This window comes from Myxococcales bacterium (assembly GCA_012517325.1).
Taxonomy (GTDB): domain Bacteria; phylum Lernaellota; class Lernaellaia; order Lernaellales; family Lernaellaceae; genus JAAYVF01.
Genome location: JAAYVF010000093.1, coordinates 56,795 through 103,706, shown reverse-complemented (window position 1 = coordinate 103,706; position 46,912 = coordinate 56,795). Strand labels below are relative to the sequence as shown.

The 46,912-nt window shown below is 61.5% G+C and carries 30 protein-coding genes (1 of these 30 only partly in view); 10 read left to right on the top strand and 20 right to left on the bottom strand.

Going from position 1 to position 46,912, the window contains the following annotated elements; translation table 11 throughout:
* The 5 genes from GX444_16815 to GX444_16795 form a co-directional block, all read right to left on the bottom strand.
* On the bottom strand, window positions 1-516 hold a 516-nt coding region (locus GX444_16815; GenBank protein NLH50244.1), incomplete at its 3' end, for a biotin/lipoyl-binding protein.
* Entirely contained in the window at window positions 509-1,894 is a 1,386-nt protein-coding gene (locus GX444_16810; protein ID NLH50243.1) for a TolC family protein, read from the bottom strand. The genes GX444_16815 and GX444_16810, both read right to left, overlap by 8 nt.
* Window positions 1,895-2,163: 269 nt before the next feature.
* Window positions 2,164-4,668, bottom strand: a complete 2,505-nt coding sequence (thrA, locus tag GX444_16805) for a bifunctional aspartate kinase/homoserine dehydrogenase I (protein NLH50242.1) — start codon at window positions 4,666-4,668, stop codon at window positions 2,164-2,166.
* 48 nt (window positions 4,669-4,716) lie between these two features.
* On the bottom strand, window positions 4,717-6,018 hold the full coding sequence (locus GX444_16800) for an alpha/beta fold hydrolase (protein ID NLH50241.1): 1,302 nt from the start codon (window positions 6,016-6,018) through the stop codon (window positions 4,717-4,719).
* A gap of 87 nt (window positions 6,019-6,105) precedes the next feature.
* Window positions 6,106-7,386, bottom strand: coding sequence for an O-acetylhomoserine aminocarboxypropyltransferase/cysteine synthase (locus tag GX444_16795; GenBank protein NLH50240.1), 1,281 nt, complete (start codon window positions 7,384-7,386; stop codon window positions 6,106-6,108).
* A 136-nt stretch (window positions 7,387-7,522) separates the two neighbouring features.
* Here GX444_16795 and GX444_16790 point away from each other — a divergent pair, with 136 nt between their 5' ends.
* On the top strand, window positions 7,523-8,710 hold the full coding sequence (locus GX444_16790; GenBank protein ID NLH50239.1) for a hypothetical protein: 1,188 nt from the start codon (window positions 7,523-7,525) through the stop codon (window positions 8,708-8,710).
* Window positions 8,711-8,783: 73 nt separating this feature from the next.
* On the opposite strand, the gene GX444_16785 is transcribed toward GX444_16790, so the two are convergent.
* Window positions 8,784-8,975: a hypothetical protein gene (locus tag GX444_16785; protein ID NLH50238.1), complete on the bottom strand. Its 192-nt coding sequence runs from the start codon at window positions 8,973-8,975 to the stop codon at window positions 8,784-8,786.
* A 633-nt stretch (window positions 8,976-9,608) separates the two neighbouring features.
* On the opposite strand from GX444_16785, the gene GX444_16780 reads away from it, so the two are divergent.
* Window positions 9,609-10,241: a hypothetical protein gene (locus GX444_16780; protein ID NLH50237.1), complete on the top strand. Its 633-nt coding sequence runs from the start codon at window positions 9,609-9,611 to the stop codon at window positions 10,239-10,241.
* Between the two features lie 21 nt (window positions 10,242-10,262).
* Here the strand turns inward: GX444_16780 and GX444_16775 are convergent, their stop codons facing one another.
* Window positions 10,263-11,705: a YncE family protein gene (locus tag GX444_16775; GenBank protein ID NLH50236.1), complete on the bottom strand. Its 1,443-nt coding sequence runs from the start codon at window positions 11,703-11,705 to the stop codon at window positions 10,263-10,265.
* Window positions 11,690-12,796: a YncE family protein gene (locus GX444_16770; GenBank protein ID NLH50235.1), complete on the bottom strand. Its 1,107-nt coding sequence runs from the start codon at window positions 12,794-12,796 to the stop codon at window positions 11,690-11,692. The genes GX444_16775 and GX444_16770 overlap by 16 nt, the downstream gene beginning before the upstream one ends.
* Before the next feature lie 499 nt (window positions 12,797-13,295).
* Between GX444_16770 and GX444_16765 the strand changes: the two genes are divergently transcribed.
* The 5 genes from GX444_16765 to GX444_16745 all read left to right on the top strand — a co-directional run bounded on the left by GX444_16765 (window position 13,296) and on the right by GX444_16745 (window position 23,340).
* Window positions 13,296-16,658 (top strand): S8 family serine peptidase, encoded by a 3,363-nt coding sequence (locus tag GX444_16765; GenBank protein NLH50234.1) that lies wholly within the window; start codon window positions 13,296-13,298, stop codon window positions 16,656-16,658.
* Window positions 16,659-16,772: 114 nt separating this feature from the next.
* Entirely contained in the window at window positions 16,773-17,387 is a 615-nt protein-coding gene (locus GX444_16760; protein NLH50233.1) for a hypothetical protein, read from the top strand.
* 31 nt (window positions 17,388-17,418) lie between these two features.
* Window positions 17,419-18,807, top strand: coding sequence for a flotillin family protein (locus tag GX444_16755; protein NLH50232.1), 1,389 nt, complete (start codon window positions 17,419-17,421; stop codon window positions 18,805-18,807).
* Between the two features lie 137 nt (window positions 18,808-18,944).
* On the top strand, window positions 18,945-21,188 hold the full coding sequence (locus GX444_16750) for a PKD domain-containing protein (protein NLH50231.1): 2,244 nt from the start codon (window positions 18,945-18,947) through the stop codon (window positions 21,186-21,188).
* Window positions 21,189-21,243: 55 nt separating this feature from the next.
* Window positions 21,244-23,340, top strand: coding sequence for an alpha-glucosidase (locus GX444_16745; protein ID NLH50230.1), 2,097 nt, complete (start codon window positions 21,244-21,246; stop codon window positions 23,338-23,340).
* On the opposite strand, the gene GX444_16740 is transcribed toward GX444_16745, so the two are convergent.
* Window positions 23,337-25,013 (bottom strand): hypothetical protein, encoded by a 1,677-nt coding sequence (locus GX444_16740; protein ID NLH50229.1) that lies wholly within the window; start codon window positions 25,011-25,013, stop codon window positions 23,337-23,339. The genes GX444_16745 and GX444_16740 overlap by 4 nt on opposite strands.
* A 236-nt stretch (window positions 25,014-25,249) precedes the next feature.
* On the opposite strand from GX444_16740, the gene GX444_16735 reads away from it, so the two are divergent.
* The 3 genes from GX444_16735 to GX444_16725 are packed head-to-tail and all read left to right on the top strand — an operon-like array spanning window position 25,250 to window position 31,338.
* A complete protein-coding gene (locus GX444_16735) occupies window positions 25,250-26,548 on the top strand; it encodes a TolC family protein (GenBank protein ID NLH50228.1) in 1,299 nt (432 codons plus the stop codon).
* Window positions 26,545-28,065 (top strand): efflux RND transporter periplasmic adaptor subunit, encoded by a 1,521-nt coding sequence (locus GX444_16730; protein ID NLH50227.1) that lies wholly within the window; start codon window positions 26,545-26,547, stop codon window positions 28,063-28,065. Before GX444_16735 ends, GX444_16730 begins: the two co-directional genes overlap by 4 nt.
* A 3-nt stretch (window positions 28,066-28,068) precedes the next feature.
* Window positions 28,069-31,338: an efflux RND transporter permease subunit gene (locus GX444_16725; protein NLH50226.1), complete on the top strand. Its 3,270-nt coding sequence runs from the start codon at window positions 28,069-28,071 to the stop codon at window positions 31,336-31,338.
* 17 nt (window positions 31,339-31,355) lie between these two features.
* On the opposite strand, the gene GX444_16720 is transcribed toward GX444_16725, so the two are convergent.
* The 11 genes from GX444_16720 to GX444_16670 form a co-directional block, all read right to left on the bottom strand.
* On the bottom strand, window positions 31,356-33,533 hold the full coding sequence (locus tag GX444_16720) for a bifunctional (p)ppGpp synthetase/guanosine-3',5'-bis(diphosphate) 3'-pyrophosphohydrolase (protein ID NLH50225.1): 2,178 nt from the start codon (window positions 33,531-33,533) through the stop codon (window positions 31,356-31,358).
* Complete coding sequence (gene gmk, locus GX444_16715) at window positions 33,496-34,125, bottom strand: guanylate kinase (GenBank protein NLH50224.1); 630 nt, start codon at window positions 34,123-34,125, stop codon at window positions 33,496-33,498. The genes GX444_16720 and gmk overlap by 38 nt, the downstream gene beginning before the upstream one ends.
* Complete coding sequence (locus GX444_16710; protein ID NLH50223.1) at window positions 34,115-34,993, bottom strand: YicC family protein; 879 nt, start codon at window positions 34,991-34,993, stop codon at window positions 34,115-34,117. Before GX444_16710 ends, gmk begins: the two co-directional genes overlap by 11 nt.
* Window positions 34,990-35,541, bottom strand: coding sequence for a DUF4416 family protein (locus GX444_16705; GenBank protein NLH50222.1), 552 nt, complete (start codon window positions 35,539-35,541; stop codon window positions 34,990-34,992). Before GX444_16705 ends, GX444_16710 begins: the two co-directional genes overlap by 4 nt.
* Window positions 35,538-36,545: a D-glycero-beta-D-manno-heptose-7-phosphate kinase gene (rfaE1, locus tag GX444_16700; GenBank protein NLH50221.1), complete on the bottom strand. Its 1,008-nt coding sequence runs from the start codon at window positions 36,543-36,545 to the stop codon at window positions 35,538-35,540. Before rfaE1 ends, GX444_16705 begins: the two co-directional genes overlap by 4 nt.
* Window positions 36,542-37,798, bottom strand: coding sequence for a hypothetical protein (locus GX444_16695; GenBank protein NLH50220.1), 1,257 nt, complete (start codon window positions 37,796-37,798; stop codon window positions 36,542-36,544). Before GX444_16695 ends, rfaE1 begins: the two co-directional genes overlap by 4 nt.
* 16 nt (window positions 37,799-37,814) lie before the next feature.
* On the bottom strand, window positions 37,815-38,933 hold the full coding sequence (locus tag GX444_16690) for a glycosyltransferase family 4 protein (GenBank protein ID NLH50219.1): 1,119 nt from the start codon (window positions 38,931-38,933) through the stop codon (window positions 37,815-37,817).
* Window positions 38,933-39,964, bottom strand: coding sequence for a glycosyltransferase family 9 protein (locus tag GX444_16685; GenBank protein NLH50218.1), 1,032 nt, complete (start codon window positions 39,962-39,964; stop codon window positions 38,933-38,935). Before GX444_16685 ends, GX444_16690 begins: the two co-directional genes overlap by 1 nt.
* Window positions 39,965-40,106: 142 nt before the next feature.
* Window positions 40,107-43,589, bottom strand: coding sequence for a hypothetical protein (locus GX444_16680; protein NLH50217.1), 3,483 nt, complete (start codon window positions 43,587-43,589; stop codon window positions 40,107-40,109).
* 38 nt (window positions 43,590-43,627) lie between these two features.
* Window positions 43,628-44,944, bottom strand: coding sequence for a hypothetical protein (locus GX444_16675; protein ID NLH50216.1), 1,317 nt, complete (start codon window positions 44,942-44,944; stop codon window positions 43,628-43,630).
* A 20-nt stretch (window positions 44,945-44,964) separates the two neighbouring features.
* On the bottom strand, window positions 44,965-46,912 hold the 3' portion of the coding sequence (locus GX444_16670) for a penicillin acylase family protein (GenBank protein ID NLH50215.1). Its footprint extends 728 nt past the window's final position; the window shows 1,948 of its 2,676 coding nt (coding positions 729-2,676); its start codon lies off the right edge, out of view — the gene reads right to left on this strand; it ends in the stop codon at window positions 44,965-44,967.

Below are 46,912 nucleotides of genomic sequence, written 5' to 3'. Positions count from 1 at the left end.
TTCGGCCTGTTCGAGGCCGTACTTCGCCGCCTTGTAACCGAGCGTGGCCTGATCGAAATCGGCAGCCGAAATCGAACCGTCGTTTTTCAGATTGGTGACGCGTTGGTAGTTTTTCTCGGCGGTTTCGAAGTTGACTTGGGCGCTCTGGTACGCCGCCGTCGCTTGTTGCACGCCCAACTGATAATCCGTCAGCTGCAACGTGACGAGCGGTTGGCCTTTCTTCACCCGGTCGCCGACCTCGACGTGAACCGCCGCGACAATCCCGCCGACCTTGCAACCGATCTGCGTCTGATTGACCGGTTCCAGCGTACCGGTCGCGAGCATCTGGCCGCCGCTCTGTCCCTGTCCGGCCACCACGACCTTCACCGGCACCGCGATTTCGGCGGTTCCGGCGCCGTCCTGCTTGGCATCGGTTCCCTTGCCGCAGCCGATCGAAACCAGCAGCAACAGCGCGAGCAGGCTCGCGCAAGCGATCACTTTCACCTGAGGCGTTTTCGACAACGTGTATTTATTCATGATCCGACTCTCCCGTAAGCTGCGAAAATGGACGATGACCGATCGACGCCTCCAGATTGGCGTCGGCCAAGGCGACGTTATAAAGCGCGGCCTTGTAACCGGTGTCGGCGGCGGTCAATTGGGTTTGCGCGCCGAGCAAGTCGGCGGCAGTGGATTTACCGATCTGATAGCGGTTGTTTTCGATGCGGAAATTTTCCTCGGCCTGGTCGAGGGTTTCGCGGTAGGTTTTGACGACCTGCCGGGCGACGGTGGCGTCGCGCCAGGCTTTTTCAATAGAGACGCGCAGGTCGATCCGGGTGGCGTTGGCCTCGAAGATCGCCTTTTCGCGGGCATAACCGGCGGCGCGGGCCTTGAGCACATCGCCGCCCCAGCCCCAGAAATTCCACGACAGCGCGAAGCCGGCGGCGTAGGTGCGGTCCGGCGTCGTGTCCAGTCCGTCTTCGTTCCAGTTGGCCGAGGCGATGGCGCCGACCTGCGGCAGCAGCGACAGATACGCGGCGTTGCGGGTCGCGCCCGCGATCCCTTCCTGCAAGCCGACCATCCGCAATTCACGCCGATCCTTTTGGCCGGTTTCTTGATACCAGGACATCTCTTTCAAAGCCGATGGCGCGATCTCCGTTTCCGCGCATTCGATTTTTTCGATTGGCAGATCAAGCAGCAGCGCCAGATGCGACTTGGCGACCGCCTCGTCGTTCCGCGCTTGCAACAACTGCATCTCCACCTCGCTGTAGCGCATTTGGAACTTGAGCAGGTCGGCCTTGGTGATCATCCCCTGTTGCATCATGTTCTCGGCGTCATGCTTCAGGCGTTCCACCTGTTCGAGCGCGCGCTGCAAGGCGCGGGTCCGGTCGCGGGCGAGCAACACGCCGAAGTATTGCGAAGCCAGGTACAACACCGTCTGGTCCTTGGTCACTTCGTAGGACAAATGAGCCAGTTCGGTGCTGTCCGAGGCGACCTTGTCGTAAAAGGCGATCTGCGGCAGTTGCGTCAACGGTTGATAGGCGCTCAGCGTCAGGTCGTCGTTGTGGTCCGGCACGGCCGTCAGAGAGCTGAAATCCATCGCGCCGAAGATGGCCCCCAGCAATTGCGCTTGTTCCGCCGGCAATCCGGCCGGCAGCGATACCGAGGTTTCCGGCATGGTGCTGTGAACATCCAGCCAGGTTTTACTGCCCTGCGCACTGAGCGTCGGTAAAAAGTTCAGCGGTGAGGCATACCGTTGCATCCGAGCCTGATCCCAGCCGGCCAATGCTGCTTTTACGCGATCCGAATTGGCCATGCCGCGATCGAGACATTCCTTCAGGTCCAGGGCGAACGACCAGCCCGGCGCGGCCATCAAGACCAATACCGTCAGGGTTGCGATCAGCGTCATTCGTTTCATCCAACCATCTCCTTGCTAATCAACCTACTTACCGGTAAGTAAGCGTGGGCAGGAAATTTACTTACCGCCCGGTAAGTTGTCAAGTAAAAAATGTCCCATATCTGCAATTTTGAGGGACCGATCTTTCAATATGTTGTCTAGGACAAGACATTTATTGTCTTTTTTTCGTTTGAACCAGAAAAAATATTAGATTGAACCATCCGCAAAAAACGCGGACGAGTCATCTTTTCATTGTCCAAATGTTTTAACCTGGGGAATTTAGGAATCTGTCACTTGCCGCGCAGCATTTGGGCCAGTTCCAGAACGTCAGCCAGAACACCGGCCGCCGTGACCGCCCCGCCCGCGCCCGCGCCCTGCACGATCAAGGGGTATTTCTGGTAGCGTTCGGTCGTAAAGGAAACGAACGCTTCGCTGCCGCGCAGGCGTGAGGCCGGATGATCCATGCCGATACCGACCGGTTTGACGCTGACGAGTTTGCTGCCGGCCTTGGAGGCTTCCGGGTCGATGGTGGCCAGGTAACGCAACAATTTATTTTCGGATTGCAACTGTTCGATGCGCTTTCGCATGAGCGGATCGCTTTCCGTCAACGAACGGAAAAATTCCTCCAGATCGTCTTTCTTTAGCAAATCGACCGGCACGAACGGCTCGATCTCGATATCTTCCAGTTCCACCTTGTAGCCCAGTTCGCGCGCCAGAATCAGCGCCTTGCGGGCCACGTCCATCCCCGACAGGTCGTCGCGCGGATGCGGTTCGGTATAGCCCAGTTCCTTGGCCGTGCGCACGGCTTGCGACAGCGGAACCCCGGACATCAATTCATTACAGAGGTAACCCAAGGTGCCGGAAAACGCGCCCTCGATCAGCAAGACGTGATCGCCCGTGTTGACCAGGTTTTTCAAGGTGTTGATGACCGGCAGGCTGGCGCCGACGGTGGTTTCATAGAGGTACGATCGGTGATGGCGTAGCGCCGCGCCCATCAGCGTCTGCCGTTCGGGCCACGGTAACGTGAGCGGCTTTTTATTGGAGGCAACCACGTGAATGCCGCGGGCGAAGGCCTCGAGATACAGTTCTTCCATTCCTTTTTCCGCGGTGCAATCGACCAGCACGGGCACCGGCAGGCGGCGCAATTCATCGAGCAGCGGCTGGATTTTCGGCGGCGCGTCGCCCGCCTGCGGCGCCTGGGCGAGGAGGTCGTTCCAGCGCTCCAGATCGATGCCTTTCGCATCGAAGAGCACCCGCCGGCTGTCGGCCAGGCCGACCACGCGGGGCACGATGTTGTGATCGGCCAGCAGGCTTTTTTTCTGGGCGCGGATCTGCTGCAGGAAATGGCTGCCGACCGTTCCCTTGCCGAGCAGGAAAATGCTGACCGGCTGATGCGCCAGGTTGAACGCCGCGTGCACCGTGCGCAGCGCCACGTGCGTGTCGGCGGCGTCGATCACCGCGGAAATCGACCGTTCGCCGACGCCCTGGGCGCAAGCGCGCACCATGACGCCCACGCGGCCGACCGCATGCAGAAAACGGCCGGTCACGTTGACGGTCCGGCCCATCGCCTCGGCGACCAGCGTCACCAGGGTGACCGGCGCGGAAATCCGCAGCGCCCCGACCAGCTTGCGATCCAGTTCCCGGGCCAGTTCATCCCGGATGATGGTCTCGGCCCGCCGACTTTGTTCATGCGGCACGACCACGGCGATCGCCCGGCCGCGCGGCGTCTGCACCGCCATCCAAACGACGACGCCGCCGTCGTCGAGCGCCCGCAGCACCCGTTCGCCGACGGTCGTTTCCTCGGCGACCTGCTTGTATTCCACTTCGATCAGCGCCAGATCCTCGAGGCTGGTGACGCAAGTCGGCCGATCCGCGTCGGGCGAGCCCGCCGCGTCCACGTACGTGCCGCTCGCTTCCGGATCGGCGGTGTTGCGGATGTGCATGGGGATGTTGGATTCGATCAACGGAATCATCGTTCGCGGGTGGAACATGCGCCAACCCAGATTGGCCAGCTCGAGCGCTTCCTGATGGCTGAGGCGCGGCACGGTATAGACGTCATCGACGATCGCGGGATCGGCCGTCATCACGCCGGAAACATCGGTCCAGATGACGACCTCGCGCGCCTCCAGCGCCTGCGCCAGCAGCGCGGCCGTGTAATCCGACCCGTTGCGGCCCAAGGTCGTGGTGCGGCCGTCGGCGGTCCGGCCCAGAAAACCCGTGTGAACGGAAAGTTTGCCGGTCCAGGCGGCGGCCAGCGCCCGCAGGCGGGTCCGGCTTTTTTCGACGTCGACCTTCGCCAGGCCGAAGCTGTCGTCGGTCAGTACCCAATCGCGCGCATCGACGAAAACGGCGTCGACGCGTCGCGCCTGGAGAAGCAGCGTAAGCAACGAGGCGCTGATCCGCTCGCCGAAACTCATCACCAGGTCGAGCGTCTGCGGGGTTTTTTCGCGCACGATGCTGACGCCGCGCAACAACTGACGCAGCGGGGCCAGCACCTGGCGAATCGGGTCGATCAGGTCGGGGCGAAAAGCCAGGCCGGTATGATCCTTGTGCAGCGCCTCCAGCACGTTGTTGCCGTGGGTGATCGTCGATTCCTCGATGCGGTCGACGATCGTTTCCGCGCGGCCCATATCGCCGGTGGCGGCCATCGTCACCGCGTCGATCAAATGATCCGTGGTGTGGCCCATGGCGGAAACCACGACGGCCAACGATCCGGCTTCGTTTTCTTTTTCGATCAGTCGCATCACCTGCAGCAGGCGCTCGGCGTTGCCCACCGAAGTGCCGCCGAATTTCATCACGCGATAGGTCCGGTCCTTGTTTTCCACCTTCGTCTCCGTCGTTGATCAGCGCGGCGCCGGCAACTCCACGGCCCGTTTCATCAATTCGTTTACTTTATCGGTTTCGATTAAAAATCCGTCGTGGCCGAAGGGCGTCGTCAACTCGCGATATTCTCCGTGACCGCCCTGGGCGCTCAACCGCTCGGCCAAGGCGCGAATGGCCGCGGGGAAAAACAGTTGATCGCTGTCGATGCCCACGCACAGCGCGCTGGCGCGAATGCGGGATTCACCCCAGGGTTCGGGTTCGGCCGCCCAGGAAGGCCGGCGGCGGATATCGTGGTGATCCATCGCGCCCAGCAGCGCCAGGTAGGATCCGCTGTCGAAACGATCGACCAATTTCTGGCCCTGGTGCTCCAAATAGGTGTGGATCTGATAAGGCGCTCGCGAGGACCAGCCCGTTTCGCCGTCCGGCAACCCGGCCAATTGCCGTCCTTGCCGCAGTTCCGTGCCCTCTTCCGCCCGATAGGTCAGCATGCCGATCTGCCGCGCCAGTTCCACGCCGCGCCGCGGATCGGCCGGGAAATTCGAATCGAGCAAAATTGCCTGGCGCTGCACGTGGTTCCAGCCGATGACCCACGAAGTGGCGCGGTCGGCGGCGCCGATGGGCATGATCCGCGCGATCCGGTGCGGCGCCAGCGCTGCCAGGCACAAAATGATCATGGCGCCCAGCGAACCGCCCGCCGCCAGATAAAGATGGTCGATCCCCAAAGCGTCGAGCGCCAGCAGAATGCCGCGTGCCTGATCCCAGGTTGTCACCGTCGCCGGCAGAAGGTTCTCCGGCAAAAGATGATTGCCTTTCGCAACCGGTAACGGCGCCGGAAAATCATCATCCTCGCGACGCGAAAAACCTTCATCCGCCGGTCCGCTGGATCCATAACATGAGCCTAAAAGGTTGAAGCACAGCAGCCGGTAGCGACGCGGATCAAGCGCTTTTCCGGGGCCGACGACCCTATCCCACCAACCGCCGGGACCGCCCGCACGCATATCGCCGGTCAACGCATGAACCAGCAGAATCGTTGGTATTTCAGCCGATAAAGTCGCCGCGGATCGAGCGGGCCGTCGGGTGGAAAATTTTCGTTGCCAATCCTCGATCGCCATCCGATCCCGCCGCACGACCTGCCATGATCGGGAGCGGTATTCGCGATCGGACATAACCATCGCCAATTGATTCAAACCGGCCAGATCCTCGGTCGGTCCCCACCACCAGCCGCGAACGAGATAAGGCTCGACGACCGCGCCGGCTTCCAGCCGTAAATCGGTTAAAACCAGATCGAAAACCTGCGCCTCACCGGGCTCCTGGAGCTGCATGACTATTCCTTTTCTATCGAAACGACCGAGCACAAAACGGCCGGCCGAATCCTGTCTTTGATCGGCGAATGTCGCATTATGAAGGGATCATCCGGTTTTCGACAAGGCCTGATCCAGGTCGGCGATGATATCGTCAAGATGTTCCAAGCCGACCGACAACCGGATCAAATCGTTGCCGACTCCGCCCGCCTCGCGTTCCGCGTCGGTAAGCTGACGATGGGTCGTCGACGCCGGATGAATGATCAACGAACGCGCATCGCCGATGTTGGCCAACAGCGACCACAATTTCACGTGGTTGATCAGGTTGCGGCCCGCCGCCAATCCGCCTTTGACGCCGAAGGCCACCAGGCCGCCCGCGCCTTGCGGCAAGTAACGGCAAGCCAGTTCGTAGGATGGATCGCCCGGCAAGCCCGGATAGCTGACCCAGGCGACTCGCGGATGACCTTGCAGCCATTGCGCCAGCGCCAGGGCATTTTCGGAATGTCGCTGCATTCGCAGGGCAAGGGTTTCCAACCCTTGAATGAACAGAAAAGCATTGAAGGGGCTCATCGAAGGCCCCAGATCGCGCAGCATCTCGACGCGGGCTTTGGCAATGAACGACTGCTCACTAAATTTTTCATAGAGCTTCATCCCATGGTAGCCCGGGTTCGGTTCGGTGAATTCGGGAAATTTCCCGTTGTTCCAAGGGAATTTTCCGCCGTCCACGATGACACCGCCGATGGAACTGCCGTGCCCGCCGATGAATTTCGTGGCGCTGTGAATGACGATATCCGCGCCATGTCGGAAGGGTTGAAAAAGCGCGGGAGTCGCGGCGGTATTGTCGACGATCAGCGGGATACCGGCATTTTGGGCGATAGCGGCGATGGCGGCGAAATCGGGAACGTTCAAACGCGGGTTGCCGATCGTTTCCAGGTAGATCGCCTTGGTCTTGGCATTGACGGCGGCCGCGACCTGCGCCGGGTCGTTGATGTCGACGAACCGCGCCGTGATTCCCATCCGCGGCAAGGTGACCCGAAACATGTTGTAAGTGCCGCCGTAAAGCGTCAGCGCGGACACGAACTCATCGCCGGCTTTGAGCAAGGTCAGCAACGTCAACACTTCCGCCGCGTGTCCCGAAGCGACGGCCAGCGCCCCGATGCCACCTTCCAAAGCCGCCATCCGGTTCTCGAAAACCGCCACCGTCGGATTGCTGATGCGGGAATAGATGTGCCCGCTTTCCTTCAAGTCGAACAAATCGGCCGCATGATCGGCGTCGCGGAACCGGTAGCTGGTCGTCTGGTAAATCGGCACGGCCCGCGATCCGGTGGTCGGTTCGGGCTCGTAACCGGCATGCAGCGCCAACGTTTCGAAATGATATTTTTTTCCCATCGTTCTTTTTCCTTGCACCTCGACGGCGTTTGACGAAAACGAAAAGACGAAAAATTACGGTTGCCGAACAATTCAGGTTGCACACTTTTCCTCTTTCGGTCAAGAATTCCTGAAAATTAGCTGCCGAGGGCTTTTCATGCAAAACATCCGCCGGGGATTCGCGTTCCTTGTTCTCTTGCTGATAGTCAGTTGGCTCGCCTGCGATTCGGGCGATGACGATGACAATGACGACAATTCGGCCGACAACGCGACGGATGACGATCAGACGACGGACGACGATCAATCGACGGACGACGACGCCGGCGATGATACGGGCGACGACGATACCGCGGCGACGGATTGGGTGTGGACGCCCATTGCGGGAACGTATTGCCGGGACGGTTCCGAAACCGGCATCGCGATCCGGCTTGCCCCGGAATCCGAGAACCTGGCGGTGATTCTGCAAGGTGGCGGCGCCTGTTTCGATCCGAAAAGTTGCGCGGATAATCCGGCGAAGTTCGACGCGACGGACCTCGAAATTTGGAAAAAAGGCGAAGGCAGCCACGGCATCTACAATCTGGCCAACCCGGAAAATCCGGTCGGCGGTTGGAACATCGCCTTTGTGCCCTATTGCACCGGCGATCTGCATTCCGGCAGCCAACCCGATGGAACCGCGCCGGGCGTTGCCGGCAAGCAGCAGTACGTCGGCTATCAGAACATGGAATCGATCATCGCCCATCTGCACGAACAATTCGGGGACGCGAAACGAGTGCTGCTCGCCGGCGAAAGCGCAGGCGGCTTCGGCGTGATGCTCAATTACGCTCATCTGGCGCGGGCGTTCGAAAATGTACCGGTCACCCTGCTCGACGATTCCGGCCCGTTGTTCGAATCCAATGACGTTCTAAGCCCCTGCCTGCAATTGCTGGTCGGCTTGCTCTGGAATACCGACCCGGTCGTCGCGGACGGCTGCCCCGATTGCCTCCAACTCAACGGCGACGGCTTCAGCGGCTGGCATTCGTGGCTGGCCGAGACCTTCCCGAACGGCACCTTCGGCCTCAGTTCCACGATGGAAGACGCGACCATCCGCGAGTTCTTCGCCTTCGGCATGAATCACTGCACCGGCGGGGACATCATTCCGGCCGCGGATTACCGCGCCGGTTTGTTGGCCCTGCGCGACGATCTATTGGCGCCGACCGGCCGCTGGTCGACCTATTACGTAGAAGGCGCGTCCCATGTCGCCCTCACTTCCGATCAACGTTTTTACCAAACGACGGTCGGCGGAAAATTTCTGACCGAATGGCTGGCCGAATTGTTGATGAGCGTCCCGACATCCGTCGGGCCCTGAAAGATTTTAAAGAAAGTCCCCGACCGATCGAAAAGACCGGCCGGGGTTGAATCCGTAAAATCCGATTTTCCAATCACTCGACGCCTCGTCGGGCAAATCCATTGCCGCGGCGATTGAATCGAGATCTCCAGCGTTTGACGGCCCCGGCATTTCGCTCCATGACCGCGAAGCCGCGCGGTAAAATGACCGCTTCCGATGGATCATCATCTGGCAGTTCGCCGCCCATTTTCGGCCCATCCGGATGGCCGTTGACGGCGTCGTCCATGCCCGATCAAATCGGGTCGTCACCAATAAATGGACAAAGTTCCTCTTCCTTCGCAGGCTGATAACCGATGCGAAAACATCCGACAATTTAGCTCTCGCTACCTGCTTATTGGTGCCGACTCAATGGTTGAATAAAGACAATAAATATTTTTGCAATTCCGATGCCCAATTTGGAGCTGTTTCGCCAACTAATTGATATCGTTGCGTAAATAATTTAAAACATCATAAAAATGGGTCGACAAGCGACGATTTTCCCTGTTAATTATCTCAGATATCCGAAATTCACGATGATTTTTTGAAAAAATCGCGACGCTGGGCCGGGTGGAAAATATTCTTCAGGAGTACCCAGGCGATTCCGATGCACTAATTGACGACAGGCGATGAATCAACAGTGCTTGACCGGATGATTGTGAGAGGTTTTGGGGGCAAAGCGATCGATTTCTTGAGTTGGCCGGTTTGTTCAAAGTACTCAGGGGTGATCGTCGGTTTCTAGTAGTCGAAGGAGTAAAACCCACTCGACGCAAGTCATTACCTCTTCTCCGACGTCCCAATTGTCGAGGCAGCGTTCTCCCCGCTGCCTTTTTTCTGTTACAGTACGATACGGAAATACCGATAAGGGATGTGAGGAGGTTTAATGCCGATCCGATCAATCAGCGCATCCGGTCTTTACCCGGGCCTGACCAACGCGGTTAAGGGCTCGCCGCCCACCGAGAAAACCGCGGCGAACGGCAACGCCTCCTCCACGGCCAAGAACGGCGCCGCCCAAACGACCAACGATCAATTGACCCCGGAACAAAAAAAAGAAGTCGCCGAGTTGAAAACGCGGGACCGGCAGGTCCGCGCGCACGAAATGGCGCATAAGGCGGCCGGCGCGGGGATCACCGGCGGCGTCAGTTACACCTACCAGGTCGGGCCCGACGGCAAGCGCTACGCGATCGGCGGCGAAGTCGCCATCAGCGTCAGTCCGGAAAAAGATCCGGAAGCGACCGTGCGCAAAATGGAACGCGTCCGCGCGGCCGCGTTGGCGCCGGCCGACCCCTCTTCCCAGGATCGCGCCGTGGCGAACGAAGCCAGCCGCGAGATTCTCAAAGCCAACCGGGAAATCCTGACCGAAAAAACCGAAGGCGATGGCTCGACAACGGCGGCCGGCCAGGCCACCGAACAAACCCAGGACGGCAACGTAGCGGCGACCGGTCAAGCCACCGAACAAACCCAAAGCGGCAACGCGGCGGCGGTTACCGGCCAATTAATCGACTTGTTTGCGTGATGCCGAACATTCCGAATTTCGCTACTCAATCGTATTGAAGTTTTCGGTATCGTCCGTGATGATGCGGGTCACCGAATTGGTCGAGGGATCCGCGACGAAGACTTTGTCCTCGCCGAGTTCGTCGATGATCGGCGAAATGGCGATGCCCCGCGGCAGCGCGCCCATCGGCACCGGCTCCTTGCCGACGCGCGTCCAGATGCGGAAGGCGTCGCCGTCGGATTCGTGGTAATCACCGGCATGAATCAGAAATTTGATCTCGCCCTGGTCGGAAATGTACGACTGGCCGGTGTAGGCCAGATTGATCTGCAAGCCGCTTTTTGAGCCTTCCACTTCCCAGTCGTCTTCGCGTTGCCGGTAGGTGATTTTCCATTCCTCTTCGTGGGTGCGGCAATCCTCGGTTTCGATGTTGACCAGAGTCGGATTGGCGATCGGGCCGAAATCGTAGAAATACGGTTTGTCGTACCAGGAGCCGCAAACCCGATGCAGTTCCCGATAGAACCAATAGAGGAAGCCGTCGTCGCTGGTGATGAACCCGAAATCGCCGTCGGTGGAAAAGGCCATGTCGTTCAACGCGGCCCGGAAGGTGATTTCCAGGTCGTCCTGCCGCCAGGTGCGCGCGTCGATGATGTGCAGTTGCGGCGGATTGGAATTCAGCACGTACACTTCATCGCCGGCCGGGCTCTCGACGACCCGCGTCGGCAGACCACCGACGAAGACTTCGACGTCTTCCAACCGGCGTGTCACGGCATCGACCACCCGCAGTGCGGTATCTTCGCCAATGACGAAAACCGCGTCGCCGTCCCGGCTGACCTGCAAATCGACCGGCGGGCTGGGCAGCTCCACCTGTCCGTCCACGCGGTTTTCAAAATGACTCCACACCACCAAACGGCTGTTGGGCGGATCGGCGAACCAGACCTCGCCGCGTTCCTCCCAGGCGGGGGGAATGGAGGTGGTCAGGTCATCCGGGTCGATCAGCGCGGGAACGATGGAAACGCGGGCGCGTTCGAGCACCAGGTCGATCTGGTCGATGGTCCAAGGCTCGATGGTGATGCCGATCCGCACCGCTTCGCGGTTCGCATCGGTGACGTAAACCAGATCGCCGGACGGCGTCATGGCGATATCCTGCGGCGCCGGTCCGACCCAGAGGGCTTTTTCTTCCCAACGATCGGAAACGTAGCCCTTGATGATTTCGTAGCTTTCGGTGTTGAGAATCGACAGGTTGCCGCCCCAACTGTTGACCGCGAACAGGAGCGGCCCGCTTTCCAGCAGCGGATAGGGCTGCAAAGCGATTTCGGTCGGCCCGTAGAAGTTGCGTTTTTCTTCTTCCTGTTGGTTGTTGCCGCCGCAAGCGCCGGCCAGCAAGGTCAGGATGAGCAAACCCGCCGCCAGGACGAAAAGCCCGGTCGGGCGCTTCCGGGCGGGTGTCGGTAAAGCGATGAGGCACGGCTTCATGGGATCGACCATATCACTTCCTTGGTCATGGTATCGATCAAGGTCAGCGTGTGAGTTTTGAAATTCGCCGCCAGCGCGTAATAGTAATTCGGTTCTTCAGGCCGGGCGAAAATCTGGATATCCGACGGCCCGCGGCGGCTCGGCAGCGACTTCAACAAGGTGCCCGTGCGCGCGTCGACGGCGAGAATCGATTCGCTTTCGTAGTTCGTCACCCAGGCTTCCCGGCCGTCCGGAGTCACGGCCACGCCCATCGGCCCGGTGTCCATCGGCAATTCGCGCAGGACGGCCTGAGTCGGGTACATCGGCAGTTTCTCGGTGTCGACCATCAACAACCGGCTGGGCGTTTTGACGGCGACGAAGAGGTAATGTCCGTCCGGCGTAAAATCCAGTCCGCGGAAATCGTACCCGGCGAGGCTGCTTTGCGTCGGTATCCCGAAGGAAGTGACGATGTTGCCGGAGGCGCCATCGAGCAGGGTCACGGTGTTGAATTTGCGGTTGGTCACGTAGAGGAACTTTCCGGCCGGGTCGAATTTCAATTCGTTGATGCCCGAGGAAAGCAGGATGTTTTTCGTCAATTGCATCGTTTCCAGATCGACGATCGACACGTGGCCGCTGCTCATGCAGGCTGTGTAGAGCATCTTTTCATCGAGCGACAACGCCAGGCCGTACGGCTGCCGGCCGACGCCGATGCCTTGCACACCTTCCTTGTCGGGATTGGCGTCGATTTCCACCGGGTGAACGGGATCGGTCAGGTCGAACAGCCGGATCGAATTGTTGCGCCGCTCGGCGACGTACGCCCGCGTGCCATCGGCGTTCAGAATGATCTTGCTGAGGAACGGCTTGGTTTTGACGTGGCCGAGAATCGCCTTGTCGCGCCGCACCAGCGCCGTTTCCAGATCGACGATCGAAATGAAACCCCGTTTATCGCCGGAAAGGTCGAAATTGGCGTTGGCCACATAGGCATAAGGCCAGTGCACGGCCAAGGACAGCGGGCTGTCCAGAATACCGCCCTCGCCTTCATAGCTGGGCAATTCCTCGCAGGCGGCGCCGGCCAGCAGGCAGAGGCTGAAAATCAGGAGCCAAAGGATATGGGTTGATCGCAAAGCGAACCTCGTTGCTTTCACACAGAACGGCGCATCTTACTTTTCACCGTCCCGACAAGTCAACTAGCAAAGGCGGTAAAGGTTTGGAAATCCAAGAGGAAAGAAAACCAGGCGACAGGCTGCGGAAGGCATTGCAAAACCGAGCGAAGAGGCAAGAAAAAAGAACTGGGTCGATCCCCGTCGGTAACGAGTACCAGCGGGGATCGACCAACCAACCCAATCCTCCACGCGTGATAATGATTGCAAAAAGAATACCGAGCGCGTTTTCCTCCCAAACTTTTTGTTTCTCCTTGATAATACCGGCATTTTTCGATCATTTTACGATGCCGTATCCGTGAATGTGTCAATATTGGGCAGCAAACAGCCGCCGGAGTGACAATAATTGACACCCGATTGTTAAAAATAATTTTGTCTTGTCGCTTTTGCGTAAATAGCTAAACTAGTTGCGTCCAAATATTCGCAAACACCATGAGATAAAGACTCCGCAGGGGAAGTATCGATGCGTCGCCGGCTGTTCCACTATTTCCTTGTCATTCTCGCGATCGGCATTTGGCCGGTTTTGCTTCCTGCCGCCAACCCGAATTGGCCGAACGGGCCGGACCAGGACCCGCGCGAGGCGCCGCCCGACGATCCGGGTTTCGCCGGGCGCTGGTATCTGCTTTCCTACATCAACGACGATTATCTCGATACGATCCGCCCCGAGGAAATCCCGCTGGGTTCGGGCGTCAGCGCCGACCGGGCCTGGCAGGTGACTACCGGTTCGCCCGAGGTGGTCATCGCCGTGCTGGACAGCGGCGTCGTTTGGGGCACGGACGATTTGCTTCACAAATATTCCCTGAATCGGGGAGAACTACCCCTGCCCGAAGGCAGCGAATACTACGACGCGAACGGCGACGGCGTTTTCAACATGCTCGATTACGCCGCGGATTCCCGCGTCTACGACGTCAACGACAACAACGACCTCGATCCGGGCGATCTGATCCAATTGTTTTCGGACGGGGTCGACAGCGACGACAACGGTTACGTCGACGACATCTGCGGCTGGGATTTTTACCAGCACGACAACGATCCGCACGACGACATCTATTTCGGGCACGGCACCGGCGAGGCGAAAATGGCCGCCGCCGAAGTCAACAACGGCATCGAGGACTCGGGGGTGTGCCCACGCTGCCTGATCCTCCCCGTGCGGGTGGGCGACAGCTTCGTGGCCGACGTCAACCATTTCGCGCAAGGCGTCATCTTCGCCACCGACAGCGGCGCCCAGGTCGTACTGGAGGCGCTGGGCACGATCAACAACACGCCCTTCGCCCGGGAAGCGGTGGAATATGCCTTGGCCCACAACGTGTCGTTCGCGGCCAGCGCCGCCGACGAGAACAGTTACCACCACAATTACCCGGCCACATATGGCAGGACCATTCACACCAACAACGTCATTCCCGACCAGGATTTGGACAAGGTGACGAGCTTCATGGCCTTGGACGCCTGCACCAACTGGGGCTCGAAGATCACGGTCAGCGGCGCCAGTTGGGCTTGCAGCAGCGGCGCGACGGGCATCATGGGCGGCGCGCTCGGCCTGATTTATTCGCGGGCGATCGAGATCGACCTGGACCCGCCGTTGTCTTCCGCCGAGGTCATGGGGCTGGTGGCGATGAGCGCGACCGACGTCTACCGTCCGGAAGCGGCGCACAATCCATTCATCTATCAAAGCCTTCCGGGTTGGGACAAATACTTCGGGCACGGCCGCCTCAACGTGCGCGCGGCGGTGGACCTGGTGGCGCCGGACACGATCCCGCCGGAAGCCTATATCGAAACGCCCGCCTGGTATGAGATCGTCGGCCCGGCGCAGGACTCTATTTCGATCGTCGGTTACGTCGACGCCCGTCGCGGCCGCCCTTACAGTTACCGCCTGGAGGCGCAAGTCGGCCTGGAGCCCGCGGCGGACGGCTGGACGGTCATCACCCAGGAAAACTATTTGTCGGCGCCGCTCGCGGGCGAGTTGGGCATCGTCGATCCGAATGATTTTCCCATGCCCCAGGGAAAAGCCATCAGCCGCGACGCCTCCGATCATTACGCCCTACTGCTTCGCCTGGTGGTCGACGATTCCCTGGGCAACGAGGTGCTCTACTACCACCAGTTTTTCCTTTATCGCGACGCCGACTGGGCCGGCGGTTTTCCGCGCGACCTGGGGGGTTCGGGCGAAGCCTCGCCGCTGATGGCTGACCTGACCGGCGACGACATTTTCGAACTGATCGTCCCCAGCGCCGACGGTCGGGTGCATGCCTTTCGCGGCGACGGCACCGAATTGCCGGGCTGGCCGGCGCCGATGGATTACGCGCCGGGACAGGATCCCTCCGTAGTCAATTACCTGAATTCCGCCGCCTACCGCACGGGTGAGATGGCGTCAGATTGGCGGCAGAGCGTTCTGGCCTCGCCGGCGGCCGGTGACCTGGATCTCGACGGCACGGTCGAGGTGGTCGTCGCTTCCATGGACGGCGAATTGTACGTCTGGAAGGCGGACGGTTCGTTACAGCCCGGTTTTCCGGTGGCGATGGATCCCACGCACCTGAATCCGGAATGGAAGGTCGACTACGGCTTCATGGGTTCGCCGGTTCTGGTGGATCTCGATCCGGAGCCGGATGATGCGCTGGAAATCGTCGCCGCCGGAATGGACCAATATGTGTACGCCTGGCGATCGGACGGATCGCCGGTGGCCGGTTGGCCGGTATTGTGCCGTGACTCGACCGGCCAGGAAGGCACGCGCATCGTAACAACGCCCGCGCTCGCCGAGCTCGATGCCGACGGCCGCCCGGAGATCGTCGTCGCCACCAACGAAAAATACGACGATTACTACGGCCGCGTGTACGCGCTTTGGCGCGACGGCAACGACCACGCCGGCGGCCCGTTCCTGCCAAATTGGCCCGTTGCGCCGTTCGGCCTGGAAATGGATTATCTGCCTTATTTCGGCACCGGCACGCCCACCTCGCCGGTGGCGGCCGATCTGGACCACGACGGCTACGACGAGGTGATGGTTCACGCCGGCGTGCTGGTGCCCGCCGTCTACGACCACAACGGCGAACTCATTCGCTATATGTCACCGCTGGTTCTCGGTCTGCAAAACGGCACGATCGATCCGCTGATGTTCACGATGAACGGCAACTCGTCGCTCGCCGATCTCGACGGCAGCGGCCGGTTGGCGATCATCAAATCCGGTCTGGGTCTGCGGCAAGGGCTGCAATTGGTTTTCGCCGGCTTGCGCATCCCCGCCGATTCCCTGGTCGGCGCCTGGTACCTCGACGACGGCTCCAGCCTGCGACATTTTCCCCGGCCCTTCGAGGACATTCAATTCGTGGGCGAAAACATCGTGGCCGATCTCGACGGCGACGGCTTACCCGAGTTGATCGGCGGATCGGGCGGGTATTATCTGCATGCCTATAACCATCTGGGTGACGAGCCCGCCGGCTGGCCGAAATTCACCGGCGGCTGGATCATTTCCTCGCCGACGGTCGGCGACATGGACGGTGACGGCTACCTCGAGGTGGCGGCGGTGACGCGCGAGGGTTACCTCTTCGTCTGGCGAACGACCGGACCCGCCGACGGCAATCTCCAATGGACCTCGCATCAGCACGACCCGTTCAACACCGGAAACTATGAATTTCCGCTGCCGGAGCAAAACGGTCCGGTCGACGACGATGATGACGACGACAACGATGATAATGACGACAACAACGACAACGACAACGACAATGATGACAATGATGATAACAACGACGATAACGACGACAACGATCTGGCCGATGACGATAAAAACTCCGCCGTCCCGGCGGACGACGATGACGGCGAGCGCGGCGCCTGCGGCTGTTGAGCGACGACCGGGACGGCCGCTCGCCTTTCCATGGCTTTGAAAACGGGGTATATGTTTTTCGATCCCGGTGCGATTCCCGATCCCGAACGGTCACCCTGATGCGGAGGTGCGGGTATGGACTTTTTACAAGCCTGGTGGGACGCCCTGCCGTTATTTCAAAAGACTCTGTGGATCATCGCGGTCCCCTCGTCCGTCCTGACCCTGCTGCAAGTCATTCTGGAAATTATCGGCTTCGGCGCCGACCACGCGGACGGTGATGTCCCCTCCGACGGCAGCCTGGATGACGGCGGCGTGGATCACGCGGACGCGACGCACCACGGCGCGACGGGCCTGAAGCTGTTTACCGTCAAAGGCCTGATCATCTTCTTCACCGCCTTCAGTTGGCTCGGCATCGCCTCGCATCACGCGGGTTTTCCGGCCATTCTGGCCGCGGCGATCGGCGGCCTGACCGGTCTGGCCTTCATGTTTCTCTTCGCCTGGATCTTCGCGATGCTCGGCAAAATCACCGAGGCGGGCAACACACGGATCACCAATGCGCTGTACCAGCACGGCGAAGTCTATTTGCGCATTCCCGGCCGCCGGCAAGGCGTCGGGAAAGTGATGGTGGCCTATCAAGGCGCATTGCGGGAGCTACGGGCGATGACCGACGGCGAGGATTTGCCGACCGGCGCCGCGGTGCAGGTGCTCGATATTCTGGACAGTGAAACCGTGATCGTCGGTAAGGCATAAATTCAGTCTCAACCGCGTGGGAGGATAAGTCGTGTATATTCTCATTTTCGTCACCATTCTGGCGTTGGCGTTTTTCGGTATTTTTCTGGCGGCGCTGCGCCGTTACAAACGCTGCCCGTCCGACAAAATCCTGGTGATCTACGGCAAAACCGGCAAGGACGCGTCCGGTCAGGCGCGGGCCGCCCGTTGCATCCACGGCGGCGCGGCGTTCGTCTGGCCGCTGCTGCAGGACTACGCTTTTCTGAACCTGACGCCCATTCCCATCGATATCGACTTGCGGTCGGCCCTTTCGAAACAAAACATCCGCATCAACGTGCCCTCGGTGTTCACGGTCGGCATCTCGACCGAGGAGATCATCATGCTCAACGCCGCCGAGCGGATGCTGGGCTTGCCGCAGCAGGCGATCAAGTCGATCGCCGAGGACATCATCTTCGGTCAGCTTCGTCTGACCATCGCCATGATGGATATCGAGGAAATCAACGCCGACCGCGATAAGTTCCTCGCCAATGTCAGTGAAAACGTCGAGACCGAACTGAAAAAAGTCGGCCTGCGGCTGATCAACGTGAACATCAAGGACATCATCGACGAATCCGGCTACATCGAAGCGCTGGGCCAAGAAGCCGCCCTGCATGCCATCAATGAAGCGAAAATCAAAGTGGCGCAAAAGCAACGCGACGGCGAAGTCGGCAAGGCCGAAGCCGAAAAAGAACAGCGCATCAAGGTATCGGCGGCCAACGCCACGGCCGTCCAGGGCGAAAACCTCGCCGCCGTGGCCATCGCCAACAGTCTGGCCGATCGCAAGGTCAAGGAAGCCGAGGCCCAACGCCTATCGACCGCCGCCGAAAAAGTCGCCACCGCCAAGGCCCTGGAAGAAGCCTACGCGGCGGAGAAAAACGCCGAAGCCAAGCGCGCCGAGCGTGATCGCGCCACACAGTTCGCCAATACCGTAGTCAAGGCCGAGATCGAAAAAGAGCGCATCCGCCTGACGGCCGAGGCCGAGGCCGAAAAGCTGCGCCTGGAGGCCAAGGGTTCCGGCGACGCGATTTACGAAGAAATGCTCGGCAAGGCGCGCGGTTTGATGGAAAACCTCGCCAAACAGGCCGAAGGCTTGCGCGAATACCTGCAAGTGGCGGGCGGCGACGCCAACAAAGCGGTCATGCTGATGATCGCCCAGCAGTTGCCCGAAATCGCCAAGATTCAGGTCGACGCCATCAAAAACCTGTCGATCGACAAGGTCGTCGTCTGGGACAATATGGGCAATGGCAAGGGCGTGCCGACCACGGCGAATTTCCTGGCGGGCATGCTTAATTCGCTGCCGCAATACAACGACCTGTTCAAGATGGTCGGCTTGAATCTACCCGAAATTCTCGTCAAACCGGCGGCCGAAGGCGTGGCGCCGTCGGCTCCCGCGGCAAAATAGCTCTGCCGCCGAGACATTGAGGGCAATTATTCGCGCCTGGCGTGGACAAGTCTTCTGTATTGTGCTGACAAGTCTTGACACTCAGTGCCACATTTAGGACACTCATCAGGCAACCTTCCATCGGGAAAGGGCGTGTCATGACCAAATACTTCTTATTTATGGTTTTCCTGCTTGCCCTCGGCGGTGCATTATTTTCTCTTTCCGCCTGCGATTCGGACGACGATGACGACAACGATCAGGCCGGGCCCGCCGACGACGACAACGATGACGACAACGATGATGCCGCTGACGACGACGATAACGATGACGACGACAATGACGACAATGACGACGATGATGACAATGATAACGACAACGATAACGACAATAATGACGATACTCCCGACTACGCCAAGGAGCCCATCGCGGTCCTGTCCGGATCGACGCATTTCGCCGCGGTCGGCGATAGTGTTTCCTTCACCGGCGAGGACTCCACCGATCCGAACGGCAGCCTCCTGACCTACGAATACGACTTCGGCGACGGCCAATCGGCGACCGGCATGACCGCCCAGCATGCGTTCGGTGCCGGAACCTTCCCGGTCGTGCTGACCGTCACCAACGAGGAAGGCTACGCCGACAAATCGAGCTGGTTGGTCACGGCGGGCGACTTGCCGACCGGCATCGGGGCGCTCGATGAGATCGGCTTCGCGCCGAATTACTACAACCCCGAGGTGATCGAACAAGGGTCGAAGCCGGATCACGGCGGTCTGCTTTACGGCTTTTTCATCGTGCCCTTCGATTGCGCGCCGGACACGATTCTGATCAACGGCTTGCCCGGCAATTCGACCGACGGCGACGTGGAATGGTGCGAGGTCATCGGCAACGAGTTGCTGGCCGGCGACATCGCCATCCTGCGTTGTCATTCCTATTCGGCGGCTTTCGATGCGGGCGATCCCGTGACGATCCAGATCAAGCAGGGTGAGACGGAGATCTGGAGCTATTCGGGGACCCTACCCGCTCCCTCGCTGACCCCCAGCTACATCACCGCCAACGTCGCGGCGGATGAAATCCTCGTTCACGTGCGCAACGACGCCGAGGACTCCTTGACTGTGACGGGCCTGTCGATCGACGGCCTGGATGTTTCCAATTACGTCTCGATCGACAATCCGCAAATCGCCCCGGGCGAATTAGCGTTGATCCGCGTTCCCCAACCGGCGGGAGTCGAGTTTGGCCCCTGGCGGGTCTTCTCGGTGCACGGCACGGACGGCCGCGCCGCGCTGACCGTCTCGCGATCCCTGCGCTTGTTTCCTCCGATTTTCCCGGTCGGCGACTGGAACGGCGACGACGCCTTCACCGACGAGGCCGCGCTGCAAACCTATCTGAGTGTCGGCATCAATATGTTCATTTATTATCCATCCGACACGAATCCGCCGGAAACGGTATTCGCCCTGGCCGAGGAAAACGATTTTTATCTCTTTACGCACCAAGGCGAACCGGATGCCTACTTTCAGAATTTCATTCTGGACTGGGGCGATCATCCCCGCTTGCTGACCAACGCGGTGAGCGGCGAAGGCGACCTCTCCGGCCCCGCCGGCGAAGCGCTGCCGCGCGTGCGCAACAACCGCGACCTCTGGGGCGATGCCAAACCGCTGTGGATTTACGATGCGTGCAGTTATCAGTTCCCCGCCTGGGGCACCCTGCCCGACATCAGCGGGATGGACCATTATTGCGTCTGGGCGCCGAAGTGCAATTACAACTGGCCGCTGTTCTATTGGGATCGGATCGAGTTCACCGGCTATTACGCCTTCGCGATGAAAACGACCGCCGAACCGCGCCCGAGTTGGAATTGGACGCAGGCGATGTTCAACACGCTCGACATCAACGGCGTTCAATTGCGCTGCACCTCGGCCGACGAAATCCGCGCCCAGTTCTTCCAAAATCTCGCTTACGGCGTCAAAGGCCTCTTGTGGTTCAACCACAATCCGGAATGGGACGAAAAATGCCCCGAGGAACCGGAACAGGAAATGGCCAAGCTCGTCGCGGAACTGCGGCAGATCGATTCGCTGCTGCTCGAAAGCGACATTTCCCCGGCCGGGTTCATCGCCGCGGTAAACGACGAAACGGTCGACTTGACGGCGGCCGTGAGCCCGCGCGGCATCGTCGTCCTCCTGACCAACCTCGACTATCAATTGAATCTACTGACGCCCTGGGAATGGCACGAAAAAACCGACCTGACGATCGACCTGTATCCGCCGAACGGTTTCGAGCCGCTGAACTTCGAGTTGCTCGACGGCGGCGACCGTTCGCCGCTGACGTGGGTAAAACTCGCGCCGGATCACTGGCAGGCCGTCTTGCCGGCCTTGCGCGTGGGCGCGGCGATTCTGGTCACGCCGGAGCCGTGATGGCGCAGCCGCGGCGGATTCGATGATTTTTACCCGCGCCGACCGGAGAATCAGCATGCCTTGGCGGATTCGCGTAGCCTTCTTCTGTTGCCTGCTGCTCGCCGTCCTCGGTTGCGGCGAGGATCGCCAGACAAACGGCGATCCATCGGCCGTGGACGACGATTCCGTCGCGTCGGATGAAGGCTGGCACTGGCAACTACATTCCGATGGCAGTCTGGATATTTCGCGGGATGATCGCCTCCTGTTTACCATCACGGGTGTCGAGCGCCGGCTGTTCAATCCGAATGTCGGCATGCTGTTCGGTTTCTATTTCATCAATCCCGGAATGGTGCGTACCGAGACCCTCTACCTCACGAAAGCGGCCGATCGGGTGATTCTCAACGCCGGTAATCAGGAAGTGGGCGAAATCACCTTCGACGAAACGGCGGCGGGAAATTTGCGGGTGCTCGTCAGCTTGCGGAAAGACCAGGCGGGCCGGGCAATCCGGCTGCGCTTTGCGCTATCGGCCGAGGATCGGTTCTGGGGGTTCGGCGAACAATACAATTTCGTCGACTTTCGCGGTCAAAAAATGCCTGTTTGGGTTCAGGAACAAGGCGTCGGCCGCCGGCCGCTACCGTTGTTGCCGACCCAGGGCGATTTGCACGACACCTATTTCCCGATGCCCTATTTTCTCGACCCGGCGGCCGGAAAAGGGTTCTTGCTCGAAAACACCACCTATTCGCTCTTCGATCTGGGATCTTTTTCCAGTCGCGAATGGTCGGTGGAAGCGTGGGACGGCGCGACGGCTTCTTTCCTGGTGTTGCCGGGTCCAAAACCGGCCGCGATCGTTACGCAATTGACCGCCGAGATCGGCCGTCCCGACCGGATTCCGCCCGATTGGGCATTCGCCGGAGTCTGGTTGGCGGCGCAAGGCGGCACTGAAATGGTGGCGGCGCGACTCGAAACGGCACTGGAAGCCGGGATCCCGGTTTCGGCGGTCTGGGTACAGGATTGGGTGGGCTTGCGTAACTTCGGGCTGCAAAATTTCGGCGTTAAATATCATTGGACGCTCGATGAGCAGTTGTATCCGAACCTCCGCGAATGGATCGCCTCCCTCGACGAACGCGGCATTCGGTTCTTGGGATACTTCAATCCATTCATCGTGCCGCGTTACGATCAATACGCGGCGGCGGAAAAACGCGGCTACCTGATTCGGCGGCCGGACGGCCGGGTTTATCAATTTCCGATCATCACCTTCGTCGGCAGCCTGCTGGATGTCACCAACCCACAGGCCGGCGCCTGGTTTCAGGACTTCGCCCGCCGCGCCATCGATTTGGGCATGCGCGGTTGGATGGCCGATTTCGGCGAGTGGTTGCCTTATGACGCCGTCCTGGACAACGGCGCGGCGCCCACGACGCACAATCTGTATCCGACGCTCTGGCATCGCCTCAATCGCGAGGCGTTGGAAGAGGCTTATCCGGACGGCGATTACGTTTTGCTGACCCGGAGCGGCTTCAGCGGTGAACAGCGAGTGGCGCAGATCGTTTGGGCGGGCGATCAAGAAGCATCTTGGGATCCTTACGACGGCCTGCCGACCGTCGTCACCGCCGGGCTGACCATCGGCCTGGCCGGCATCCCGTTTTTCACTCATGACATCGCCGGCTTTTCCGGCGGACCCAGCACCCAGGAGCTATATTTGCGCTGGACCGAATTGGGCGCCTTTACCCCGGTGATGCGCACACACGAAGGCCTGCAGAAGCTGGAAAACCACAATTTCGACAGCGATCCGAAAACCCTCGCGCATTTCACTCGTTTCGCCAAAATCCATGCCGCGCTTTTCCCGTATTTCGCTCAACTGGCCAACGAAGCGCGCGCCATGGGCTTGCCGCTGATCCGTCACACGGAGCTGGTCGATCCGGATTGGGCCGAGTCGCTGCAGGCGCACGGGCAATGGATGATCGGCGACGATCTGCTGTTGGCGCCGGTGGTGACCGAGGGCGGCGAACAAGTGAAGGTTTATCTCCCGGAAGGTGAATGGGAGCATTTGTTTACCGGCGAGCGTTATTCCGGACGGACGATCTTCACGGTTCCGGCGCCGATCGGCACGCCGGCGGCGTTCTTCCGACGCGGCCGGTTGGCGGCAGAAGTCGAATTGATTCGGTCGCTGAATTAATTGGCGGCGGTTGTCGCGGCGGACTGACCGGTTCCGGTTTGGCGCAGGTCGTTCACCCAATCGCCAAGATAAAAATCGTATTCGTGGAATTTCAGATCTTTGATCGCGCCGAGGTCGAATTTCGCCTCCGAGCGATGCGCCAGGGCCAGGTGGCGGCCACCGTCGATGCGGAGCAGACCCAGGTAGAGTTCATCCCACGAGGGCGCGAAATAAACGATTTTGGGCCGGCGTTTGGCGAGCAACTGGTATAGGGAATCGGCGCGCGGATTGAATCCGCCGCACGGCGCCTGGTGGTGGGCGTAGATCGCCGCGATTTCCGGGTCGCTCAACCCGACCAGATCGATCACTTTTCGCCCGGAAAAATAGGTCACCACACCAATGTCGTGCGTCGCCACGGAATCCCCTGGTGCGGTGTTGGCCCGCAGCCACTCCATCACTTCCCAGAGGTAGCCGCCGTCCTTGGCGTTTTCGATCGCATGGCGGTAGACGCCTCGCTGAATGGAGGTGTTGAGGCCGGTGCCCACAAACAAAAAGATAGCCAAGATCACGCCGATCACGGTGCCGGTTCGCGGATGCCGGGCGTTTTTCTTCGCGACGAAATGCACAGCGCCGACCGTCAGTCCGGCCAGGACGAACGGCAAGAGCGGGTGTTGATAGCGGCCCCAATAATGTCCGAGCGCGCCGGGAAATTTCACCAGATAAGCCAGATAAAAAATGAGAATGAACGCCGCCGGATAAAGCCGGCGCCGCCATTCGCTGGCTACAAATAGAAACGGAATCAGGATCACGAACGGGCCCAGCAGCATCAACGGCGAAAAGAACGTCATGACGATCGGCTGGAAAATCGGCGTGCAACTGGAAGCGAAAAAATGCTGCTTGGCGGAAACCGTCAACGGGAATACCCGCCCTAGCAAATGATAATTGGCCAAGAGGTACGGCGAGACGATCAGCGCGACCGCCAGCAAGGCGCCGAAATAGGTCGCCCAGGAAAGCGGATACCGCCCTTTGATCCGCTCAAAAAAGGCGACTGAAAAAATGGCGACCGCCAGGAAATAACCCTCGGGGCGCGTCACGATGGCCAGGCCGACCAGCAACCCGGCGCCGACAAACCACTTGCCCGCCTGACGACCTTTTTCGTAGAGGACCGCGCTCCAGATGATCAGCGCGGCGAACAGGTCGGTTTCCAGGCCGTTCAATGCGCCGAATATCAGCGGCCCGCTCAAGGCGCAAAGCGCCCCCGCCGCGGCGGCCGGCAGCGGATCGTCGTTCAGTTGACGCGTCCAGACGACCGTTCCCGCGACCGTGAAGAAAAAAGCCAGAAAACCGAGCAGCCGATCGGCCCAGACGACGCCCACTGCCTTGCCCAGCAACCCGACCAGCAAAACGTGAAACGGGCTGGTGATGCCGGCCAGTGGCGCATCCGGATTGACGGCGAAGAGATTGTGCGCGGCGAAATTCCGCGCGGCGCTCAGCGTGATGTAGGAATCGTCGATCGGAAACGCATCTTCGTAGCCCTTGATCGGCCACAGATACCGCCAATAGGCGAAAATAACCGTCGCCACCAGGCACAGCCAAAGCAAGCGGACGAGGTTGGCTCCCAATGGCTTTCCCCGGCTCCGATAGTGCCAAAGCACCAACAACAACACCGGCCAGGCGACCGATAGATAAAGCATTTCCGAATCCATTGCGTTTGCGCCACCCTATCAGAAAGCCTTTGCGATGGCGAGTACTTTTCGATTTTTACCCGACATAAAAACGAATAATAACCTTGACAAGACCGGCAAACGGGCCGTGGTTGTTCAATTACTCGGAAAAATTGAGATAAATTGTCGAGTTTCCAGCGCAATCCGAAAAATTGGTTAATTTGTAACCAAGTGGGCACCGTGATCGGGATCAACGAGGTAAGGTCATGAGGTGGTTGGCGGCGTTTTTGGTAATGATGACAATTTTCATCCCTGCCGTGCTTCGCGCCCAATCAACCAATGAAAGCGCCGCTCCGTCCATTGCCGCCAATTCTCCGCCCGCGCCACCGGTCGATGAACTGGTGGCCCGCGCACTGGAAAAATCACCGACGATCGCGGCGCAACGGGCCAAAATCGCCGCCGCGCGGGAACAGGTGAAACCGGCGGGGGCCCTTGCCGACCCGATGCTGGAGTTTTCCGGACAGGAAAACTTCATGCCCGACCCCGATTTTGCAAAGGGAACGCTCGAGTTCAGCCAGGAATTGCCGTTTCCGGGAAAACTCAAGTCGCGCCGCGAGACCGCATCCGCCGAAGCGGACCAGCAAGCCGTCGAACTGAAAAAAGCCGAGCGACAATTGGCATTCGACGTTCGCGCGACCTACGCGAAAATCTACGCCCTCGACCAGGAAAAACGCTACCTGGAAGTTGCCAAGGATCTGTTGAAATTGATCGCCGACACCGCCAGCGCCCGGTACGTCGCCGGCCAGGAGGATCAGGAGGCGCTGCTAAAAACGCAACTCGCCGTCTCTCAAGTCACCGCCCGGCAGCACAATCTCGCGGCGGACCGGAAAAGCCGGGTGACGGAACTCAACCGCCTGCTGAATCAGTCCAGCGATGAACCGCTGGGCGAGGTCGCGGCTTTGCCCGCGGTGCAAACCCCGTCCTTCGGCGGCGAGAACGCAGTGCGGCAAACGCCCGACATGGCCTCGCAAAAGGCCGCCGTCGCTGCCGCCGATCGCCGCCTGGACTCCGCCCAAAAAGAAGTTTATCCGGACTTCCTCGTCGGCCTGGGCGGCGTGTTGGAGAAAAACTACCTCGACAATTCGCAGATGCCGATGGCGATGCTGAAGTTCGGCATCACCCTGCCCATCTGGCAGACGAGCAAACAACGCCCGCTGCTTCGGGCGGCGGAACACGAACGGGAAATGGCTGCCGACCGACAGCGCGAAACCGCTGCCGCTTTACGGGCTGACTTCTCGCGGTTGGAATCCGAGTGGCGGCGGAACGAGAACCTGATTGTTTTATACCAGCAAGCCATTCTGCCGCAGACCGAAGCGGCGTTGGCGGCTGCCCGCTCGTCCTATCTCACCGGCCGCGGCGATTTCCTCACGGTCATCACCGACTTCAACCTGTGGCTCGAATCGCGGATCGAGCTGGCGCGTCGTGAAGCCGAACGCTACGCGACCTGGGCGGAACTGGACGCGCTGCGGCCGCTCGATGCGCAGAGCCAGGGAGAGACCCCATGAAACCATTACGCCGGCGGATTTTGCTTTTCGCCTTGCTGCTGGCCTTTTCCTTCGCCTTGGCGACCGCCGCTTGCAATTCGCGGGGCTCGGTGAAGGTTCTCTACCACTGCCCGATGCACCCCACTTATATCAGCGACAGGCCTGGCGACTGCCCGATCTGCGGCATGCGATTGGTGCCGATGGAAAATTCGCCGACACCGGCGCCGGCCGAAGCCGCGACAGTCTATACCTGCCCGATGCACCCCGAAGTGATCGCCGATCATCCAGGCAAATGCCCGATCTGCAGCATGGACCTGGTTCTCAAGGAATCGACTCCTGCGGCTTCCGCCGCGATGGCCGGCAAGGGGAAAATTCTCTACTACCGCAGCCCCATGGACCCTAAAGTCACTTCTCCAGTCCCAGCGAAAGATGAGATGGGAATGGATTTTGTTCCCGTCTATGAGGGTGAGGTCGTGGAAAACGGCGGCAATGCAGTATCCGGAATGGCGCCGGTGACACTGTCGCCGCAAGGGATGGATTTGGCCGGAGTGCAGACTGCCGCGGCGACAGAAAGCCGAATCGGCGGCGTTATTCGAACCGTCGGGACGGTCATTGCCGACGAAACGCGCATCAAACACCTGCATACCAAGGTTTCCGGCACGATCGAAAAGTTGTACGGCGATTTCATCGGCCAGGCCGTCAAAGCCGGCCAACCGATTCTGGCCATTTATTCACCTGAACTATTGGCGAGCCAGGAAGAATATCTTCGCGCCATGGAAACCGCGAAGAAGTTCGCGAATTCTTCCCTCCCCGAGGTTCAGGCGGGAGGAAATGACCTGGTCACGGCCGCGCGGCGACGTTTGGAGCTGTTCGACGTGCCGGCGAGCCTGATCGCCAAAATCGAGCAGACCGGGCAGCCGCAGCGAACGGTCACGATCGTCGCACCGGCCGGCGGTTTCATCACCGCCAAGCAGATCTTCGAGGGGCAGCAAGTCGATCCTTCGATGGAGCTGTTCACGATCACCGATTTGTCGCATGTCTGGATCGAGGCCGATTTTTACGAATACGAAATCCCTCGCCTGCGCCTGGGACAAAAGGCCGAATTAACGCTTTCCTTTGATCCGAGCGTCCGCCTCGACGGCCGAGTCGCCTACATCTACCCGACCTTGAGCGCGACCAGCCGCACCTTGAAAGTGCGCTTTGACGTGCCGAACAAAAACCTCATCCTCAAGCCCGCCATGTACGCGAATGTCGAGTTGAGCGTCGACGAATCCACGGGCATTACCTTTCCCGAATCCGCCGTGCTCGACACCGGCGCGCGGCAGGTGGTCTTCGTGGAAACCGCCCCCGGCCGGTTCGAACCACGCGAAGTGCGGATCGGCAACAAATCCGCTGGAATGGTGCAAGTCCAATCCGGCGTTGCGGCGGGCGAAAAAGTCGTTGTACGCGCCAATTTTCTCCTTGATTCCGAAGCGCGCCTGAAAGCCGCCATTTCCGCGACGAATGGGACGCCGGACCTCCCGCACGGGGGACAGTGATCCATGATCAGACGAATCATCACGTTCTCCGCGCACAACCGGGCGCTGGTGCTGATCGGCGTCGCCGTGCTCGCGGCCGTGGCGTTCTACATTCTGCAAAACATCCGGTTGGACGCGCTGCCGGACTTGTCCGACACGCAAGTCATTATTTATTCGCGCTGGGACCGGTCGCCCGACATCCTCGAATCGCAAGTCACCTACCCGATCATCTCGGCGTTGCTCGGCGCGCCGCGGGTCAAGGCGATCCGCGGTTTTTCCGATTTCGGCTTTTCGTATGTCTACATCATTTTTCAGGAAGGCACCGACATCTACTGGGCGCGGTCGCGCGTGGTCGAATACTTGTCGAAGATTCAGTCGCGGCTTCCCGAAGGGGTGCAGACCGAACTCGGGCCCGATGCGTCCGGCGTCGGCTGGATCTTTCAATACGCGCTGGTCGACAAAACGAACTCCCTGTCGCTCGACCAACTCCGCTCCTATCAGGATTGGACGCTCCGTTACGCGCTGCAGTCCGTGCCGGGAGTCGCCGAAGTCGCCTCCATCGGCGGCTATGTCAAACAGTACCAGATCACCGTCGATCCGAATCGGCTGGTCGCGTTCAAGCTTTCGCTCGATGACGTGATGGCGGCGGTCCGCCGATCCAATAACGAGGTCGGCGGCCGGTTGCTCGAATGGAGCGGCACGGAATATATGGTGCGCGGCCGGGGTTACGCCGCGAGTCTGGCCGATTTTGAGAAAATCGTCGTGAAGACCGACGAAAACGGCGTACCGGTGCTGCTGCGCGATATCGCCACCGTGGGACTGGGCCCCGAAATCCGCCGTGGCATCTCCGATCTGAACGGCGAAGGGGACGCCGTCGGCGGCATCGTCGTGATGCGGCACGGCGAAAACGCCTTGAACGTCATCGCGCGGGTCAAGCAAAAACTGGCCGAACTCAAGCCCTCGCTGCCCAAGGGAGTCGAAATCGTCACGACGTACGACCGATCCACACTGATCGAGCGGGCGATCGAAACCTTGCGTAGCAAGCTCACGGAGGAAATCATCATCGTCTCGCTGGTGATTCTGCTTTTCCTCTGGCACATTCCGTCCTCGATCGTTCCCATCATCACCATTCCGGTGTCGGTGCTGCTGGCGTTCATTCCTTTTTATCTTCTGGGCCTGACGGTCAATATCATGTCGCTTGCCGGCATCGCGATCTCGATCGGCGTCTTGGTGGACGGCGCGATCGTGGAAGTGGAGAACGCCTACAACAAGATCCATCATTGGCAGGCGGCCGGTGGCGGGAGCAACGAGGAATTTCACCACGTGCGGCTCGAAGCCCTCAAGGAAGTCGGCCCGTCGGTCTTTTTTTCGCTGTTGGTGATCGCCGTGGCGTTTCTCCCGATCTTCACGCTGGTCGATCAGGAAGGCCGCCTGTTCAAGCCGCTCGCCTATTCGAAAAACCTCGCCATGGCCATCGCCGCGCTCCTGGCGATCACGCTCGACCCGGCCTTGCGCATGCTCTTCGCGCGCATCGAGCCGTATCGCTTCAAACCGCAATGGCTTTCCCGACTCGCGACGGCCGCTTTTGTCGGCAAGTATTACGCCGAGGATCGGCACCCGATCAGCCGGGCGATTTTCCGGGTCTATGAGCCGGCGTGCCGGTTCGTGCTGCGCCATCCCTGGAAAACGATCGGCGGCGCCATGGCGCTCGTGGCCGTCAGCATCCCCGTCTATTTCAAGTTGGGCTCCGAATTCATGCCTCCCCTGAAGGAAGGCTCCATTCTCTACATGCCCACGACGCTGCCCGGCATTTCCGTCACGGCGGCGCGCGACCTACTGGAAACGCAGGATCGCGCGATCCGCTCCTTCCCCGAGGTCGCCAGCGTCTTCGGCAAGGCCGGCCGCGCCGAAACCTCCACCGACCCGGCGCCGTTTTCGATGATGGAAACGACGGTGATCCTCCGGCCGGAAAACGAATGGCGATCCAAAAAACGGTGGTATTCTTTCCTGCCCGAAATTCTGCAGGCGCCGTTTCGGCTGGTCTGGCCCGATCGGATTTCGTGGGAGGAATTGATCGACGAACTCGACCGGGCCCTGCGCATCCCCGGCGTCACCAACGCCTGGACCATGCCGATCAAGGCCCGGATCGACATGCTTTCGACGGGCGTCCGTACGCCGATCGGCATTAAAATATTCGGCAACGAACCGCAAGAGATCGAGCGGATCGGCACACACCTGGAAAGCATTCTGCGCGAGATTCCAGGCACGCGCAGCGTTTACGCCGAACGGGTGGCGGGCGGCTATTTCGTCGATATCGACCCGCAGCGCGAGCAGCTCGCCCGCTACGGTCTGACCATCGGTCAATTGCAGGATGTCGTGATGAGCGCCATCGGCGGCCAGAACGTCACGACCACCGTCGAGGGCCGGGAACGCTATCCCGTCAACGTACGTTATCCACGCGAATTACGCGACGATCCCGAAACGCTCGGGCGCATTCTCGTCACGACGCCCAGCGGTCTGCAAGTGCCGCTGGCCCAACTCGCCGCGATTCGGCTGGTTCAGGGGCCGTCGATGCTCCGCGACGAAAACGGCTTCCTGGCCGGTTACGTTTACGTGGACATCGCCGACCGCGACATCGGTGGGTACGTCGCCGAGGCCAAGCAGGCCGTGGTGAGACAACTGGCCTTGCCGGCCGGCTACATGCTGACGTGGAGCGGCCAGTACGAGAACATGCTGCGCGTCCGGGAGCGGCTGAAAATCGTGGTGCCGATCACGCTGCTCCTGATCTTCCTGCTGCTCTACCTCAACACCCGCAGCGTGTTCAAAACCACGGTGGTCATGCTCGCGGTTCCCTTCTCCGCCGTCGGCGCGATCTGGCTCTTCTACCTGCTGGGGTACAACGTTTCGATCGCCGCCTGGGTCGGGATGATCGCCCTGCTGGGCCTCGACGCGGAGACGGGCGTGTTCATGCTGCTCTTCCTCGACCTGTCCTACAATGAGGCACGGCAACGCGGCGAATTGCGCGATGGCGCCGACCTCGACGAAGCGATCGTTCACGGCGCCGTGAAACGCGCCCGCCCGAAAATGATGACCGTCGCCGCGGCCTTCATGGGCCTGCTGCCGATCATGTGGTCCACCGCCACCGGCACCGACGTCATGAAGCGCATCGCGGCCCCGATGATCGGCGGCCTGCTGACTTCCTTCATCCTGGAACTGGTCGTTTATCCCGCCATCTTCAAATTGTGGAAGTTGAAAACCGATCGGCCGGCCGCGCGGTCCGCGAGCGAGGGATAATTTCGGATTTTCTCGATTCAGTGGTGGGCGCGTTCGACCGAGAGCACCCCTTTGAGTTTGCGGGTTTCGGCGAGGACGCGCGTCAGTTGATCGATGTCGCGGATCTGCAGCACGAATTGCAGATCGACCGTGTCGTCGGGGCGATGCTTGGAATGGACTTCGTCGATGTTGATCTCGAGCGAGTTCATCACGGTGGTGATCTCGGCCAGGATACCCTTGCGGTCGGCGATGCGGACGGTGACCTCCGTCGGCACCATTTTGGCGCTGGCGCTCAGTTCCCATTCGACTTCGACGCGCCGTTCTTCGGGCTGATCCTGCGCGATCGGGCAATCCAGCGTATGGACGGTGATGCCCCGGCCGCGCGTCACGAAACCGACCACCGCTTCGCCCGGCACCGGATTGCAGCACTTGGCCATGCGGAACAGCACGTCGTCGATGCCGTGGATCTTGATGCCGCCGGATTTTTTCCGTTTCAGCGGCCGCAAGAGACGGTCGATGGCGCTTTCCTTCAGCTCTTCCTGCAAATGTTCGGCGCCGACGATTTCGGCCAGAATGTATTTGATCGAAACCTTGCCGTAGCCGAGCCCGGCCAGGAGTGACTGGCCATCCTTGTAGTTGAGGGTTTTGGCCACCTCGTCCAACTGGCCGGATTTTTCGATTTTACTGAGGTTTTGCTTGTATTTCTGCAATTCCTTGTCGAGCATGGCGCGGCCGGCGGCCAGGCTGCGCTCGAGTTCCTCTTCCTTGAGGAACGAACGGATTTTCGCGCGGGCGGTGGCGGTTTTGACGAATTGCAGCCAGTCGCGGCTGGGCTTTTGATCCTTCTTCGTCGTGACCTCGACGCGATCGCCGCTTTGCAGCTCGTAGCGCAGCGGCACCATGCGGCCGTTGATCTTGGCGCCGGCGCACGTGTTGCCGACCTGCGTGTGGATGCGGTAGGCGAAGTCGACCGGCGTGGCGCCCTTCGGCAGGTTGATCACGTCGCCCTTGGGCGTGAAGACGTAAACCTCCTCGCTGAACAGGTCCATCTTGAGGCCCGAGAGGAAGGCCCGCGGGTCGTCGGATTCCTTGTGCCACTCCATGATCTGCCGCAGCCAGTCGAACTGGCGGGAGTCGCGATCCGGGTTGCCGCTCGCCTTGTAGCGCCAGTGGGCGGCGACACCCAGTTCCGCCACGCGGTGCATTTCCTGGGTGCGGATCTGCACTTCCATCCGCTCGTTCTTCGGCCCGATGACCGTGGTGTGCAGGCTCTGGTACATGTTGGCTTTGGGCAGCGCGAGGTAATCTTTGAAGCGCCCGGGGATCGGCCGCCACATCGAGTGGATCAGCCCCAGCACCTCGTAGCACTCGGCCACCGAGGTGACGATGATCCGGAAGGCGATGATGTCCATCACCTCCTCGAAGCTCAGGTTCTGCGCCTGCATCTTGCGGTAGATCGAGTGCAAGCCTTTGATGCGGCCGCTGATCTCCACGGCGATGTTGTGCTGGGCCAGGAAGTTGCGCAGGATGCCGATCACTTCCTCGATGTAGGATTCGCGCTCCTTCCGGCCGCGCGACAGCTTCATCACCAAGTTGTAGTACGCCTCGGGATTCAGGTAGCGGAACGACAGGTCTTCCAGCGCCGACTTGATCCATTGCACGCCGAGGCGGTGCGCCAGCGGCACGTAGATTTCCATCGTTTCGCGCGCGATGCGGCCGCGCTTTTCGCGTGGGACGTACTCGAGCGTGTACATGTTGTGCAGGCGGTCGGCGAGCTTGACCAACAGCACCCGGATGTCCTTCGCCGTCGCCAGCAGGATCTTCTTGAAGTTCTCCGCCTGCCGTTGTTCCTGGCTGTCGAACTTCATCTGCGAAATTTTGCTGACCCCGTCCACCAGCGCGGCGATCTCCTCGCCGAAGAGGTTGGTGATCAGCTTGCGGTCGACGTTGGGGCAGTCCTCGAGGGTGTCGTGCAGCAGGCCCGTGGCGATGGTTTTCTCGTCCATCTTCATCAGGGCCAGGACGTAGGCGGTGGCGATCGGGTGCTCGATGTAGGGCGTGCCGCTGTAGCGGGCCTGCCCCTCGTGATGGTGCATGGCGAAGACATACGCGCGGCGGATCAGCTCGATGTCGGGCTCCGTGAGGTACCGTCGCACCTCGCGGATGATATCATCGGGTCTAACTTTGCGGGGCAGCAGGGAATCGACGGATTGCATCTTGCATGTTCTCCCGCCGCTGCCGGGCCGCCAGAACGATCGCTTCCAGCCCGCGCGTGGCTTCACTCAGGATGTCATTGACGATGATGTAATCATAATTCGGTAAAAACGCCAATTCCCGGCGGGCGTTTTCCCAACGCCGTTCGATTTCCGCCGGGGCGTCGGAGCCGCGCCGGAGCAGGCGATCGCGCAAATCCGCGAGGCTCGGCGGCAGAATATAAATCAAGATCGCCTGGGGGAAAAGCTTTTTAATCTGCACCGCCCCCTGCCCCTCGATATCCAGAAACAGGTCCTGGCCGCGCGCCTGGCTGTCTTCGATTTCCGCCCGGCTGGTGCCGTAGCGGTGGCCGTGGATGGTCGCCCATTCGGCCATTTGATTCTCGCCGATCAAGCGGTCGAACTCGGCGTCGGCGACGAAATGGTAATCGACGCCGTTCCGCTCGTTTCCGCGGGGCGGTCGCGTCGTGTGGCTGATCGAATAGCGGATGGTCGGCTCCAGCCGCTCGATCACCGAGCGGCAGAGCGTGGTTTTGCCTGCCCCGCTGGGCGCGGTCACCACCAGCAGATTGCCCGGCCTGGTCTCAATCGACATTTTGCACTTGCTCCCGAAATTTCTCGACTTCCGCCTTGCAGTCGAGCACCAGCCGCGTCAGCGTCAGGCCCTGCAATTTGTTGCCCATGGTCGTCGTCTCGCGGTGCATTTCCTGAGCGAGAAAATCGAGCCGCCGACCGATGGAATCGTCCAGCCCGAGCATTTCCTCGACCTGCGCGAAGTGGCTTTCGATCCGCACGATTTCCTCGTTGATGTCCAGCTTGGTCAGAAACAGCGCCGCTTCCTGCTGCAACCGCGACGGGTCAACGCCGATTTCGCCCGACCATTGCGCGGCGCGTTCGCGGAAGCGGTTTTCCAGTTCCTGCTGCGCCTGCGGCGCCGCGACCCGCACCGCGGCGATCAGTTCCCGCATCCGCGCCAGCGTGGAACGCAGATCGCGCGCCAGGGCTTCGCCTTCCTTGCGCCGCATCTCCAGCGCCGCGGCGGCGGCCTTTTGAAACGCCGCGACCAGCAGGGGCCGGATTTTTTCCGCGTCCTCGTCCTCGTCGCGCAACTCGATGACCCCGGGCTGCTGAGCCACGAGCTGCAGCGTGGGCCGATCGGGCAAGGCTAGTTCCGTCGCCAGGCCGGTCAGAAAACGGTGATAGCCGACCGCCAGTTCGCGGTCGATTTTGATGCGGTCGGGATTGGTGCGAATGCGCTCGTACAGGACGCCGACCTCGATACGGCCCCGGCGGAAGTGGGTTTTCACCAGCTCGCGCACTTCCGCTTCGAGCGGCATCAGGGTACGCGGCATCCGCAGTTGCTGGTCGAGGAAGCGATGGTTGACGCAACGAATGTCGACCTGAATTCGGGCGGTTTCACCCGTCGCATCGCCTCGTCCGAAGCCCGTCATCGATAGAATCATGTTTCCGCCTCTCGTGACCGCGCCGGCCCCGCCTTTTCGCGGTAGAATTCCCGATAGCCGGTGAGGATCGCCTTGACCGGTTCGCTCCGGTAATCCGGATACGTCCACGGCAGTTCGACCCAGGCGCCGTGCTGCCAAATCAACGTCAAATCGGCATAAATGCCGTTGCCTAAATAGGGACGATGAGTGTAACCCTTGCCGGTGGCCAACACCAGATTGGCAAAGCCGAGCAAGCCCGGGTCCAGGTTGATTCGCCGCCGGCCGTCCTCCCGGCTGAATTTACTCTCGATTTCGTTCGTTTGCCACTTGATGTCCGCCAGCCGGCCGGGATCGACCAACTCGGCCAGCGCCGCGAATTGACGAAGCAGTCCCGGCCCCATTTCCGGCTCGTAATAGGCCGTATGCTCGAAAGCAAGCGGCGCGCTGAGGTCGGCGATCGGCCCGAACGCCGCGCCGATCGCTTCCGCCACGGGTTCGAGCGGCAATTCCGGATCGCGCAGCAGGCCGATCACCAGCAGAACCGGCGGCGCCGGTCGGGGTTGGCTCATGACAGCGCCTTGGCTTGCCGGATCGCCGCCTGGACCGCCGGCGCTTCCGCGCGCGCGGTGCCGACCTCGGCGATCACCAAGCCGGCGGCGAAGTTGGCGATCAGCGCCGCGTCGTGCAGGCTGGCGCCCACCGCCAGACCGCAGGTCAGCGCCGCGATGACCGTATCGCCCGCGCCGGTCACGTCGTAGACCTCGCGCGCCACCGTGGGGATATCGACGACCTCGTCGTCGCCGAAGAACAGGCTCATGCCACCCTCGCCGCGCGTGATCACCAGGCTGTCGAGCTTCAACTTCCGGCGCAAGCGGCGGCCCCCCGCGTGGATGCCCGCCGGAGTGTTTTCGATTTTGACGCCCAGGGCCTGGCCGGCCTCATGGTGGTTGGGCGTCATACAGGTGAAGCCACGGTAAAACGCCATATTGCGGATTTTCGGATCGATGACGACCGGAATTCCCCGCCGGCGGTGCAAGAGCCGCAGGCCGTCGAGCAGCCCCTTGTCGATCACGCCCTTGGCGTAGTCGCTGACGATGATCGCATCCAACTCCGGCAGGCGGGCCGCGATGGCGTCGAGCAGTCGCCGGCGCTGGTCGGCGGTGAGCGCGTCGGCGTTTTCCCAGTCTACGCGCACCACCTGCTGGTTTTGCGCGACGACCCGGGTTTTGATGATGGTCGGCCGCTTGCCGTCGGCCGCCAGCGCGGCGGTGTCGATGGCGTTGCCCTGTAGCATGGTGCGCAGATGGTTGCCGATGGCGTCGTCGCCGATCACCCCGGCCAGCGCGACCCGCGCGCCCAGGGCCCGTAGGTTGTTGGCCACGTTGGCCGCGCCGCCGAGCAGGATTTCCTCGCGCCGGACACGCACCACCGGTACCGGCGCCTCGGGGCTGATACGCTCGACCTCGCCCCAGACGTAATGGTCGGCCATCACATCGCCGACCACCAGCACCCGGGCCTGCTTGAATCGGTTCAGGATCGCCGACAATTGTTTTTTTCGTTCGGTTAACGTCATTTGGTACCCGCATCCCGTCCGGAAGCGGCATCCCGGCCGTCCCGAACGTAAAAAATGAGCAAGGCCGCCACGAATTGGAAGAGCATCGCCACTTCCGCGTCGCCGGCATTGTGCTGCAACAGACTGGCGGCGGCGAAACCGATGACGCCCGCCGTCGCCGCGGCCAAGCGGTAGCCGGTGTCCGCGCGGTCTTTTAATTCATAAAACCTCGCGGCGCCGAGCGCAATCAGGGCGACCAGAAAAGCGGCGAACAGCAGTCCGGCCAAAACGCCGGATTCGGCCGCATATTGCAGATAACTATTGTGCGCGTGGCTCTTCGCCGTCCAATGGATGTTGTAATCGCGTCGGTATTCGTCGGCCAGCTCGCGGTAGGCGCCCGAGCCGATGCCGAACACGGGATGATCGCGGATCATCTGCAGGGTCGTCTTCCAGGTGTAAATCCGTTCGAGGTTGCTTTCCGATTGCACCGAACGACGCAGACGGTCGGCGAGCGTCGGGCTTAGTTGTTGCGCCGCGAAGCCGACCAGCAACGCGCCGATCACCACCAGGGCCATGACCCGTTTGCCCAGGAGCGCCCCGAACGCGAGCAAACCCGCCAGTAGACCTACCCAGGCGCTACGGGCATAACTCCACAACAGCGCCGGCAAACCCAGCGCCAGCGCCGCGGCGAGAATCAATCGGCGACGCCCCCGCTCGGCCAGCACCGCGCCCAGACCGACCATCAAAATCACCGCCAAACTATTGCCGTAGGTCAGGTGGTGATCGAAAAAACCGACGGCATGATAATAGCCGCCGGTTTTTTGCCAGAGATCCACCGGCGGCATGAGGAAACGCGGCACGGCGTTGCCGAAAACGTGCTGGGCGATTCCGTAAATGGCCACCGCGCCGGCGGTCAGCATCAGGAGGATCGTCCCGCGCCGGGCGGTTTCCCGGTCGCGAATCGCCGCCGCCGTGACGAAGTAGGTCAGCCAGATCCAATAGCGTGGCAGGCGGGCGACGGCCAAATCCGGCCTAGATGAGAGCGGCGCCGCGAGCGCCACCCAGCCGAGAAACGCCAGCAACAGCCATTCCGGGGCGCCGAACCGGGGCCGCCACCGTCGCGTGACCACCGCGCGGGCGATCAAGGCTGCCGTCAGCAGCACCAGTGCGCCTTCGGCGCCGGTAATCGAAAACGGCAGGCACAGCGCCAGGGTGTAAAAAGCGCCGCGGATGACGCGGTCGATCCGCCGCAGATTGGGCGACGAGTTGTCCATTCTCCTCCGTCCGGCCTTAAACGCCGCGAATGCCGGTCAATTCGAGAAAAATCTCTTCCGCCCGCGCAACGCGCCGGGTAATCGCCAACGCCGATTCCGCGTGCCGGCGCGCGGCTTCGCCCATTTCCGGGTGCGCCAATACATCCCGAATGCCGGCTGCCAGGGAAGCGACGGTTCCCTCGACGAACCGACCCGTCACGCCGTCGATGAGCGATTCGGGCAACGTGCCGACCGGCAAGGCGACGACGGGCGTGCCGCAGGCCATCGCCTCGAGCGCGGCCCGGCAACTGCCGTCGGAACCCTCGCCCAATAACAGGCTGACGTTGAGCGCGGCGTAAACCGCCGGCAGATCGTCGCTTCGATACCCGAGAAAATGCACCCGCTCGGCCAGGGCACTTTGCCGCACCCGTTCCTCCAATTCCGCCCGGCCTTCGCCGCGCCCGACAAACAGCAATCGCGCGCCAGGATGTTCCCGGCTGACGAGCCCGAACGCCTCCAAGGCCAGCTCGTGGCCGCGCCCCGTTTTGATCCGGCTGACTAGGCCGATCAACGGCTGCGCGAAGGCCGCACCGATTTCGGCGCGAATCGCGCTCGCCTCGGGAACCGGCTTGAAGCGAGCGGTGTCGACGGCGGGCGGCAGCACGAAAACGCGCGATGCGTCGATGCCGAAGCGGTCCAGCAGCGCCTGCTTCCAACGCTGGGAAGCGACGATTAGCGCGTCGGTGCGCCGGTAAAGAAAGCGATACGCGGCTTGCGGCCGCAATTGGCGGCTTTCGTGAATCTGGCGCACCAGCACGGGCGGATCAGCCAAGCCGCGCAGGATTTCGCGGCCGAACCAGTGGTCGTGGCTGTGATGGCAAAAAACCAGATCTACCCGCTGTTCGCGGATGAACCGGCGCAACCGCCGCCGGTCGCGCCACCAGGAAACGGGGTGAAAGCCCTTGCGGCGAAACGCGATTTCCGGCAACTCGCCCAATCCGGCTTCGGCGATCCGCGGCGCCAGGTGGCCCGGCGGAACGCGCGTGTAGATCCAGGTGATCCGGTGGCCCCGTTCGCGCAAGCCCCGCGCGATTTGCAACACCGGCTCGGCCGGCCCGGTCCAGTGATGTTGCGCGAACAGCACCAGCAGATGCATCAGCGTCGCTCCAACAGCGCCGCCGCGGCGCGGTAGACCTGGTCGGTGGTGATGCCGTCGAGCCGGCGGTGTTTGTGGAAGAGTTCGAACGGTTCCACCGCCTGGCGGCGCGCCGTCCAGGGCGCCACGCGGCGCGGATCGGTCGGCCCGAACAGGCCGACCACCGCCGCGCCCATCGCCGCCGCCAGGTGCATCGGCCCGGAATCGTTGCCGACGTACAGCGCGCACTTGCCGAGCAAATGCGCCAGTTCCTGGATGCCGGTCGGCGGCGCGACGAGCGCCTCGCGTTTCATCCGGCCACGCATCGCCTCGACCAACGGTTCCTCGCCCGGCCCCCAGATTAGAAGCGGCAACACGCCGAAACTTTCCGCCAACCGGTCGGCGACCTCGGCGAAACGCTCCGTCGGCCAGAGCTTCCGGGGCAGGCTCGCGGCCGGATTGAACGCGACCACCGTCTTGCCGGCGGGCACGCGGGTGGCGAAAAATTCATCGGCCGTTTTCATTTTCTCGGAGGGGACGACGATCGGCTCGGCCGGCGGATCGTCCGCAACGGTCACGCCCAGCGGTTCCAGCAGCGACAGGTAGCGCCGCACCATGTGCGGCTGCTCGGGCCGCGGCCGGATCCACTGATTGGTGAACAGGTAATTCGCCTCGCGGCAGCGCCGAAAACCGAGGCGCGTCGGCGCGCCGGACTGCCAGGCGAACAGGCCCGATTTGAAGAGATTCTGAAAATCGATCGCCGTGTCGTAGCCGACGGCGCGGATTTCCTCCCAGACGGCCGACAGGATTCGCCAACCGGCGCGATAATTCCCCTGTTTCCACTCGGCGACGGTCCGTTTCCGGTCCCAGACGTGAAGGTGATCGATCGCCGGATGCCCGGCCACCACTTCGCGGCTCTTGGTTTCAACGACCCAGCCGATCCGGACTTCGGGCAGTCGGCGGCGCAGTTCGCGCACGGCGATCAGGGTGTGCAGGCAATCGCCCACCGCCCCCAATTTGACGATCAGGATCCGCCGCGGCGCGTTCAACAATCCAGGCTCCGTTTTCGTGAGCCTCTATCCTACGCAATGGGCCGGAACGGAACAAGCGAAGAAACGCCCGCGAACCGTGAGGCGGCCGATAAAAATAGCGCCCGAAAAATCGGGCGCGAAAGAAAATCCAAAGGGGGTCTACTTACCAGGACGGCGCTCCGCAGCCGCCGGGTTCGAGGTCGTCGTCCTCTTCCGAGGAGGAGGGTTCACTGGTCGTCGGTTGTTGATCCCGGGAGGTCAGCGACCAGGCGCGGTTCACCGCCGCGGCCACCAGGGCTTGTTGCCGCTCTCCGAGGGTATCCAGGACGTCGGCCGGCACGTCTTTTTCCTCGAACCAGCCGGGAATGTAGCCGGGCCCGTCGTAGGGGTACCCGTCGCCGTCGACGTCGTACCCGTCGGTGTCGATCCAGATCGCGTTGGCCACGACGAGCGGATAGACGTCGAAGTTGCGTTGCACCGAACTGTCGAGCGGAATGAGGTTGCCGATGCCCAGCCAATCGCCGGTCATCTTGTTGATGCCGGCGATGAGGTTGTCGGTCAGTTCGAAAGCCGGCCACTCGATCGGCTGACTGATCGGCGTCATGCCCTCGTAGCCGATGCCCACCACGACGAGGTTGGTATCCTGTTCGATTCGGCAAGCGACCGTGCCGTCGAAGCGGGTGATCCGCCCGCGACCGGCGATCGTCGCGCCCGCCGTGTCACAGCCGAGATACTCATCGCCGGCATCGGCGCCGATTTCGCCGATCAGCAGGCCGTTGCCGTAGATTTCGATTCGATCAAACGACATCCAGGGCGGCGCCTGGGCGCGAATGCGCACCTCGACCTCGCCGCCGGGCGCGTAAACGTCTGCGCCGATGGGATACCCGTCAACCCAGAATTCGAGGAACGGGCCCGTCGTGGCGATCGCTCGCCCGGCCTTCAGGTTGGTCATCATTTCGTCCAGGTCGACGAAAGCCGGCTCGTCCTCGTCGGTCATGATATAAGTCCTCGCCTTGCCGGTTTCGTTTTTGCGGGGGTTGTGGCTGTCGGAATCGCCCACCGCCACGTAGCGCCGGCCCTGGGCCAACAGCGTCAGGTAGTCGTCGAGCATGCCCATGTTGGAGTCATCGAGCAACAGATCGCCCGTTTCGATGCGCAGTTGCTCGTCGGCGGTGCGGATCAGAATCGGCAGCAGCGGCGAGTCGGGCGGAATGGGCTGGCCGAACTGCGATTCGGTGATTTCCTCGACCGTCGCCGTGCGGAACTGGTTGAGCCGTTTGCTGTTGAGCACCTCCACGCCGTCGAAGTCCCAGGAGAAATTGGCCGAGGCATCCTTGGTGAACAGTTGACCGTTGTGCACCACCGGATCGCCGATCGTCAGAAAATCGGGCGAACCGAAATCGCCGCTGTACTGCCGCCAGCCAAAGGCGCGGAAATAGCCGGTGATCGACTCGCGCATGTGGTTGGCGATGACGATCGGCGGCTGATCGACGACACTCCGGTCGCCCGTCGCGCGCAGGCCGTCGAAGCAATCCTGCGGCGTCCACAACGAAATGGCCGAACCGTCCGCCGCCTTGGCGGTCGGGCTCGGCTGCCGCCAGTTCGGCGCGCCGTTGGCGACCTGAGTCTGGTCGTACTTCAGCGGGTACGAGCAGAAGTGGCCGTAACTGAGGTGCGACAACTCGTCTCCCGACATCACCTGCATCCGGTCGATCCCGCCCAGCTTTTCCAAGGCCGGCCGGTAGTTCGAAACGAAGTCGTGATCGGTACCCGCGATGATATCCAATCCCTCGACCAGTCCCGCCAACACCCGGTCCGAATTGGAAACGCCGGAGTCCGGGCTCAGTTCGGTGTGCTGGTGAAAATCGGTGGCCACCCAGCCACCGGTGTCAAGCACGCGGTCGATGGTCAACTCAATCGTCTTCGCCGTCAGGGGCTCGACGACGACCCGCTGTTCGTCGACCGTGTATTCCGGCCCGCGACCGGCGATGAAATGATAAGTACCGGCCGGCAGCGTCACCTCGCCCGTGCCGTCCACGGTCATCAAAACGTACGCCTCCGAACCGGGCAGAAAACCCTCGCCCAGGTACGGATCGGGAATCGCTTCGCCGTTCTCGCCGCGCACGATCACCTTGACCGGTTCTTCCGGACCGGTTTGCGCCAAACTGCGCACCCGGAAACGGACCTGACCGGTCGCCGGCAGCGCCAATAAAATCCGCTTGGCCTCGTTCGCTTCCAGGTGCACGGGCGTCAGGGCACTACGCGTCCGGCCCGGACCGACGGCCATGAGCAGGTAGTCTTCACTTTTTTCGTCGGCGCGCACCGGCAACCGGCCGCCGAAACTGCCGTCGGCCAACTGGTCGGTGCGTTTGCCGTCGGTCGTGAAGCGGCTGTAAGGGATCAACCGGCGCGCCGTCGCCTTCCCAGCGTCCAGGCCGGCGAGGTAGGCGTTCATTTCCTCGTAGGATTCTTTCAGTGGCACGCGTTCGCCCATGGCGGTCAGGCGCGGCCAGGGAAAAACCAACACCTTGGCCTGGCTGACGGCGTCGCCGGTCGTGCCGTCGATCACGTGTCCGGCGATTCGTCCGGACGGCCAGTTTTTCAATTCGATCACCTGATCGAGCATGCCGCCCAGATCGCCTTCGTCCACAATGAAATAACGGCGATAGGTGTATGTGCTGCCGGGCGCGGGCAACAGGTGGTCCTCGCCGGTGGTTTTCTGGAAACCGATGGTGAGGAAGCTTTCCATCAGCGGGAAAACGATCGGGCCGTCGTCGGCGACCAGCGCGTAACCGATGTCGTCGCCGACGCCGGCGATCCACTCGACGGTCGGCGGATCGGACAGCGACGATTCGCCCTGTTCGACCTGATCGGCCAGGTACCATTCGGAACCGAAGCCGAACACCCCGGGCCCGAAGAGGCTGAGCGAATCCCCGAAGAACACCGCGTCGCCGAACTGGTCGGCGGTGACGATTCCCGTCACCACGTTGTCATCCGGTTCGATCGCCCGCAACGGAATCTCGGTCCAGGCGTCCGGCACACTGCCGTCCTTGTTTAGCAGGCGATAGGTCGTGGTGATTTCCACATACTTTTTGCCCGGCTTCAGCCGGTAAATCGTTTCCGCCTTCACCGGCAGCGAATTGAGCGGCACGGGAATGAGGCGGAAGATTTCCAGAATGTTGGTCAGGACGCCCGAAACCTTGACGACCGCATCGCCACCGTCCGAACCGTCGCGGAGAATCTCCACCGCGTTCTGGGCGGCGCGCGCCACGGGCCCCGAGCCGGGAGCCCGTTCGATGCCGAAGGTCTTGAGGTCGAAAACCGAGATCAATTCCACGAAGCGATCGTGCCCGCCGCGAGCCGGCGTGAAATAATTTTCCAGCCGCTGAATATCGGCGTCGACCAACGAACCGCCGTATTTGGTGATGTTCGGATCGGTGCCGTGGGCGTTGATCAACAGGCGGATTTGATCGTTTTCGATCACCACGTCGCCCTTGGTGCCGACGGCCTTCGGCCCGCCGATCAACTCGGCGCGGTCATCGACCACGTAGGCGCGCGCTTGCTTGAATTCCTCGGCTTGTTCGCATGCCGCCAGGGACAGCAGCAACATCGCCAGCAGCAGCCGGAGCCATTTTCCGCCGATCATTGATTCCTCCATTCCGTCGCGCCGAGGCGACTTCGTGCTCAGAAAGCGAACCCGGCCTGCACCGTGAACGTGTCGTTGTCCATTTCCGGCAGGCCCTTGAGTTCGGCGCGCCAGATGTAATTGGCCATCAGCTTGAGGGCGTGTTTGCTCGCCAGATGCGCGTTGAGGCCAAAGGTCGTGGCGGCCAATTTGCGTTCGGGCAGAGTTTCGTCGACGAGGTCCAGGGTGTATTCGTCGTAACGCGCCGTCACTTCCAGGATGCGCGGCCAGACGAAGGCGCCGCCCTGCACGTACCAGCCGAAGGTGCTCCAATCCTCGGCGTACTGATTGGCCGTTTCGGCGTCGTCGAGCGCCAGCTCATATTTCGTGGCGATCGCCTCGGCACTGATCGAAACGCCGTACCAGCGGAATTCCGCGTCGGCGCCCCAGGCTTTGACGACCTTGTCCACGTCGTTGTTCTGCAGCAGCGAACCGCCGAGCGACAACGCCGGGCGATCGAATTCCGGCGTCTTGGCGACGGTCTCGTTTGGATAGAACCGCGGCCGCAAATCGCCCTCGCCCGGTCGCAGCGGGCTGAACAGGTCGATCCGCAGGCGACCGGCATACAGCAGGTTGTCGTTGTTGTCGGCCGCGTAAACGCGGTCGCCGCGCCCGTTGAACGCGCCGGCGTTGAGCAGGAGGCGGGCCCAATCGAAAAAGAGGTTGTAGTCCAGGTCGACCGTCGCGCCGAGATCGTAGTGAATCGGCATTTCCTCAATGGCCACCGCCCGATTGATGAACTGCAACTGCGGCGTCGAAACCAGGTTCTGCCGCGAGAACGGGATTTTCATCGCGCCGACGGTCATGCCTTGCGCCGGTTCGAACAAACTGCCGCGCAATTGCTCGGGCAGATAGCGGAAACGGACGTACGCCTCCTCCGGTCCGAAGGTGTATTTGCCTTCGTCGTTAGCCGACACCTCGCCCGTCGCCTTGAAGCTGAGCCAATCGTAATAAGCGCTGCCGGCCATGCCGAGCGACAGCTTGCGCAGGCGGAAATTGCGGTCATCGGCGGGCGAGCCGGGATATTCGATCGTCTCGTCGGCTTTCATCTGGTTGTAAGGCGTGTAACCCACGAGCAGCGAACCGGTCGGACGCAGGTGGTAATAGGTTCGCTTGCCGTAGATTTTGATCAGGTCCTGGTATTGTTCCTCGTTGATAACGCCGTGGAGCCGCAGCAATTCGAGCAGATCCAGGTCCGACATGTCGGAATCCTGCTGATTCCAAGGATCGTTCGAGGTATTGACCGCGAAGGCGACCGCGGCAAGGCCGCAGACCAGGCCGGTGGTCAGCAACAGGGCAATCGTGTATCTAGTCATGCGAAAATTCCTCCATTCGCTTACGGACGGGGAGTAAATAAAATTCGTTGCACCGCCGCGGCGGTGACGTCCGCGAAGGCAAAGGGCACATCGATGGTTTCGTCGGCCGCCCAGCGGGCGAACTGGTCGGCGAAATGCGGCGAGTTGAATCGCTCGCTTTGCCCGCCGGCCAATACGGCCCGCGTCGCGAAGCGATCGCCGTCCAGAGTCATGAAAATCCGGGCCAACGAGAGCCGCGCGACGGAATAATCGCGGACCAGGCAGTTGGTCTCGCCGAAACGCACTGCAAAATCACCGCCGTCAACGTTCGCGGGCCCGCCGGTCGGCGCGACGAAATCGAGCAGATCGGCGCCTTCGAAGTCCAGCGTCGTTTCGACGGCGTGCAGATCGCCCCAGAACCAGAGCGCGGGATCGGCGCCGCGCGTGGCGGTCAGTTCGCCGATCGCATCCGCCAGGGCGCCCAGGACAATTTCATCCCGGCTTTCGACGGCCGGCGTGTCCAAATCGTCCCACCAGTCGAGCGCGGCGAACGGATCGTCCGCGCGGGCGAACAGCGCCGCCAAAACGCGGGCTTCGAGTTGCGGACCGGCGAAAAAGAGATCGGCGGGCGGATCCAGATCGGCCGCCGTAAAATCGTCGGCGAACGTCCGCGCCACCAGGTGATGCAGCCAGACCTCGAACAGCGCCGCGCCGCGCGAGGCTTCTTGCCGGGATTCGGCCGCCAACGCCGGTCGCCAGCGATCCGGTGTCGCCGCCGGCAGCGTCGCATCCCAATGCGCCAGGATCGAAACGGCCTCGGGGGCGTTTTCGCCGAGCAGGTCGGGCCGCCGGGACGCGCTGACCAGCAGTTGCGGAATCAGTAATTCGCCCAACGGGCTGTAATCGTCGGCGAGCATCGCCTGCAAGGTTTCCGGCGTAAGTTCGTCGCCCGCATCATCGGCAAGTTCCAGCAGGCGGGCGGCGCGCCAGCCGGGATCGGCCAGCGCCGCGAAATAATAGGCCCCGGTCGTCGCGTCGCCGTCGCGCAGGGTACCGTAAAGGTCGTTGTCGGCCGCGATCAACAGGCCCGTGTCGGGATCGGTTTGCCGGGTCAATCGGGTCGAGGGCACCTCGCCGTTCCAACCGTTGTCGGCGATCATTCCCGGCAACGGCAGCCACGGCGGCGTTGTTCGCCAATGATCGCGTTGGGGAATTTGCGACGCCGAGAGATGGGCGATGCGACCGTCCGTGTCGGCCAGCATCCATTGGCGGGCGCCCCGGCGAACCCGGGCCAGTTCTTCCAACCCTTCATCGAGCGAACCGGAAGTCTGCAGCGCGATAAGCGCGTTCAGGTCATCGCCGTTTTGCATGCCGGTCCAGCGCAACGCGAGGCAGTAGCCCTTTTTACAGGAGCCGGGAACCAGCGGGCCGTGCCCCGGCACGAACTGGATTTCTTTTTCTTTGCTCGGCGCATCGTCGCCCATGTTCAGCCGGAATTTTTCGGCAATGGTCCGCAACGCAACGGTTTCCCCGCCTCGGAAAACCTCATCCCCGGATTCGGTCAGCATTTCCAGATAGGTGTCGGAGATGTCGTAGGGCGCGGTTGCGCCGATCCAGCCCAGCCGGTCGTTGTGGCCGAGTTGCACGCCCGGCAGACCCGGTAGCGCGAATCCGGCCAGCGAAAGTTCACCGTCACCGACCGTCCGGCTGTCAAGGTGAATCAAATGATACGGCGCCGGTGACAACGGGCGAAACGCCAAATCGGCCGCCAGCATCGCCTGGCCACCAGCCGCGCGCGTTGCGTCAACCGCCACGAGATTCGCGGCGCGGTTTTGGTGCGCCAGGCCGCTCACTGCAGCCAAACCGGCATCCATCGCCTTGGCGAGCGCCTTGCGCGCCGGCCGATACAATCCGGCGAGGCTCTCGTAATCCGGCGACTCTCCCGCTTCGTCCTGTTTTGTCGAGGCTTGACCGGCGCCCGGCGCGGCG

Excerpts from the sequence above, each read along its gene's own strand:
- GX444_16810 (NLH50243.1), bottom strand. The coding sequence starts at position 1,894 with ATGAAACGAATGACGCTGATCGCAACCCTGACGGTATTGGTCTTGATG.
- thrA (NLH50242.1), bottom strand. The coding sequence starts at position 4,668 with ATGAAATTCGGCGGCACTTCGGTGGGCAACGCCGAGCGCCTGCTGCAG.
- GX444_16800 (NLH50241.1), bottom strand. The coding sequence starts at position 6,018 with ATGCAGCTCCAGGAGCCCGGTGAGGCGCAGGTTTTCGATCTGGTTTTA.
- GX444_16795 (NLH50240.1), bottom strand. The coding sequence starts at position 7,386 with ATGGGAAAAAAATATCATTTCGAAACGTTGGCGCTGCATGCCGGTTAC.
- GX444_16790 (NLH50239.1), top strand. The coding sequence starts at position 7,523 with ATGCAAAACATCCGCCGGGGATTCGCGTTCCTTGTTCTCTTGCTGATA.
- GX444_16785 (NLH50238.1), bottom strand. The coding sequence starts at position 8,975 with ATGGACGACGCCGTCAACGGCCATCCGGATGGGCCGAAAATGGGCGGC.
- GX444_16780 (NLH50237.1), top strand. The coding sequence starts at position 9,609 with ATGCCGATCCGATCAATCAGCGCATCCGGTCTTTACCCGGGCCTGACC.
- GX444_16775 (NLH50236.1), bottom strand. The coding sequence starts at position 11,705 with ATGGTCGATCCCATGAAGCCGTGCCTCATCGCTTTACCGACACCCGCC.
- GX444_16765 (NLH50234.1), top strand. The coding sequence starts at position 13,296 with ATGCGTCGCCGGCTGTTCCACTATTTCCTTGTCATTCTCGCGATCGGC.
- GX444_16760 (NLH50233.1), top strand. The coding sequence starts at position 16,773 with ATGGACTTTTTACAAGCCTGGTGGGACGCCCTGCCGTTATTTCAAAAG.
- GX444_16750 (NLH50231.1), top strand. The coding sequence starts at position 18,945 with ATGACCAAATACTTCTTATTTATGGTTTTCCTGCTTGCCCTCGGCGGT.
- GX444_16745 (NLH50230.1), top strand. The coding sequence starts at position 21,244 with ATGCCTTGGCGGATTCGCGTAGCCTTCTTCTGTTGCCTGCTGCTCGCC.
- GX444_16740 (NLH50229.1), bottom strand. The coding sequence starts at position 25,013 with ATGCTTTATCTATCGGTCGCCTGGCCGGTGTTGTTGTTGGTGCTTTGG.
- GX444_16735 (NLH50228.1), top strand. The coding sequence starts at position 25,250 with ATGAGGTGGTTGGCGGCGTTTTTGGTAATGATGACAATTTTCATCCCT.
- GX444_16730 (NLH50227.1), top strand. The coding sequence starts at position 26,545 with ATGAAACCATTACGCCGGCGGATTTTGCTTTTCGCCTTGCTGCTGGCC.
- GX444_16725 (NLH50226.1), top strand. The coding sequence starts at position 28,069 with ATGATCAGACGAATCATCACGTTCTCCGCGCACAACCGGGCGCTGGTG.
- GX444_16720 (NLH50225.1), bottom strand. The coding sequence starts at position 33,533 with ATGCAATCCGTCGATTCCCTGCTGCCCCGCAAAGTTAGACCCGATGAT.
- gmk (NLH50224.1), bottom strand. The coding sequence starts at position 34,125 with ATGTCGATTGAGACCAGGCCGGGCAATCTGCTGGTGGTGACCGCGCCC.
- GX444_16710 (NLH50223.1), bottom strand. The coding sequence starts at position 34,993 with ATGATTCTATCGATGACGGGCTTCGGACGAGGCGATGCGACGGGTGAA.
- GX444_16705 (NLH50222.1), bottom strand. The coding sequence starts at position 35,541 with ATGAGCCAACCCCGACCGGCGCCGCCGGTTCTGCTGGTGATCGGCCTG.
- rfaE1 (NLH50221.1), bottom strand. The coding sequence starts at position 36,545 with ATGACGTTAACCGAACGAAAAAAACAATTGTCGGCGATCCTGAACCGA.
- GX444_16695 (NLH50220.1), bottom strand. The coding sequence starts at position 37,798 with ATGGACAACTCGTCGCCCAATCTGCGGCGGATCGACCGCGTCATCCGC.
- GX444_16690 (NLH50219.1), bottom strand. The coding sequence starts at position 38,933 with ATGCATCTGCTGGTGCTGTTCGCGCAACATCACTGGACCGGGCCGGCC.
- GX444_16680 (NLH50217.1), bottom strand. The coding sequence starts at position 43,589 with ATGATCGGCGGAAAATGGCTCCGGCTGCTGCTGGCGATGTTGCTGCTG.
- GX444_16675 (NLH50216.1), bottom strand. The coding sequence starts at position 44,944 with ATGACTAGATACACGATTGCCCTGTTGCTGACCACCGGCCTGGTCTGC.